Raw genomic sequence first — 57671 nt, forward strand, 5'->3', positions numbered from 1 at the left:
TAGTGCAGGTATTCGTTGGGGACGGCGCCCAGCGACCGCAGCCAGTCGGTACCGAAGAGCCTGCCCTCCTCGAAGGAGCCGAGGAGTTCCGGGTCGGCGAGCAGCCTGGGGAGTTCGTCCCGGCCGTCGACGTACAGTCCGCGGACCCAGCCCAGGTGGTTGAGCCCCACGTAGTCGATCCGGGCGCGGTCGGGGTCGGCGCCGAGCACCCGGGCGATGCGGCGGCCGAGGCCCACCGGGGAGTCGCAGATGCCGATGACCCGGTCGCCCAGGTAGTGGGACATGGCCTCGGTGACCAGGCCGGCCGGGTTGGTGAAGTTGATGACCCAGGCCTCGGGGGCGAGCCGCACGATGCGCTGCGCGAGGTCGACGGCGACGGGCACGGTGCGCAGTCCGTACGCGATGCCGCCCGCGCCGACCGTCTCCTGGCCGAGCACGCCTTCGTCGAGGGCGACCCGTTCGTCGGCCGCCCGGCCTTCGAGACCGCCGACGCGGATCGCCGAGAAGACGAAGTCGGCGCCGCGCAGTGCTTCGTCGAGGTCGGTGGTGGCGGTGACGGCGGGCGCGTCCAGGACACCGGCGGCCTGTTCGCCGAGCACCCGGGCCACGGCGGTGAGCCGGTCGGCGTCGGTGTCGTAGAGGGTGACCGCGTCAACGCGGCCTTCGGCGTGATCGGCGAGCAGCGCCCCGTACACGAGTGGTACCCGGAATCCGCCGCCGCCCAGAATTGTCAGCTTCACGCTTGTGCATGGTACGGGGGCGGGCCCGGTCCGGGGCCCCGGCGGCGTCGGGCCCGGTGGCCGTGGACTCGAAAGTCCTCGGCCACCGGGCCGGACGCCGCTGCCGCGCTCACTCCCGGGGGCGTGTCGGGTCAGTTGCCGCTCCACCACCGGGAGACGGCCCGCCACAGCCTCGCCGGTGCGGATTCGCCGCGCTGCTGCGGGATCCCGCCGACGGCGGAAGGAGCGGCGGGGGTCCCGGATTCGTCGACGGCGGTGGCCGTGGCCGTCGTACTCATCGGGGCGGTGGCCGTGGCCCGGCCGGGTGTGGGCGCGGTGTGCCGGACGGTCGACTGCACCTCCCAGTCCTGGCGCGGCGTGTTGGGCCTGCCCATGGAAGGCGGTTCCTTGTCGTCCTGCGGCGGGCGGGCGGCGAAGTCGGCCGGCAGCTCCACCAGGTGCCGGCCCATGATGTTGCCGACCCAGCTCAGCTCGCTCTCCTCGACGGCGAGTTCGAGATCGGGCAGGCGCATCAGCAGGGCGTCGACGCCGACGTCCGCGATGGCCCGTCCGATGTCCTGCCCGGGGCATTCGTGGGGGCCGCCGCTGAACGCGAGGTGGGCGCGGTTGCCCGCCATGTCGTCGCCCAGATCGGGGCGGACCACCGGGTCGGTGTTGGCCGGCGCGATGCCGACGATCAGCGCGTCGCCGGCCTTGATCTGCTTGCCGCCGAGCTCGGTGTCGCCGACCGCCCAGCGGCCGAAGACCGCGGTGAACGGCGGCTCGTCCCAGAGCGTCTGCTCGACCGCTTCGGGGACCGTCATGTGACCACCGCTGAGCCTGGCCCGGAAGCGCGGGTCGGTGAGCACCATCCGCAGGACGTTGGCGATCAGGTTGGCGGTCGCCTCGTAGGAGGCGATGAGGATCAGCCGGAGGTGCTCGCTGACCTCCTGGTCGTTCAGCCCTGCCGGGTGTTCGACGAGCCAGGTGGCGAAGTCCTCCGCGGGTTCGCGCCGGCGGCGCTGGACGAGCCGGGTCAGCGCGTCGAGCACATAGGCGTTGCTCGCCACGGCGGTCGCCGTGCCGCGGGTCATGTCGCGGGCGGCCTGGACCATCCGGTCGTTGTACTCCTCGGGCATGCCGAGGATCGCACACATCACCATCATCGGCAGCCGCTCGGCGAACTGGCTGACCAGGTCGACCCGGCCCTGCTGGCAGAAGTCGTTGACGAGCCGGTTGCTGTAGCGGTTGACGTGGCGGCGGACGCCGCGGGTGTCGATCCGGCCCATGCTGTCGGTGACCGCGCCGCGCAGCCGTTCATGGGTGGCCCCGTCGGCGAACGCGCAGATCGGCTGCCAGGTGAAGATCGGGGCCAGCGGGTGGTCCGGGGCGACGCTGCCGTCCTGCAGGGCCCGCCACCGCCTGGAGTCGCGGGAGAACTGCGAGGGGGTACGGGTCATGTGCAGGTTCTCGCTGTGTCCGAGGACCAGCCAGGCGGGTACGTCCCCGTGCAGCAACACGGGGGCCACGGTGCCGTGTTCGGCTCGCAGCTTGTCGTAGAGCCCGTGGGGGTCCCGCTCGGCCTCCGGGCCGTAGAACCGGCGCAGTCCGCCGGGGCCGACGCCGAGGCCGTGGGCCGGGCATTCGGGGGGCGGAACCGGCCCGGGGGCCGCTCCGGGCTCGTAGTGGAATGGGGTTGTCACGATCGCTCCAGGGATCAGGCCAAGTACCGGACGGATGGGGATGCGCGAGGGGGGGTTGGTACTGCGGTCAGGCGAGCGGGAGGGCCAGACTGTGCAGATAGCGCATCAGGGTCATCAGCACGTCGCGGCTGGAGCCGCGCAGTCGGGCGTCGCAGTCGATCATCGGGACCTCGTCGGGGAGGTCCAGTGCGGTCCGCAGCGCCTCGACGGGGTGCTTCGGGGCGCCGGGGAAGGTGTTGACGGCGACGACGAACGGCACGCCGCGCTCCTCCAGTCGCCCGATGACGTCGAAGCTGACTTCGAGGCGGCGGGTGTCGACGAGGACCACCGCGCCGAGGGCACCTTCGAACAGGCCGTTCCACAGGAACCAGAACCGTTCCTGGCCCGGGGTGCCGAAGAGATAGAGGATCAGCTCCTCACTGATGGAGATCCGGCCGAAGTCCATGGCGACGGTGGTGGCGGTCTTGCTCTCCACCCCGAAGTTGTCGTCCACGCCGACGCCGGCCTGGGTCATGGTCTCTTCGGTGGTCAGCGGCCGGATCTCGCTGACGGAACCGACCATGGTCGTCTTGCCGACCCCGAACCCGCCGACGATCACGACCTTCACCGCGGCTGTCGCCGTCGTGGGAAGGACGTCCTCGCGCCGGGGGCCGGTGATCGTGTCAGAGCTTCTGAAGTCCATGCATCACCGCTTCGAGAAGGGACCTGTCCGGGAGAGTGGCGCGGACGATGGGTGCGCGCGATTCGATGAGTCCGGCAGCGAGGAGTTCGGTGAGGAGCGAGGTCACCACGCTGAAGGGCAGACCGAGGTATGCCGAGATCTCGGCGACGGATAACGGTGCCTGGCAGAGCCGCAGGATCACGGCCTGCTCGGGCTGGACCGTCGGCGTCGGCTGTGCCTGCGCGACGATCATCGTGACCAGGTCGAGCTGCGCCCGCTCGCTGCCGTCGGGATCGCCGGTGATCACGTACAGCCGTTCCGGATCGCTCGGAGCCGGATCGGCTTTTCGGCGTTCTCGTCGGGGAGAGTTCATCCGGCCTGCCCGTCGTGGCGCGGCGGGCTCGTCAGATGGGCACCGATCCTGACGACCATGTCACGCATCCGCGAGCCGACGAGCCCCGCGTCGACCGTCTCGCCGGCGAGCACCGCGAGGTACGCGCCCGTTCCGGCGGCCATCAGGTAGAAGAAGCCGCCGGTGACCTCGATGACGACCAGCCGCATGAGCCCGTCGCTGTAGGGGATCTCGGAGGCGACGGCGGCGGCCAGGCTCTGCAGTCCGGCACAGGCCGCCGCGAGGCGGTCGGCGACATCGGGGTCGCCGCCGTGCCGGGCGATGCGCAGACCGTCGGCGGAGAGCACCACGATCTGGTGGATGTCCGGTACGTCGTCGGCCAGTTCCTTGAGCATCCAGTCCATGTTTCCCCGCTGCTGGATCACTTCAGGTCTCCCTTGTCCCACGCATCGTCAGAGTCTTCGTCGGTCTTCGGGTCCTGCGGCACGCCGTTGACCGCGTTGGTGAAGGCCTCCAGCCAGAGCCCCGGGGGCTGCTCCTTGCCGCCGCCGTCACCGCCGGGCCCGTGTCCGTGGCCATTGGTGTGGCCGTTGTGCCGGCCTGCGGAGGGATCGGCGGGCTGGGCGGGGAGGTTGTGCGAGCCGAGTGGTGCCCGGCCGCGGCTTCGGCGTTGCGGAAGTCCGCCCGCGGTCCATTCGGTCACCACGGGGACGTCGTCCTCCATGGCGGCGGGGGGCAGGACCGGCCGGGTGGCGGGTGCGACCGGGCCGGTGGCGGGTCGCTGGGCCACGGGGGTACGGGGCTTGCGGCGGGCCGGCACGACGTGCTTCATGGCCTCCTGGTCGATGTCGCTGGTGGGCCTCGACGTGGCGCCGATGCCGTGGGCGATGCCGGGAGCGGGTCCGGTGGTGATCATGGCGCGGGGCACGATGAGCACGGCGCGGACGCCGCCGTACGCGGACTGTCGCAGGGAGACCTGGAGGTCGTACATCCGCGAGAGCCGGCCGACGACGGCCATGCCGAGTCGCGGGGACTCGCCGAGGTCGTTCATGTTGGAGCCGGCCTGTGCCCTGGCGAGCATGTTCTCGGCCCGCGAACGGGCCTCCTCGCTGAGCGAGACGCCGCCGTCCTCGATCTCGATGGCGATGCCGGTCTGTACCTCGACGGCGGTGACGTGCACCCGGGTCTGCGGGGGCGAGTAACGGGTGGCGTTGTCGAGGAGTTCGGCGCAGGCGTGGATGAGCGGCTCGACGGCGGTGCCGATGATGGCGACCTTGGCGATCGAGTGCAGGTCGACCCGGGGGTACTCCAGGATCCGCGACATGGCGCCGCGCAGCACGCTGAACAGCGGTACGGGCTTGGGCCACTGGCGGCTGGGCCGGGCACCGCCGAGCACCGCGATGGAGTCGGCGAGCCGGCCGATCAGTGCGGTGCCGTGGTCGATGCGGAGCAGGTCGTCGAAGACGTCGGGGTTGCGCCCGTGGTGCTCCTCCATCTCGCGCAGTTCACTCGCCTGGCGGTGGACGATCGCCTGGACGCGCCGGGCGACGTTGACGAAGGCGCGCTGCGCGGAGTCACGCATCGCCTCTTCGTTGTCGATGATGTGCAGCACCGTGTAGACGAGGGTGCGCTGGGCGTCGGGCAGGTCGCGGTACATCTCGTCCGCGTCGACGACGTCACGGAGCACCTCTTCGGGCGAATTGCCCACGCGCAGCCGGTGGATGGCGGCCGGCAGCAGTTCCTTGCTGATCCGCACGGTCTCGTCGTCGTGGGTGGCGATGCGCCGTTCCAGGTCGGCGAAGCGGCGTTCGTACACCGCGCGCTGGGCACGCAGGTCGCGCGCCCGGCGGGTGAGTTGGACACTCAGGGCGGCGACCACGACGGTGGCGACGGCACCGCACCAGACGACTGGTATCCGCGCGGCCGTGGAGACCAGTGCCGCCGCGGCGGCGGTGGCGCCGCCCATCAGGAGCACGGGCAGGAACACGGCGCGAACGACGGAGGATTCTCGGTCGATCGGCGGTGATTCAACACGAACCATCTAAGACCTCTGGCGGTTGATTCGGGAGGTATGCACGCTTGCAGGACAGTCAGGAACAAGCGCTCGAATTCATATCAACTCGACTTCACTGCGCGTGAGCTTAGTCAGATCGAATCAGTGCTTCGGCACATTCACCCAACCCCCTGCGCGAGCGCTCCAGCGGTAATACACTCACGAGTTTTTGCACGCACCGCCGTCACGCGTGCACACGGAGTGACAGTCGGCGCAATCCGTCGAGAAGGGGAGTCGTTCGTACCGGGGATCGGGACAACATAGGCTTGAAACAAGGAAGTTCAGGGGGTTCGATCCAGCTGGTCACCCGCTTCCGTCCCTCAGTGCGGGACAGGCGCACATGTGATCGAACTGGATCGAAGGGAGCACATTCGAGCGAAGGGGAACCGGCACACCGTGGGACCGAATCGGAGCTACACCATCGAATCGCTGGACACCGGGCTCCGGTTGATGCAGCTCTTCCTCGCCCATGACACGCTCACCGTCTCCGAGGCCGCCGAGCTGCTCTCCGTGGGCCGGTCCACCGCGCACCGGGTGCTCAGCACGCTGGAAGGACGCGGCTTCGCGATCCGGGACTTCTCCGGCCGGGGCTACTCGGCCGGTCCGGAGCTGGTCCGGCTCGGCCGCCCGGCGGGGTTCGGCCCGGCCGTCCGGGAACGGCTCGCGGCGGTGCTGGAGGACGCGGTGCTGCGCACCGGCGAGACGGTGCAGTGCGCGGCGCTGAGCGGCGACCGGATCATCGTCACCGACGGCCGCGAGTCCCCCCGGCCGGTACGGGTGATGCCGGAACCCGGCAGTACGCACCCCGCGCACGCCACGTCCGGCGGGAAGCTGCTGCTCTCCCGGATGACTCCGGAGCAGGTCTGCGCCCTCTACCCGCGCGAGGAGCTGCCCGCGGCCACGCCGGACACCCTTGTCTCGCGCTCCGCGCTGCTCGCCGAGCTCCAGGAGATCCGCTCCCTCGGACACGCGCTCAGCCGCGGGGAGTCGGTCCGGGGCATGAACACCGTGGCCGTGCCGCTGACGGGGTCGAGCTGGCGCGACCGGCTCGCCCTGATGGCGTCGGCACCCGCCGATCGCGGGGACGACGCGGCGCTCGCCCACCTGGCCGGGGAACTCCGCTCGTCCGCCGCGCTGCTGGAGACGGACTGAGTGGTTCCGGCCCGGTGGCCACGGGTGCGTTGCGGGTGCGGGTGCGGGTGCGGGTGCGCCGGAGCGGACCGCCGGAGCGCGCCGTCCCGCTCCGGCGCCCGGCTCCGGCGGTCCGCCGCCGGCGGCGCCTACAGCCGGAGTTCGACGGCGTGTGCTTCCACCAGGGCGGCGATCCGTGCGAGGGCTTCGCCCGCGGGCCGCGACGCCGGCCGGGTTCCGTCACGCAGCCGCAGGGCCACCTGCCCCTCGGCGGCCTCCCTCGCTCCGATGACCGCCTGGCAGGGCACCAGACGGGCCTCCCGGACGCGGGCCGAGAGGGTGCCGCGTTCCGGTCCGGCGATCTCGGTCCGCAGCCCCAGGCCGGCGCACTGCCGGGCGAGCGCATCGGCGTCGGGGAGTTCGGCGTCGGAGATCGGGATGATCGCCAGCTGGGTGGGGGCCAGCCAGGCGGGGAAGGCCCCGCCGTGCACCTCGATCAGCTGGGCGACGGCCCGCTCCACACTGCCGACGATGCTGCGGTGGATCATGACCGGCCGGTGTTTCGCACCGTCGGCGCCGATGTAGTGCAGGTCGAACCGGCCCGGCTGATGGAAGTCGATCTGGACGGTGGAGAGGGTGGATTCGCGCCCGGCGCCGTCGGCCACCTGGACATCGATCTTGGGGCCGTAGAACGCGGCCTCCCCCTCGGCGGCCTCGTAAGGCACCCCGGAGCTGTCGAGGACCTCGGTCAGCAGGGCGGTGGACTTCCGCCACATCCCGGGATCGTCGACGTACTTCCCACCCGGGCCGGGCAGGGAGAGCCGGTAGCGGGCCGCGCTGATGCCCAACGCCCGGTACGCCGCGCCGATCATCTCCAGGGCGGCCCGTGCCTCCTCGGCGACCTGGTCCGGGGTGCAGAAGATGTGCGCGTCGTTCAGCTGGATGGAGCGCACCCGGGTCAGCCCGCCGAGCACTCCGGACAGCTCGGAGCGGTACATGCCGCCCAGCTCGGCCATGCGCAGCGGCAGTTCGCGGTAACTGTGGGAGCGGGAGCGGTAGATGACGGCGTGGTGCGGACACAGGCTCGGCCGCAGCACGACCTGTTCCCCGCCCAGGTCCATCGGCGGGAACATGTCGTCGCTGTAGTGCGACCAGTGCCCGGAGATCTCGTACAGCTCGCGCTTGCCGAGCACCGGCGAGTACACGTGCCGGTAGCCGGCCCGCCGTTCGGCGGTGCGGATGTACTCCTCCAGGGTGTGGCGCACGGCGGCGCCGTCGGGCAGCCAGTAGGGCAGTCCCGCGCCGATCAGCGGGTCGGTGTCGAACAGGCCCAGCTCGCGGCCGAGCTTGCGGTGGTCGTGCATGGCGGTCTCCTCGCGTCGTCGGGCGGGTGACCGCAAGGCGAAGCCCCGGGGCACTCGCCCCGGGGCTTCTCACTGCACAGCTGTCAGCGCGCCGGGACACTCTCCGGCGTCGTCGTCATGGCAGCGCGCTTCATGCGGTGGACGTTAGCAACGGCGTACGGGAATCCGCGCGGGATTTTTTCCGGGGCCGTCGGGACCGGCCCCGGGCCTGCCCTCGTGCCTCAGTGCCGGACGCCGCCGATGCGTCCCTCCAGTTGCACCAGCAGCTCGCTGAGCTGGGCGCTGAGCCGGGCGCGCGACTGCTCGTCGAGACCGGACAGCACCGTGCGCTCGTAGGCGAGCTGCCGGGGCAGCAGCATGTCCACCAGCGCGCGCCCCTCCTCGGTGAGGCGGACGTGGTTGACCCGGCGGTCGCGGTCGTCGCCGCGTCGGTCGACCAGGCCGCGCTCCTGGAGGACCCGCAGCCGCTTGGTGACGGCGGCCCCGGACGAGAAGGTCTCCCTGGCCAGTTCGCCGGGGGTGAGTTCGCGGTCGGTGCGGCGTACGGCGCCGAGCAGGTCGAACTCGGCGCGGGTCAGCCCGGCGGCACGCAGCGGGGCGTCCTCGGCCTGCTGGAGCAGGGCCGCGCAGCGGTTGATCCGGCCGATGAGTTCCATTGGTCCGGTGTCCAGTTCCGGGTTGACGGCCTGCCACTGCCGTACCACCGAGGCGACGATGTCGTCGGTCACACCGCTCCGTTCTCCGGGGCGCGGGCGGTCGGCCCCCGCCGTGTTGCTGTCGCGGCGAGCGTACGGTGTCCGGCCTGCTCGGCCGCGAGCACCCGCTCCTGGGGCAGTGCGCGCTGCCACCATTCGCCCGCGGCCGTGTCGTCCGCCTCGCGCAGTTCGACGAGCGAGCCGGTCAGCCTGCGGCGGGCGGCGTCGAGCGCGGCGGGCGTGGGCTGCGGGGCGGCCAGCGCGTGTACGACGTGGGCGCGGGCCAGGTCGGTCGCGGCGAGCGCCTTCTCCAGGCGTCCGGCGGCGCGGCGGTTGGTCACCAGCATGGCGGCGAGTACGCCCACCCCGGCGCCGATGACGGTGTCCAGGACCCGGTCGCCGACGAGTTCACCCGCCGGGTGGGTGCCGCCGAATTCGAGCACCAGCAGTGCCATCGGGGTGACGGCGACGGAGCCGAGCCAGTAGTTGCGGGTGATCAGGGCCTCGGCCGCGAAGCCGAAGAACAGGCAGAAGCCGATGAGGGCCAGCGGTCCGGTGCGGCTGACCGGGAGGATCGCGGCGAAGACGAGGACGCCGAGCAGATTGCCGAGGGTGCGCTGGAGCGCCCGGTTCCAGGACAGGGTCACGTTGGCCTGGTACAGGGAGGCGGCGGTGACGATCGCCCAGTAGGGGCGGCCGACGCCGACCGCCTGGGAGACGTATCCGGCCAGGGCGCAGCCGAGGAGCGCGCGGGCGCCGATGGGCAGCAGCGGGGATCCCGGGGCGAGGCTGCGCAGCAGTGCGCGGCGGGCCTCGCGGCGGCTTCCGCTCCGCCGGGCGGCCCGTTCGGCGTCGATGCCGAACAGTTCCTCGGCCGTGCCCGGGGCGGGCGGCGGGGTGGGTACGGGGCCCCGGGCGCGGGTCTGCCGGGCCCAGATGCGGAGCTGTTCCGGGCCGGGGGCGGCCGGGTCGGCGCCGGAGGTGCCTGCGGTGAAAGCGGCCTCGGCGTGCACGACCAGGCGTTCGAGGTCCCGGCGTACGGGCGTGGGGCGGCCGGCGGCGAGCAGGGTCTGCCAGGCCGCGTGCACGGTGGCGGCCGCGGTGTGCCGGGTGCGGTGGCCGGGGTCGGCGAGGTACGCGGCGGCGGCGTCGAGGGCGCGGGCCGTCGCCCGGCGCTCCGGGCCCTCGCGGCGCAGGAGCGCGGGGCCGGCCGTGACCAGCCAGGCGATCGCGCCGGCGGCCAGGGTCAGCGCGAGATGACCGGGCACCTGGCCGAGGTGCTGTGGGGCGAAGAGCGCGGCGGAGGTGACGAAGGTGAAGATCACGGGTCCGGGCGGGCCGATGCGGGTGGCGTCGCAGAGCGTCTTCTGCGCCGCGGCGAGCAGCGCTCCCACCGCGATGAGCACGGCGGTCGACCCGGTGAGAGAGGCCGCGACCAGGGATATCGCCAGGCCGATGACCATGGACACGACGACTCCGGCGACCGCGCGGGCACGCCGGGCGTACGGCAGGTTGTGGCCGTAGAGCGCGCAGAGCGATCCGGCCATCGTGTACATCACGAGGTCGAGCCGGTCGACGGCGAACAGCACCAGATCCGGTACGGCGGTGGCGACGACCACGCTCAGCGCCGGTTTGAACCACATGTCCGAGGGCCGGGCGAGACGCAGCGGGGCGGCCAGCGGGAGTCTGCGGACGGAGGGCTGCCGGGACCGGGTAGTTGTATCGCTCACCCAAATACTTTAGCAGGTATTACACCCGTAAAACATTCCTTCCCCGATGGCCGCGCCCCGCGCGAGGTCATAGCGTTCAACTGCGCAAGGACTGGCAGGTGCGGGCACCCGTACGCATCCACGCGCCCACGCATCCACGGAGGAACCGAATGAAGCTCACCGAACCGGTGCCCAGCGGCCCCTGCTGGATCGAGCTCAGTACCACCGACATCCCGGCCGCCAAGTCGTTCTACGCGGCCCTGTTCGGCTGGCGCTCGGAGACCGATCCGCGCGAGGAGGCGGGCGGCTACACGATGGCGCACCTCGGCGACGCCCGGGTGGCGGCGCTCAGCCCGGTCTATCAGCCGGGTCAGCCGACCGCCTGGACGGTCTCCTTCGCCACCGAGGACACGGACGGCACCGTCGAACGGGTGAAATCGGCGGGCGGCTCGCTGCTGGTCGGCCCGATGGACGTGTTCGACCAGGGCAGGTTCGCGGTGGTCGCCGATCCGTCCGGTGCGGTGTTCTCGCTGTGGCAGGGACGCGCCTTCGCCGGTGCGGAGCGGCTGAACGACCCCGGTGCGCTCGGCTGGGTCGAGCTCGTCACCCGCGAGGCCGACCCGGCGCTCGCCTTCTACCCCGCGGTCTTCGGCTGGACGGTGAACGCCGCATCGGACCGGTACACGCAGTGGGGCGTGGCCGGTGAGGACTTCGGCGGGATGTTGATCATGGACGACCGGTTCCCGCCGGAGGCACCGTCGAACTGGCTGCCGTACTTCGCCGTGACGGATGTCGACACGACGGCCGCCACTGCCCGGGGCGCCGGCGGCGAACTGCTGATGCCGCCGACCGACATCCCGGACGGGCCGCGGATCGCGGTCGTACGGGATCCGCAGGGTGCGGTGTTCGGCATCCACCGGACGGGCGAGGAGGGCTGACGGCCCTCACCCCGTCGGTGGACAGCCGCAGTCTCGCGGCACCGCCCGGACCTCCGCGCACAGCCGGTACGCGGAACCGCTTCGTACCCACCGGTCCGACATCCGCCCGCAGCGGGCGGCGAGCACGGTCCACCTGGAGTTCAGCCGATGTACGAGAGCGATGCCGGTCTGCTCGCCCCCGGGCGGGCAGGCTCCCCCGCCGAGACGGCCACCGGCGACAGCGCCTTCCTGCAGGCGATGCGCGACGCCGAGGCCGCGCTCACCCGCGCCCAGTCCGGCTGCGGACTCGCTCCCGAGGAGGCGGGCCGGGCGGTCACGGCCGCGGCGGCCGAGGCGGGCCGGTTCGACATACGCGATCTGGCGCTGCGCGCACGCCCGGGCGGCGATCCGGTCGGCCCGCTGGTGATGGACCTCGCCGCCGCGGTGGAACCGGACGTCCGGCCGTATGTGCACCGGGGCGCGACCAGCCAGGACATCCTGGACACCGCCGCCATGCTGGTCGCCGCGCGGACGCTGGCTCCGCTGCTCGACGATCTGGCGCGGGCCGCGGAGGCGGTGGCCCTGCTCGCCACCGCGCACCGCAACACCCCGATGGCCGGCCGGACCCTCACCCAGCACGCGGCGCCGACCACCTTCGGACTCAAGGCGGCCGGGTGGCGGGCCCTGATCCTCGACGCGCGGGACCGGCTCTCGGCCGTACGGGAGTCGCTCCCCGCACAACTCGGCGGCGTGGCCGGGACGTTGGCTGCCTTCGAGGCGTACGCGCCCACCGAGGACATCGACGCGATCGATCCCGGCCTGCCCCTGGTCCAGGCGTTCGCGAGCGAACTCGGCCTGGCCGAACCGCTGTTGCCGTGGCACACCCTGCGTACCCCGATCGCGGACCTGGCGGGCGCGCTCGCCTTCACCGCGGGTGCGCTCGGCAAGCTGGCGGCCGATGTGCTCACCCTTTCCCGAACCGAGATCGGCGAGGTGACCGAGGGTCAGGGCGACGGTTCGCCCGCCATGGCGCACCGGGCCGATCCGGTGCACGCCACGCTGATCGCGGCGGCCGCCCGTCGCGCCCCAGGTCTGGCGGCGACGCTGTACGGATCGCTCGCCGCCGAGGACGAGCGGCCGGCCGGGGCGTGGCAAGCCGAGTGGGAGCCGCTGCGTGAACTGCTGCGGCTGGTCGGCGGGGCCGCGCGCCGCGCCGCCGAACTCACCGGTTCACTGCGCGTCGTCCCGTACGCCATGCGGGAGAACCTCCAGCTCACCGACGGCCTGATCGTCTCGGAGCGGCTGGCCGCCGTGTTCGCCGAGCGGATCGGCCGCAGGCGCGCCGAGGAGGTTCTGGCCGGCGCCGCCGACCGGGCCCGCGCGGAGACCACGGACCTGGCCGACGTCCTCGCGGACGTGCTCGACGAGGAGCCCGAACTCGCCGGTCTCGACCTGGGCGAACTGACCGACCCGGCCCACTACACCGGCTGCGCCGGCCCCCTCACCGATCGCGCACTCGACCGCGGCTGACCGGCCGCCGCGGCGCCGGGCCCCGCACGCCTCGGACCAGCCGGCCCAGGCGCCTCAGACCAGCCGGCCCGCGCGGGCGATCACCCGGCCCGCGCGTACCACCATGGACGGAATCGGGCGGTCCACGACCGTCTCGGGCAGCGAATCCGCCGCCACCAGGACGAAGTCCGCCGGGTCGCCGGCCTCCAGCCGGGAGGCGGGCAGCCCGAGCAGCGCGGCACCCCCCTGGGCCACCGCCTCGTAGCAGGCGGCGAGTTCGGCGTCGGTGCGGGCGTCCGTGCGGTACGCGAGCAGATGGGCCCGGGCGATCATGTCGCCGTCGCCGAACGGCGTCCAGGCATCGCGCACCCCGTCGGAACCGACGCCGAGCCGCACGCCGCGCGGGGTGAGCCGTGCGGGGTCCAGGACCGGGTCGGCGCCCAGCGCACAGGTGACCAGCGAGACGCCCGCGCCGGCCAACAGCTCGGCGAGCGAGTCGAGTTCGGCGCCCTCCAGCTCGGCCACGGCGAAGGCATGGCCGAGGGTGACCCGTCCCTGCATCCCGGCGGCGACGGTGCGCCGGGCGATCTCGGTGATCTGGCGGATGCCCGCCGGTCCGCCGTCGTGCAGATGGATGTCGAGCGGTGCGCCGCTGCGGCCGGCCAGCCCGAACACGAAGTCCAGCTGGCCGTCCATGTCACCGTCGATGCCGATCGGGTCGAGACCGCCGACGACATCGGCGCCCTCGGACAGGGCCTGCTCCATGAGTTCGGCGGTGCCGGGCTCGCTCAACAGGCCGAGCTGGGGGAAGGCGACGATCTGAACGTCGAGGAGGTCCTTGCGGGCGTCGGCCGCCGCACGCACCTGGTGCACTCCCGAGAGGCCGTGGACGGGAGCGACATCGACATGGGCCCGCATGGCGCGGGTGCCACGGGCGATCGCCCGGTCCATCAGCGCCCCGACCCGCTCCGCCAGCGGATCCGTGAAGGCGGTCCTGGCCCGTACGTCGCCCTCGATCAGGTCCCGGAGCGTGTCGGCGGGTTCACGGCTCAGCCAGGGCCCGCCCCAGGTCGACTTGTCGGGGTGGATGTGCGCGTCGACGGGCGAGGGCAGCGCGAGGGCGCCCGCGGCGTCCACGGCGACACAGCCTTCGGGCAGCTCGGCCGGGTCGTACGCGGCTATCCGGCCTTCGCGGACCAGCAGGTCACGAATACGGCCATCGGCGGAACGGACGGCGGTGAACAGGACATCGGGGCAAGCGGGGGCGGGCGTCGCCATGGGGCTGGGGTCTCCTTCGGTGATGCGCGACGTCGTGCGCGGGATGGGCGTCGTCCCGGTCAGGGCCGGAGCCGGGGGCCGGGGTCCGTGGGCTCGGCGGCGGTACCGGTCCCGGTGTCCACGGTCCCGGTGTCCACGGTCCCGGCGGCGAGCATCTGCATCGCGGTCGCGCGCGTACCGGCCACATGGCGGCGGGCGATCCGTTCCGCCGCGTCCGCGTCGCCGCTCCGTATCGCCTCGTAGAGCAGTTCGTGCTCACCGCACATCACGGGGCCGTCGCCCGGCTCGGAGGTGAGGCTGAAGAGCCGGCGCAGCCGGCCGTCGAGCGGTGCCATCAGGCCCTGGAGCAGCGGGTTGCCGGACATGACGACGATCTGCTGATGGAAGTCGGCATGGACCGAGCCCAGTTCGCGGATCCGGCGGGGGGAGCCGGCGGCGCGGCGGGCCCGGTCCAGGAGCTTTTCCAGGGTGCGCAGTCCGGCCCGGTCGGCGCGGCGGGCGGCCAGCGAGGCGGCCAGCGCTTCCAGGTGTTCCCGGATGTCGAAGAAGTCCGCGGCCTCGGCCGGGCCGAGCGGGGCGACGAACGCGCCCTTGCGCGCCTGCGCCGCGATGAACCCCTCGGTCTCCAGCCGCTGGATGGCCTCCCGTACCGGGATGCGGGACACCCCCAGCTCGTCCGCGAGTTCCCGTTCGACGACCCGGTGCCCGGAGGGGTAGCGGCCGTCGATGATCCTCTCGCGCAGTTCCGCATAGACCCGGTCGCGCAGCGACTGATGTGCCGCACCGATGGTGCCGGTGGCGGTGAGGCCGGCGGTTCGGCTGCTGCTCATGGACTCGCTTCCTGCCCTTCGGAGCCGGTCTCTTTCCGGCTCCCGTGCCGCGATCATCGCAGATTCCGGAAACCTTCCGTACCCCCTTGCCTGGTATTCGGTATACCAGATAGCTTGAGCGCCGCGCCCAGTCGGGCCGCCCCTGAACTGGTCTTTTCCGCCGACCCATGCCTGGAGAAGGCATCGGATCCGGCGCCCAGCCGCCCGTTCGCACCTGAGGAACCACCGATGACGCAACCCTCGACGGCCGTCCCGCCGCCCGCCTCCCCCGCCCCCTCCGCCCCATCCGCCCCCGCGGATCCCGCCCCGCCGTCCGGCGGCCCTTCGGGAAGCCTCGCCAAGGGGCAGATCGGCACCTTCGATCTGGTCTTCTTCGTCGTGGCGGCGGCCGCGCCGCTGACCGTGCTGGCCGGGGTCGCGCCGTTCGCCATCGGGATCGGCGGCCCGGGCACCCCGCTCGGCTATCTGGTCTCCGGTGCGCTGCTGGTGCTGTTCGCCGCCGGGTTCACCGCGATGAGCCGCTATGTACGCAATGCCGGGGCCTTCTACGCGTACGTGGCCCGGGGGCTCGGCCGTACCCTCGGTGTCGCCACGGCCTACCTGGCGACGCTCTCGTACAACCTCATCGCTCCCGGCGTCGCCGCCGGGTTCGGCTACTTCGCCTCGACGACCCTGAGCGATCTCACCGGTGCGCAACTGCCCTGGTGGCCGCTGTCGACCCTCTGTGTGCTGGGCACCGGGGTACTGGGCTGGCTGCGGGTCACGCTGAGCGCGAAGGTGCTGGGGGTGGCGCTGGTGCTGGAGGTCCTGGTGCTGCTGGTGATGGACGTCGGGGTGCTGGCGGACCGGGGGACCGCGGCCCTGGACATCACGTCGTTCGACCCGTCCGTGCTGTCCTCCTCGGGCGGCATGGCGGGGATGTTCGTCCTGGTCATCGGCGCGTTCACGGGCTTCGAGGCGACCGCGATCTACGCCGAGGAGGCGCGCGACCCGGAGCGCACCGTGCCCCGTGCCACGTTCATCGCCATCGGGTTCCTGGCGCTGTTCTACGCCGCCGGGGTGTGGATCCTGATGGGCGGCTTCGGTACGGACAGGTCCGTCTCGATGGCCCGGTCCTCGGACGGCCCGCAGCTGACGTTCCACGCGGCCGAGCGGTTCGTCGGCCCGTGGCTCGCGGACTCCATGCATGTGCTGATCGTGGTCAGCGCGTTCGCCGCCACCCTCGCCTTCCACAATGCCGCGGCCCGCTACCTCTACGCCCTGGGCCGCGAGGGTCTGCTGCCGCGCCGGCTGGGCCGGGTCTCGGCCCGGCAGGGTTCACCGGTGACGGCGGTCGTCGCACAGACCGTCTTCGGCCTGGTGATCGTGGTGGGCGGTGCGCTGATCGACGCGGATCCGTACGCCGAGATCTTCCTGTGGACCAACAGCACCGGTGTGCTCGGCATCATGATCATGCAGGCGCTGGCCGCGCTCGCCGTGTGCTTCTTCTTCCGCCGGAACCGGCGCGGCATGTCGGTCTGGCGGGTCGCGGTCGCACCGCTGATCGCCTTCGCTGGGCTCGCGCTCCTGTCGGTGCTCGCGACGCTCCACTTCGACCTGCTCACCGGGCGCACGGGCGCGGTCAACGCGGCGCTGCTGGTGCCGCTGCCGGTGGTGCTCGTGGCCGGGTTCGTGGTGGCCCTGCGCATCCGGCGCGCCGACCCCGGCCGGTACGCGCGGCTCACCGAGGTGGACGTCGAGCGGGACTGAACGCCGCGCTGGAGCGGGGGCGGCCGGCGCCGCCGCCCCCGGCGCGGTCAGCCCCTCGCGTCGTCCCCGCGCAGCCGGGCATGGAGGTGCATGTCGTGCCAGCCGTCGGCGTGGCGGAGGGACCGGCGCCGGGTGCCCTCCAGGGCGAAGCCCGCCTTGGCCGCCACCCGGCAGGAGGGCTCGTTCCGCACGGAGTGCGCGAGTTCGATCCGCTCGAACCCGATCTCGTCGAAGGCCCAGCGTGCGAGCGCCGAGACGGCCCCGGGCGCCACGCCCCGTCCACGGGCGGCCGGCAGCACCCAGTAGGAGCATTCCGCCATGCCCATCGCCGTCACCAGGGACCGGAGCGAGACCCGGCCGAGCACTTCGCCGGCCCCGTCGCCCGCTCCCCCGGGACGTACGACGGCCCAGTGGGCCCCGGTCCGGCTGCGCCAGGCGTCCTGCCACTGCCCGATCCAGTCGCGTGCCTCGTCCTCGCTGTCGGCCCGGCGCAGATGCCAGTGCTGGATCGCCGGATCGGAGAAGGCCGCCACGACCGCCGGTGCGTCCTCGGACCGCCACGGGCGCAGAAGCAGGTCGCCGTCGGCGGTGAGCACCGGTTGTTCGAGGTCCGCGAGGCGACCCGGAGGAATGTGGGGCGGCACCAGGTACGGCATGGGCACAGCATGGCACGGGGGCGGCCCCCTTCTCGGGCGGCGCTCCTTGCCGGGCCTCCCCGCCGGTCAGCCGGCCTGTTCGTCGGTGGCCTGGACGTGGTCGGCGATGCCGACGACGAGGACCCGGGTGTTCGGTGCGATAGGCCGCCACCGGTGGACGAGGCCGCCCGCGCAGTAGAGCGTGTCGCCCTGTTCCAGGCGGTAGAAGTTGCCGTCCGCCTCGACCTCGGCCGAGCCGTCGGCCACGTACAGGATCTCGTCGTTGCGGTGCCGGAACTCCCGCCCCCAGTCGTGCGCGCCGGTGAACTCCAGGGCGTGCAGCCGCTGATGGCCCCGGACCAGTGGGCGCATCCGGCCGTCGCTCTCGCCCTGTGCCCCGGTCTCGCGCACGGCGGCGGAGCTGTGGCGCACCACGTCCACGGGCCGCGGGGCCTCGGCCGTGGACAGCAGCTGGACCGCGCTCGTGCCGAGCGCGTCGGCGATGCGCTGGAGGGAACCCATGCTCGGCCGGGAACGGCCGTTCTCGATCTGGCTGAGGAAGGGGACGGAGAGTCCGGCCCGCCCCGCGACCTCCGCGAGGGTCATCTCCAGGGCGCGGCGCCGTCGGCGAATTCCCGGGCCGACCAGCGGGGTGTCCGCCTCGCTCATCTCACTCACTCCGTGTCCTGAGTGCCGCACACCACAACCGGCGGGGCGGATAGCAGCCTACCGGCCCGGTTAACCTTTTAAGTCCCACCTAAAAAAGTTAACCGGGAGGACCGATCCATGCCCCTCGTGGACCAGAACCAGCGACGACGCCGCGGCACCGGACTCATGGCCCTGGACGAGGACGCCAGCTACGGCGGGTACACCCTCTTCGCCCCGCTGACCGGCGGCGGCGAGGTCTACCTCATCGACATGCGCGGTGAGGTCGTCCACCAGTGGAACCTCCCCTACCGCCCCGGCCGGCACGCCCGGATCCTGCCCAACGGCAACCTGGCCTACAGCGGTGTCCTCCCGGACGAACCGGCTCTCTTCCCGATGTGGCACAAGTACCGCGGCGGGATCATGCAGGAGATCACCCCGGACGGCACGGTCGTGCGCGAGCACCGCGACCGTTACCAGCACCACGACGCTTACCACTACGGCGACGGCCGCCTCCTCTACTCCGCCCTGGAGCCGCTGACCGGCGAGGCCGCCGCCGCGGTCAGGGGCGGTGTGCCCGGCTCGGAGCCCGGGGGCACGGTGTGGGCGGACACCATCGTGGAGGTGGACGCCGAGGGCAGCACGGTGTGGGAGTGGAAGGTCTCCGAGCACCTGGACCGCGCGGCATTCCCGCTGCACCCCGACTACTCGCGCGAGCACTACCCGCTGATCAACAGCGTGCTGCCGACCAGCGACGGCAACATCCTGGCGAGCTTCCGCTCGGTGTCGGCCGTCGTCGTCATCAGCCGTGAGACTGGCGAGATCATCTGGCGCAGCGAGCCCGGTGCCGTATCGCAGCAGCACTGCCCGACCGAGCTGGAGAACGGCAACTTCCTGGTCTTCGACAACGGCGTCTTCCGCCCGCACTGGGACGTCCCGTTCAGCCGCGTCATCGAGATCGAGCGCGCGAGTGGCACCATTGTGTGGGAATACCACGACCCGGCGCGCGAGTCGTTCTTCGCCCCGTTCATGGGCAGCGCCCAGCGTCTGCCCAACGGCAACACGCTCGTGACGGACTCCCCCGCCGGCCGCCTCTTCGAGGTGACCGCGGACGGATATCTGTGCTGGGAGTACGTCGTGCCGTTCTTCGGCGGCTACCAGGAAGAAGAAGTGCGCAAGCTGTTCCCGTCGGAACCCAACGCCGTGTTCCGCTCCTATCGTTACTCAGCCCAGGAGCTCCCCTGGCTCGACGTCCCGAAGGGCTGAGCCGGACCATGGCCTCCCCCGTCCCCGACACCGCCGCCCCCGTCGCACCGGTCGCGTCCGTCGCGCCGGTCGACGAGCGGCTCCCCCTCCCCCGGCTGGCGCCCCTGGCGTTCCAGCATCTGCTCGCCGGGATCGCCGCCCCCGTCTCCTCGGTGATCCTGATCGGCACCACGCTCTCGCTGTCGGCGTCCCAGACGGCTTCGCTGCTCAGCGCGACGCTGGTGCTGTGCGGTGTCGGGGCGCTGCTCCAGTCGCTGGGCATCGGGCCGCTGCGCATCGGCGCCCGGCTCCCGTTCCTGATGCTGCCGGGCGGAGCGGCGGTGGCGATCTTCCTCCAGGTGGCGAAGGAGCACGGCCCGGCCACCGCGTCCGGTTCGGTGCTGATCGCCGCGGTCTTCCTGATTCTCGTGCTGCCGCTGTACGGGCGTCTGGTGCGGTTCTTCCCACCGCTGGTGATGGGCACCACGGTGGTCCTGATCGGCATCAACATGATCAAGATCACCGCGCCGATGATCGCCTCGGGCCCGGGGCTCGGCTTCGCGACGCTCGGCATCACCGCGCTGTTCTTCCTCGTCATGCGCGGCGTGTGGCGGCAGATGTCGGTGCTGTTCGGCCTCGTGGGCGGCACGCTCGTCGCCGCGGTCAGCGGTACGGCGTTCCACCTGGCGCACGGCAGCACGTTCGCGCTGCCCGACCCGTTCCCGTACGGCACCCCGCACTTCGATCTGCTGGCCGCCGTGCCGCTGCTGGTCTTCGCGCTCGCCTCGCTGGCGGAGGCCACCGGCCAGACCGTGCTGAACAGCGAGGCCGTGGGCCGTACGCCGGACGCCGCGCGTGACGTGCCGCGGATCTCCCGGGCCGACGCGGTGACCTCGCTGGGGGCCGGGGTCTTCGGTACGTCGCTGATGGTGACGAGCGCCGAGAACATCGGCATCGTCCAGCTCACCCGGGTCCGCAGCCGGTTCGTCACGGCGGGCGCGGGGGTGCTGCTGATCGTCTGCGGTCTGATCACACCGCTGACCCGGCTGCTCGCGGCCATCCCGGAGCCGGTGGTCGGAGCCGCGGGGCTGATCATCTACGCGGTGATCGCGACGATGGGGTTCGGCATGCTCAGCCGCGAGAACCTCGGCCACGGCACCAACGGCATCGTGGTCGCGCTGGCGCTCTGCGTCGGCCTGCTGCCGGTCTTCGCGCCGGAGATGTACGCGGGCCTGCCCGTGTGGGCCCGTACGGTCTTCGGCAGCGGCGTCGCCGCCGGGGCGCTGGCCGCGGTGGTCCTCGCGGCCGTGTTCGGGCGGCTCGGCCCGAAGGAGGAGCCGGCGCGGGTTGAGACGGAGGCCGAGCCCGTGGCGAGGTCCGAGGCGAAGTCCGGGGCCGGCTCCGCCCCGTAGCGGGTCCTCCGTCCCACCGGGTGCCCCCTCGCACGGAAGCCCGTGCCAGGGGGCACTCGCGCGTCGTCCGCCCCACTCACACCCGTCCCACCCCTCATTGAAAGTTCACACACCGCGTACGATGACGGCATGAACCGGCTGAGCGAACGGACCCACCGACGAGTGCGGGGCATCCGCGCGTCGGCCGTGCTCGGCTGGCTGTTCGTGCTGCTCGCCATGGTCTCGTGCTGTTCGATCACGGCCCCGGCCGCGCACGGCTCCGGCGACCACACGGCCGTCGCCCGCACCTTCACCCCCACGCACCAGGCACTCGCCCGGATCGTGGTGGCCGATTCCCCCGAGGACCGGGGCGTGGGCAGTTCCTGCCACGGGACCTCCGAGCACTCCACCCCGGTCGTGCTGCCCGGCCAGAGCGCACCCGTGGCGCTCCCCGGTGGGACCGTCGTCGTTCCGGTCGCCCCGCTCACCGGCGCGGCCGCGATCCGCGGCCCGTCCAACGACGCCGTGCGGGAAGTCGACCATCTCCGTCTGCAGGTTCAGCGGATCTAGAGGCAGGACCCGTTCCCCGGAACACCGGGGGACGGACTCCGCATGCCCTCAGCTCCATCCCTCTCGTTGAACCGAAGGACCCCCCATGGCTTCCGCCAAACAGCAGAACACCTCTGCCTCCGCACGTCGCGCCAAGCTGGAGGAGGCCCGCCGCAAGGAGCGGGCCCGCGAGCGGCGCAGCCGCATCATCACCATCACCGCGTCCGTCGCCGTGGTCGCCGCGCTCGTCGCGGGCGGCGGCTATCTGATGTCCGCCGCCGACGACAAGGACAAGGCCGAGACCGCGGCCAAGTCCTCTCCGGTGAAGGGCGAGCGGACCTGGGACAAGCTCACCCAGAACCACGTCGAAAAGAAGGTCGACTACCCGATGAACCCGCCGGTCGGCGGCGATCACAACCCGGTCTGGATGAACTGCAACGCCGACGTCTACACCAAGGCGATACCGGAGGAGAACGCCGTGCACTCCCTGGAGCACGGCGCGGTCTGGGTCACGTACACCAGCAAGGCGAAGCCGGCCGACCTGGACAAGCTCCGCGAGCGGGTCGAGTCGACGCCCTACTCCCTGATGAGCCCGGTCGAGGACCAGGCCGCCCCGCTGATGCTCAGCGCCTGGGGCAAGCAGGTCACGGTGGACGGCGCCGCCGACGCGCGCGTGGGGCAGTTCTTCACCAAGTACGTGCAGGGCCCGCAGACCCCGGAGCCGGGCGCCGCCTGCACGGGCGGGGTCGCCCAGTGACTTCCGCGATCCGCTCCTCGCGTCCGATGGTGCTGGCCGGCGGCGTGGTGCTGCTGCTGGCGGTGGGCCTGGTCGCGCTCATGCTCGTACGGCCGTCCTCGTCCGCGGGATCCGCCTCCGTCGCGGCCGCTCCCTCGGACACGTCGGTCGACGTCGGGTTCGCCCGTGACATGTCGGTCCACCATCAGCAGGCGGTCGAGATGTCGTTCATCGTGCGGGACCGCACCTCCGACGAGGCGGTGCGCCGGCTCGCGTACGACATCATCAACACACAGGCCAATCAGCGGGGCATGATGCTCGGCTGGCTGGAGACGTGGGGCCGGGCGAAGTCCTCCTCGGCCGTGCCCATGAAGTGGATGAACCACCCCTTCACACCGAGGGGGGACGGTTCGCTGATGCCCGGCATGGCGACCGACACCGAACTCGACGCGCTGCGGGCGGCGAAGGGCCGGGACGCCGAGGTGCTGTTCCTGAAGCTGATGACCCCGCACCACGAGGCCGGGGTGGAGATGGCCCGGGCCGCGGCCGGCTCGGCGGACACGGACGAGATCAGGAACCTGGCGGCGGGAATGGTGCGCGGCCAGCAGTCGGAGATCGCACTCATGGCGGACATGCTCAAGGAGCGCGGCTCGAAGGCCTGAGCGCCACCCGGCGGGCAGGACCTTCCGATGGCCGGAAAGTCCGCCCGCCGGGCCGCACAACGGATCGCATAGGCTCGGCTCCGACATGAAGAGCAACGTCACACCGCTGGGGCCCAAGGCCGACAAGGACACTGTGCGCCGGAGCAATCTCAGCCTGGTGCTGCGGGCCGTCCGTGACGAGGCCGAGGGCGGGGCGACCAGGGCCGGGGTCGCCGCACGGGTGGGACTGACCCGGGCCGCGGTGTCCTCACTGGTCGAGCAGTTGCTGGACATCGGTTTCCTCACCGAGTCCGGCAAGACGTTCAGCGGGCAGGCGGGCCGCCCCGGGACCGCGCTCAAGGTGGCGCGCACCGGGCCCGCCGGACTCGGCGTGGAGGTCAACATCGACTATGTGTCGGTGTGCGTCGTCGACCTGGCGGGCACCGGACGCGTCCGGCTCACCGAGCACCTCGACAACCGCGGCGCACCCCCCGAGGAGGTCCTGGCGCGGGCCGCCGGCATCGCCGCGCGCACCCTGGATTCGGCCCGCGAGCAGGAGCTCCTCCCGGTCGGGGTGGCGCTCGCCCTGCCCGGACTGGTCTCCGGCGGCACGGTGCGCCAGGCGCCCAACCTGGGCTGGAACCAGGTGCCGGCCGAGGAGCTCTTCGCGGCGGCACTCGCCGGCGCCCGCCCCGGCCACCCGGCGCTGACGGTGACCTCCGAGAACGAGGCCAATCTGGCGGCGCTGGCCGAGCTCTGGTTCGGCGGACTCGACGACCTGCGCAGCTTCCTCTATCTGACCGGCGAGATCGGTGTCGGCGGCGCACTGGTCATCAACGGTGAACTGCTGCGCGGGGCCCACGGGTTCGCCGGCGAGATCGGGCATGTGGTGGTGGACGCCGAGGGGCCGCGGTGCCGGTGCGGATCGCGCGGCTGCCTGGAGCAGTACGCGGGTCAGGCGGCGCTGCTGCGGACCGCCGGGATCGCGGAGTCCGGCGGCGGCGCCGGGGTGGCCGAGCTGGAACGGCGTGCCCGCGCGGGGGACGAACGGGCGGTGGCCGCGGTCTCGGAGGCGGGCCGGATGCTGGGGCGGGTGCTGTCGGGGGCGGTGAATCTGCTCGACCCGGACGCGGTGGTGCTCGGCGGGATCTACCGGAACCTGATGCCGTGGCTGTCGCCGCCCGCCGACCAGGAGCTGACCGGCCGTGTGGTGTCGGGGCTCTGGTCCCCGGGGAGCGGGCGGCTGCGTGCCTCGTCCGTCGCGGGTGACGCGGCCCGGGGCGCCGCGGCGCTGGTGCTGACGGGGGTGCTGGCCGATCCGGTGGCGTACGCGGGCCGCCCGGCCGGCTGAGAGTCGGCCGGGCGCGCCGCGGGTTCAGCGGACGCCGAGCAGGTGGTCCATCGCCAGCTGGTCCAGGGCCTCGAATGCCATGCCCCGTTCGGCCGCCGCCGTCACGTCGAACTCCTCGTACGCCGACCGGTCGGCCAGCAGCCCGGCGATTCCGTCCTCGGCGGTGCGACGGGCCAGTTCGTCGAGGCGGGACGCGCGCAGCGCCTCCTGGACGGCGGGGTCGGCCCGGAAGGCGGCGGCGCGCTCCTTGAGGATCAGGTAGTTGCGCATGCACCCCGCGGCCGAGGCCCAGACCCCGTCGTGGTCCTCGGTACGCGGCGGCTTGAAGTCGAAGTGCCTCGGGCCCGCGTATCCGGCGGTCTCCAGCAGGTCGACGAGCCAGAACGCCTGGCGCAGGTCTCCCGCGCCGAACCGCAGGTCCTGGTCGTACTTGATGCCGGTCTGGCCGTTCAGATCGATGTGGAAGAGCTTGCCCGCCCACAGGGCCTGCGCGATGCCGTGCGGGAAGTTCAGCCCGGCCATCTGCTCGTGTCCGGTCTCCGGGTTGACCCCGACCAGCTCCGGGCGCTCCAGCCGCTCGATGAAGGCGAGGGCGTGGCCGATGGTGGGGAGCAGGATGTCGCCGCGCGGCTCGTTCGGCTTGGGCTCGATGGCGAACCTCAGGTCGTAGCCCTGCTCGGTGACGTACTCGCCGAGCAGGTCGAAGGCTTCCTTCATCCGGTCCAGGGCGAGCCGGATGTCCTTGGCGGCGCCGGACTCGGAGCCCTCGCGGCCGCCCCAGGCGACGTAGGTGGTGGCGCCGAGCTCGACGGCGAGGTCGATGTTGCGCAGCGTCTTGCGCAGCGCGAAGCGGCGTACGTCGCGGTCGTTGGCGGTGAACGCGCCGTCCTTGAACACCGGGTGGGTGAACAGGTTCGTCGTCGCCATGGGGACGACGAGCCCGGCCGCGTCCAGCGCCTGCCGGAACCGCTTCACGATCCCTTCGCGCTCGCTGTCCGTGGCGCCGAACGGAATCAGGTCGTCGTCGTGGAACGTCACACCGTACGCGCCCAGCTCCGCGAGCCGCCGCACGGATTCGGCCGGGTCGATCGCCGCGCGGGTCGCGTCGCCGAACGGGTCGCGTCCCTGCCAGCCCACCGTCCAGAGTCCGAAGGTGAACCGGTCCTCGGGGGTGGGCGTGAAGCGTTCCGTCATCGTCTGGCCGCCTTCGGTGCCTTCGGGCCCGGGTCCGGTCGAGCATCCCGAGCCTTATTTGTTCACTGTCATGACTAATGATGCACGGGCCACCTCCGGCGCGTAACCCCTCGCACTGCCACTGTTCGGCGGGGGTCGGGTCACGTATTTTGTTTGGCGCACGACCGAAATCGGCAGTGCCCTCCGCACGGGGCCGCAGCACAGGAATGAGGGCGCCATGCCGCCGCGTACCGTCGTCATCGGCGTGGACAGTTCCACCCAGTCCACCAAGGCCGTCTTCGTCGATGCCGCGAGCGGGCGGCTGCTCGCCGTCGGCCGCGCGCCGCATGTCGTGCGAGGCGAGGCGGGGGCCCGCGAGAGCGATCCGGAGGTGTGGTGGCAGGCGCTGCGCGGCGCCGTGGCCGCGGGGCTGAAGGAGTCCGGGGCCGCCGCGTCGGCGGTGACCGGAATCGCGGTCGCCGGGCAGCAGCACGGACTGGTGGTCCTCGACCGTGCGGGCCGTCCGCTGCGCCCCGCGATGCTGTGGAACGACACCCGTTCCGCCCCGCAGGCCGCCGCGCTCACCGAGGCGCTCGGCGGCCCGGACGCCTGGACGGCGCGGACCGGGTCGGTGCCGGTGGCCGCCGTCACCGCGTCGAAGTGGCGGTGGCTGCGGGAGAACGAGCCGGACACGGCCGCCGCGGCCGCGGCCGTACGCCTGCCCCACGACTTCCTGACCGAACGGCTCGCGGGCACCGCCGCCACCGACCCCGGCGACGCCTCGGGCACCGGCTGGTACTCCACCGCGACCGGCTCCTACGACCCCGGGCTCCTCGAACTCCTCGGCCTGGACGCCGCGTTGCTCCCCGAGGTGGCCCGGACCGGCGCGACCCGCGTCGGCTCGCTGACCGCGGCGGCGGCCGAGGCGCTCGGGCTGCCCCTCACGACCGCCGTGGCCGCGGGCACCGGTGACAACATGAGCGCCGCCGTCGGCCTCGGGCTGGGCGGCGCCGGTCTCGTCGACCACCCCGTCCTCAGCCTCGGCACCTCGGGCACGGTCTTCGCGGCGTCCCGAACCCGCCCGGCGTCCCCGGCGCTCTCCGGCTTCGCGGCGACGGACGGCACCTATCTCCCGCTGGCCTGCACCCTCAACTGCACGCTGGCCGTGGACAAGGTCGCCGCACTGCTCGGCCTGGACCGCGAAGACGCCTCCCCTGGCGGCGAGGCGGTGCTCCTCCCCTATCTCGACGGCGAACGCACCCCCGACCTGCCCACCGCCGCCGGGCTGCTCACCGGCCTCCGGCACGACACCACACCCCGTCAGCTCCTCGGAGCCGCCTACGAGGGCGCCGTCGTCACCGTGCTGCGCGCCCTGGACGAACTCCTGCGGGCCTGCGGTCTCGACCCGGCCGAACCCGAGGTGGCCGCCCGGCCGCTGCGGCTGATCGGCGGCGGCGCCCGGGGCCGGGCCTGGGTGGAGACGGTACGGCGGCTCTCCGGGCGGCCCGTGATCGTGCCCGGGACCGGCGAGCCGGTGGCGCTGGGTGCCGCCGCACTGGCCGCGGCCGCGGCCACCGGCACGGACCCGGTCGCGATCGCCGCCGGCTGGAGCACCGGCGAGGACGTCCGGCTGCCGCCCGTGGGGCGGGACTCGGCCACCTGGGAGCGGGTCGGGTCGGTACTGGAGCGGGCCTCGGGGCCCTTGCTCGGCGGTTTCTGACGGTTCCCCAGCGGTCCGCGGACCGGTTTGGGGTAGCGCGTCGATCTTCACTAGTATCCGGCGATGATCATAAGAAAAAGGCTGACGGCCGGGGTGGGCATCCTGCTCGCCACCCTGACCGCCGGGCTCGGCACGGCACTCCCCGCCGCCGCCGACGAAGCCCCCGCCAAAGCCTCCCCCAAGGTCGAGCTGGTGCTCGACGTCAGCGGCTCCATGCGGACCCGCGACATCGACGGCCAGTCCCGGATGACGGCCGCCAAGCAGGCGTTCAACGAGGTGCTGGACGCGGTGCCCGAGCAGGTGGAGCTCGGCATCCGGACGCTCGGTGCCGACTATCCGGGCAACGACCGCAAGGTCGGCTGCAAGGACACCAAGCAGCTCTACCCGGTCGGCCCGCTGGACCGCACCGAGGCGAAGACCGCGGTCGCCACCCTGGCCCCCACCGGCTGGACCCCGATCGGCCCGGCCCTGCTGGGCGCCGCCGACGACCTCGAAGGCGGTGACTCCACCCGCCGGATCGTACTGATCAGTGACGGCGAGGACACCTGCGGCCCGCTCGACCCGTGCGAGGTGGCACGTGACATCGCGGCCCGCGGCATCCATCTCGTCATCGACACCCTGGGCCTGGTGCCGAACGCGAAGATCCGCGAGCAGCTGACGTGCATCGCCGAGGCCACCGGCGGCACCTACACCGCGGTCCAGCACACCGATGAACTCTCCGGCCGCGTGAAGCAGTTGGTGGACCGGGCCGCCGAGCCCGTCGTCACCCCGGTGGCGACCGAGGGCGCGAACAGCTGCTCCGCGGCGCCGCAGCTCAAGGCCGGCCTGTACACCGACCGGGAGAAGTTCGGCGAGCACCGCTGGTACCGGGTGGATGTGCTGCCCGGCCAGGAACTGCGCGCCTCGGTCAGCGTCTTCGCCGACCGTGCCGTGAACAACGACTACGGCGTGCTGCTGCGCGCGCTGACCGTGCACGGCAGGGAGATCGTGCGCGGCTCGGAGTCGGGCACCGGCCGCACCGACGCGATCTCCTCCGGACTGCGCTACCCCAAGGCCGAGCAGGACGACACGGACAGCGGTGACAAGCCGGCCGCCGAGACCGTGTGTCTCCAGGTCAGCAACTCCTTCTCGGCCCCCGCCTCGGTGAAGACCTCGCCCGGCATGCCGGTCGAGCTGACCGTGGACCTGGTGGACTCCCCGGACGAGGCCGCCGACGTCGCCGCGTTCGGACTCGGCCGCGGCTGGTGGCTGCTGGGCGTACTGGTGCTCACCGGGCTGATCGCGGGCCTGGTCGTCGGCTGGATCTCGCGCTGGCGCGTCGCCGTCTGGAGGACCAACTGATGCGTAGGACACGTGTATTCGCGGGCGCACTGCTCGCCGGGCTCGCCCTGCTGACCTCGGCGGGCGCCGCGGTGGCCGACGACCCGTCGGCGAGCCCGAGCCCGAGCGCCTCCGAGGACGGCGCCGGACCCACCGAGGCCGGCACCACCTTCCGTACGGCGACGGCCCTCCGGCAGAACCAGCTCGCCACCGCCGGGGCGTCCACGGGTGACTACCTGTACTGGGTGTTCCCCGCCGACGCGGGCCAGCGGGCCACCGTCAAGGCGAAGATCACCCTGCCGCCGAGCGCCTCCCGGCACGGCACGTCGGCGTGGCAGGTCGATGTGTACGACGGGCTGCGGCGCCGCCAGGCCTGCATGTACGGCCGTCAGACCGGCAAGGCCGCGGCCGACGCGTCGGCGGTCGAGCTGACCTGCGTACTGCGCACCGTCCGCGCCTGGTCCGAGCCCTGGGCCAACGACCCGCTGCCGGGCAGCTACTACGTACGGCTGACGGTCGTCGATCTGCCGTCGGCGGACCTCGGTCTTCCGGTGAAGACCGAGGTCGAGGTCACGGCGGCCGACAAGGGCGGCGCCGGCGATGTGGACGGCACGCTCGCCGAGCCGCTGGTCCCCGGTGTGTCCTCCGTCGCGCAGGCCTCCGACGGCTCGTCCGACGGTGACGAGGACGGTTCGTCCAGGGTCTCGCTCGGCAGCGAGCCGGAGGACGGCTGGGCATCGGGCTGGTGGACCGACCGCTGGCTGTGGACGGTCGGCGGCGGCGTGCTCGGAGCGATCGCGGCGGTGTTCGGCTACTCCCTCACGCGCGGCAACGGCCGCCCGTCCAGGGTCCCGCCGGGCGTCTGACCCGCACATCCCGCCGGACGGGCCCCGCTCCCGGGCCCGTCCGGCGGTGGCGCACAGCGACTACTCTCGACAACTCACGTACCGCACAAGGCCGATGACAGGTTCCAGGGCGTGCGGTACCCCTGAAGTCAGGTCGCCGCGCACCGGATCGGTGCGCCACAAGGGAGCGGAGACATTCATGTCCACGGAGACCGGCCCGGCCATCGACGCCGAGCCGCGGAGCCACCGGATCGTGCCGGGCCCGAAGGGGCTGCCGTTCCTCGGGAACCTGCCGCAGTTCGGGAAGAACCCCCTCGCCTTCTTCGAGCGGCTGCGCTCCCACGGGGACATGGTGGGCTGGCGGTTCGGCCCCAACTCCTGTGTGTACATAGCCGATCCGGACTGCATCGGCGAGCTGCTCACCGAGACGGAACGCTCTTTCGACCAGCCGGCCCTGGGAATCGCCTTCCGCACCGTGATGGGCAACGGCGTGGTGGTCGCCCGCGGCACGGACTGGCGGCGAAAGCGTTCGCTGGTGCAGCCCTCGGTACGGCCCAAGCAGGTGCGCTCGTACGCGGCGACGATGGCGAGCAGTACGGTGGAGCTGGCGGACACCTGGTCGGGCGGTGAACGCATCGACATCAAGCGGGAGATGGCGGCGCTGACGCAGCGGATCGCGGTGCGTACCATCTTCGGTGTCGACACCGCGGCCGACGCCGAGGCGATGGGCCGGGCGATGGATGTGGCACAACAGGAGATCGGCAAGGAGTTCGCCGGGATCGGCGCGCTGCTGCCGGACTGGGTGCCGACCCCCGGCCGGGCCAGGATCAAGAAGGCCGCGGCGGTCATCGACGCCGAGGTGGGCCGGGTCGTCGCCCGTCATCGTGACGGAGGGGACGAGCGCCCCGATCTGCTGAGCCGGCTGCTGACGGCGGTCGACGAGACGGGTGAGCGCCTCACCGACCGGGAGATCCGCGACGAGACGGTCACGCTGTACATCGGCGGGCACGAGACGACCAGTTCCACGCTGGTGTGGGCCTGGTATCTGCTGGCCCGCAATCCGCGGGCGCGTGCCGCGCTCGCCGAGGAGCTGGACCGGGTGCTCGGCGACCGGGAGCCGGGGTTCGACGACTACGCGCGGCTGACGTACACCCAGTCCGTGGTCAAGGAGACGCTGCGCCTCTACCCGACGATCTGGCTGGTCACCGGTGTCGCGAAGGCGGATGCGCGGATCGGCGGTGTGCCGATGCCCGAGGGCACCCGGGTGTGGACCAGCCAGTGGGTGACTCAGCGCGACGCGCGGTGGTTCCCCGAGCCGGAGGAGTTCCGTCCCGAGCGGTGGGATCCGGAGGCGGGCGACAGCATCGCGGAGTACGCCTGGTTCCCGTTCGGCGGCGGCCCCCGGGTCTGTCTGGGCACCCGGTTCGCGATGGTCGAGGCGGTGCTGATCCTGGCCGTGCTGGCCCGCCGCTTCGAGCTGGACGTGGACCCGGGCGTCATCGAGCCGGTCCCGTCGCTCACACTGCAGCCCGACCGGGACGTGATGGCGACGGTCCGGACCCGGTGAGGCTCGCGGGGCGGGCCCCTCCGGGTCGTGGCGCTGTCGGCGGGCCTCGTCACGGTCGCGCCGGTGGTGGCCGCGTTCCTGCTGCGGGTCCGCGCCTGTGCACAGCGGGACGACCCGGCGGGCGCGGCACAGCGTTCCGGCACCGGATGCACCGAGCCGCGTTCCGGCACCGGACATACCGAACCGATATGTCCGATCTGTCGCGGGGATCGGGTCAAACGGTTCACACTGTCCATGTCGGCCGCACCGGCCGACGGGCCGCCCGGCCGTATCCGCAGGCTGTCGATCCAACGGGAGAAACACCATGCGTCTTGGCTCCGCTCTCACCGCCGCACTCGCCGTCGCGGCCACCCTGCCACTGACCGGCACCGCGGCCTCCGCGACGACCGGTGCCACGAGCCGCCTCGCGACCTGCCAGGAGAAGGCCCTCTCCGTGCACGCCGCACCCGGCGGACAGCGGAACGTGGCCCGGATCGACGTCGTCAACAGCGGCGGCCGGACCTGTGTGGTGGACCGGATCCCCACGATCACCTTCCGGGGGCTCGACGGCTCCGCCGAGGCCGTCCCGCCCGCCGGGAGCGGCCCCTACGAGCTGTCCCCGGGCGAGCGGGCGTACGCCGCCGTGCGGACCGCGGACCCGGCGGCCACCGAGGGCCACGTCGTCGGCAGCCTCTCGGTGGCGGCGGACCCGTCCCATCCAGGGGTCACCTTCCGCGCGGCCGCCGTGGGCATGCCGGAGGGGGTCCATGTGTGGATTCCGGTGACCACCCTGTGGCAGGAGTCGCGGGCGGCGGCGGACAGCGCGCTGGCGGACGCGCTGGGGTGAGGCGCGACTACAGTCCGTAGCTCGTGCCGCCGACGGTCCGCCGCGGGTCGGGGGCGGTCGTCGCGCACAGCGGGCCGCCCTCGAAACCGGTATTGACCAGGGCCGTGGCCCGGCCCGCGGAGTCCACCAGTTTCAGGGCGTGCCACCGCGGCAGCCAGAACACCCGGCCGCGGTGGACCGTGAGCAGTTCGGTGAGGGCCGCCGGGGCGTGTGTCCACACCTTCGGCAGTTCCTCGGCGTGGTCGAAGGCGGGGCGCAGCTGGAACCAGCCGTCGGCGCCGATGTCACCGGAGGTGAGCAGCAGTTCCACGGCCTGGCCGGGCTCCTGGTGGCACTTCTTGGTGTGGATCCAGTGGACGTGGTGACCGGGGCCGTAGCTGGTGCAGCCGTCGTTCTGGACGAGGTGGGGGAGCATGGTGTTCCGCCTTCCCGGGATCGTGGACCCCAGGTGCGCCGCCCCGGTGGTCCGCTGTTCCCCGCGCGCTGCGCACGGGGCCGGTCGTCACCCGGAGCACCCGCAGCGGAGCGGGGTGCCGTCCAGTTAGCCGGGGCTGTGCACTGGAACTCATGACCTGCGAGAACTCTATCCGACGGACGGCGGTGCCCGACGGGGGGTCAGGTGCTCAGCCGTGCAGCAGTACGGGGAAGGCCTCCATGTCGTTCTGCGTCATCACCGGCAGCTTGCGGACCTCCTCGTCCGGGACGGCCGCCCGCAGTGCGGGGAAGCGCGCGAAGAGTGCCGGCAGGGCGACGGCCGCCTCCACGCGGGAGAGCGCCGCTCCGGGGCAGATGTGCGGGCCGTGACCGAAGGTCATGTGGCGGATCGGAGCCGGCCGGGTGATGTCGAAGGCGTCGGCGTCCGCCCCGTGCTGCTCGATGTCACGCCCGATGGCGCGATACGAGATCACCACTGCCTCGCCCTTCGCGATCACCTCGTCGCCCACCTGGATGTCCTCCGTGGCGAACCGCATCAGCAGATGGGTGGTGGGGGTGTCCCAGCGCAGGGTCTCCTCGATCACCGTCTCCCACGGGATCTCGCCGTCCAGGACGCGGCGGAGCTGGTCGGGGTGGGTGAGCAGGGCCCGTACGGCGTTGAGGATCAGCCCGATGGTGGTCTCGTGCCCGGCGGCCACCATGGCCTTGAGGTTGCCCACCACCTCTTCCTCGGTGAGCGGTTCGCCGCCTTCCTCGGCCAGGATGAGCGCACTGGTGAGGTCGTCGGTGGGGCGCGCCTTCCTCTCCCGTACGAGAGCGGCGTAGAACACGTCCAACTCGGCGAGCAGCGCCAGTCGTTCCTCGTGCGGGGTGAGCGTGGAGAAGAACGCCTTGTACCGCTTCATCAGCATGGGGTGCTCGGCCTCGTCCACACCCATCAGCATGCCGACGACGCGCATCGGCAGCGGCTGGGCGAACACGGACTTGAGGTCGACCACACCGTTCTCGCTCCTGCCGCTCCGCTCGTCGAGCGCGTCGAGCAGTTCCTCGGTGAACTTCTCGATGTCCGGGCGGATCTCCTCCAGCCGGCGCGGGGTGAGTGCCTGGGAGGTCTTGGTCCGCAGCCGTCGGTGCTCGGCGCCGTCCACGGTGAACATGGAGCGGCCGGCGTCGATCATGCCGATCAGCGGCCACTCATGGGTGACCTCGCCGCGCTGCCACAGTCCCCAGGCTTCGAGATCCTTGACCAGGCGGGGGTCGATGAGGAGTTGGCGGGCCAGTGCGTGCCGGGTGACGGTCAGGGCCGGAACGCCGAGCAGTTCGATCCTGGCGAGCGGACCGGCGGCGCGCAGTCGCGCCGTCTCTCCGTCCAGGTCCTGGACCAGCGGGTCGATGACGACGGGAGCGCCGCTCGAAGCGGCGCCCCGGGCAGCGGCGTGCGGGCAGTTCACGACGGGTCTCCTGTTGGACGGACGGGGGCGAACCGGACGGGCAGCGCGGTCATGCCCCGCAGGAAGGCGGACTGCCGCCGAACCAACTCGGGTACGGGGACCGCGAGTTCAAGGTCGGGGAGCCGGTCGAGCAGCACCTCGATGCCGGTGCGGGCGATGATCTCGGCGATCTCCTGCGCGGGGAAGGGGCAGCGGTACTCGCCGTGGCTGAACGCCAGGTGGGCGCTGTTGCCGCGCTGACCGGACGGCCCGCCGGAGGCGGAGAGGTGCTGACGGATGTGCGGATCGGCGTTGGCCGCGCCCAGGCCCAGCAGCAGCATGTCCCCGGCGCGGATGCCACGGCCCCCCAGCCGGGTGTCCCGGGCCGCCCAGCGGCCGGCGAGGATCTGTGTCGGCCCTTCCTCCCAGAGCACCTCGTTCATGGCTTCGGCGACGCTGTGCCGGCCGCCGGTGAGCGCCACGGCGAACTGGTCGTCGGTGAGCATCAGCCGGAGCGAGTTGCCGATCCAGTCGGCGGTGGTGAGGTGTCCCGCGGCCGTGATGGCCATCAGGTCGAGTACGTACTCCTCGTCGGTGAACTCCCCCGCGTACGCCAGCATGCGCGAGGTCACGTCGTTCCCGGGCGAGGCCCGGCGGGCCGCCAGCAGCCTCCGCATGCTCTCGCCGAACCGCAGATGGGCCTCCTGCGCGCCCGGGCCGCCGTCGGCCAGGTGCCCGAGCACCTCGGCGATCCTGGGCCCGTCCGCGTCGGGGAATCCGACCAGGCGGGCGAGGACGAGCACCGGCAGCGGAACGGCGAAGTCGGCGATGAGGTCGGCCGCGCCCCGCTCGCAGAACCCGTCGACGAGGCGGTCCGCCAACTCCTCGCAGTCCCTGCGGAGTTCGAAGTGCTCGACCTCTTCGAGCGCCTGCCCGACCATCGCGGCGTGGCGTCGGTGCTCGGCGCCGGCGGTGAAGTAGATGGACGGCATCGGCCGGCCGACCATCGGCAGCAGCGGCCAGTCCTCGGGGATGTTCCCCCACTGGTTCCACAGCCCGACGTCCCTGGGGAACAACTCGCCGTCGCTGGTGACCTGGTGGAGTTCGCGGTAGCCGATGACCAGCCAGGCCGGAACCTCTCCGGGCAGTTCGACGGGCACGACGGGACCGTGTTCGCTCCGCATGGCGCGGTAGACGACATGGGGTTCCGTGTGGAATCCGGGTCCGCTGAGCGGCACGGCGGAGCGGCCGGCGCCTGCCGGGCAACGTCCGGTGCCGGGCTGCGGGGATGCGGTCGGATGTCCGGACACCGCGGATGCGGGCGTCGTCATCGTACGGAATCTCCTGTGACGAGGGCTTCGCTCGTAGCGGTGGTCGGTTGATCAACGCGCCTTCACTATAAGGAAATTCGGTGAGCCTTCGGGCACTATTTGCGACTGTTCTCGCCACTGTTCCGATCCAGTGAGTCCGTTTTCTGAGCATGGCTGACCAAAAGGACAGGGATGGCCCCGCCCCACTCCTCATCACCGGCCCGCCACCACCCGCCCCACCACTGAGCCCTCCGCGAATTCCCGCGCCGGGCACTTTCCGAAACGTTGACCCGGGCGCCGACCGGAACGCCGGACCGAACGTTGACATGCACCGGTCGCACGGTGAATTCTGATGCTCGAATCTCCAGAGTTCCAATCATGTCTGCGCAGACATTGCCTATTTCACTGTTCGGTACGGACGGAGAACACTCCTTGCGGATACTCAAGAAACGTCCCGGTCAAGCGGCGGTCGGCACGCTCTCGGTGATCGTCCTCGCACTCACCGCCCTGACCGCCCCCGCCCCGCGGGCACAGGCCGCGGCGACGCCCTCGGGCACCCTGGACAGCACCACAAAGAATGTGACGTGGCAGAGCCCGGTCTACGCCAAGGGCACCGTCGACTCCCCCGCCAAGTGCGGCACGGCCGCCGAGGACCCCGAGAACGCGGTCTGCGCCCGGTTCGACCTGACCGTCGACCCACCCGAGGGCCAGTGGGACGACAACCCCGAGGGCGGCGTACCCGTCTCCATCCAGTGGGAGACGCCCACGGACGACTTCGACATGTACATCTACGACTCGGCCGGCAAACAGGTGGCCTCCAGCGCGGGCACCGCCGACCCCGAGTCCGCGGTCGTCCCGAAGGCTTCCGGGACGTACCACGTGGTGGTCGTCCCCTACGACGTGCACAACAATTCCTTCAGCGGAAAGGCGTATCTGCCCGAGGCCACCGATGCCGGGAACCTCACCGGTTTCAGCGGCTCGCACGGCAGGTACGAGATCGCGGCCGGTGCCCTCAAGGCGCGCGCCGAGTTCTTCACCGACGACACGCTGCGGCTCCAGGCATCCCCGGACGGCGTACTCGCCGACCCGAAGGACAGCCACATGATCCGGCAGCAGCCCACCGCCCAGCCGCACACCAAGTCCTTCGACGCGGGCACCTATTACGGGATCCGTTCCAAGGGCGTGGTGCTGCGCGTGTACAAGAAGCCGTTGCGCTTCGGCCTCTACAAGGCCGACAACCGCACGGCCGTCTGGCAGGAGGCCGATCCACTGCGCTGGACCGGCGGCGGCATGCGGCAGAGCCTGAAGCGCGGGGCCGACGAGCAGTTCTTCGGCGGCGGCGAGCAGAACGGCAGCTTCTCGCACCGCGACCGGGCCATGAACGTCGGCAACAACACCAACTGGAACGAGGGCGGCTACAACAACTCCCAGCCGTTCTACCTCTCCACGGCCGGCTACGGCGTGTTCCGCAACACCATGACGCCCGGCATCTACGACTTCGCCTCCCCGGTGAGGACCGGTCAGCAGGAACGGCGCCTGGACGCGTACTACTTCACCGGTGACACCAAGACGGTCATCGGCAAGTACACCTCCCTGGTGGGCAAGCCGTTCATGCCTCCGGTGTACGGGCTGGAGCCCGGCTCGGCCGACTGCTACCTCCACAACGCCAACCGGGGCGAGCGCCACACCCTGGACGCGCTGAAGGTCTCCGACAGCTATGTCGACAACGGTATGCCGCTCGGCTGGATGCTCGTCAACGACGGCTACGGCTGCGGTTACGAGAACCTCCCGGAGACGGGTACGGGGCTCAACAAGAACCACGCCCAGCTCGGGCTCTGGACCCAGAACGGTCTGCCCGACGAGGCCGCGGAGGCCAAGGCCGGGGTACGCGTCCGCAAGCTGGACGTCGCCTGGGTCGGCGGTGGCTACGGCTTCGCGCTGGACGCCTGCGACCAGGCCAAGGCCGGCATCGAGAACAACAGCGACGCCCGCGGCTTCGTCTGGCTGCCCGTGTCCTGGGCCGGTGCGCAGCGCTGCGGTGTGCTGTGGAGCGGGGACCAGAGCCTGTCCTGGGACTTCATCCACTGGCAGATCCCGACATACGCCGGAGCGACCATGTCCGGCATCGCGTACAACACGGGCGACGTCGGCAGCATCTACCGTCACGACCCCGAGATGTACACCCGCGACCTTCAGTGGAAGGCGTTCCTCCCGGCCATCATGACCATGGACGGCTGGGCCAGTGACATCACCACCAAGCAGCCGCACGACCAGCAGCCGTGGCTGGACGGTGAGCCGTACACCTCCATCAACCGCAAGTACCTGATGCTGAAGGAGCGGCTGCTGCCCTACATGTACACCCTGTCGAAGGAAGCCACCAAAACCGGTGTCGGCGCGGTCCGGCCGCTTGCGCTGGAGTATCCCGACGACCCGGCGGCGCTCGGTCCGGACGCCAAGTACGAGTTCCTGGCCGGGCCCGACTTCCTGGTCGCGCCGGTGTACAGCGACACGGACGTCCGTGACGGCATCTACCTGCCGAAGGGCACCTGGACCGACTACTGGACAGGGAAGACGTACCAGGGCCCGACCACCGTCAACGGTTACAAGGCTCCGCTCGACACCCTGCCGCTCTTCGTCAGGGGCGGATCGATCGTGCCGATGTGGCCCGAGGGCACCGTGTCCTGGGAGTCCCGGGACCGGACCCGGCTCGGCTACGACATCCACCCGCAGGGCTCCACCGAGTACACGCTCTACGAGGACGACGGCGTGACGCGGAAGTTCGCCGAGGGCGCCTCGGCCACCCAGCACGTCCGGGTCCAGGCACCCGCCCACGGCAAGCAGGGCAGCACCACCGTCAGGATCGGTGCGAGTGTGGGGAGTTACCGGGGCAAGGTGTCCGCCCGCTCGTACGACCTCACCGTGCACGGCGAGCACGCGCCGTCGCAGGTCGTCATGGGCCACAGCCGCCTGCACCGGGTGAACTCGGCGGCGGAGCTCGCGAAGGCCGGGTCGGGCTGGTTCACCGACCCCGCGACCGGGATCACGGAGGTCAAGACGCCGTCCGTCTCCACCGGACGCGGCTTCACGGTCGAGCTGCGCAAGTAGCCGCCCGGCGCAGCGCCACACGGCCGGGGGCCGTCTCCGGACGGCCCCCGGCCCCTGTGCCCGGGACGCTACGGCTTGCGGGCGACCGCACCGTAGATCGGCACCGGCTGCGTCTCCACCGGAAGCTCACCGACGCTGAGTTCCGGATGCCAGTCGACGACCGGCACGAGGCCGGGCTCCACCATTTCCAGCCCGTCGAAGAACCGGCTGACGGCTCGGTGCGACCTCGGTACGAGCGTCACACCGCCCGCCGCGTACGAGGCCACCCCCTTCGCCACGCTCTCGGGGTCGAAGTCACCGGTGAGCTGTGACAGCACCAGGCAGCTCCCGGGGGCGAGCCGCTCCATCAGGCGCTCCACCAGCGCGTACGCCCCCTCGCTCCGGCCCTCCCCCTCGTCGCCGCCGTCCCCGTCGTCGACGAAGTGCAGCAGGGCGATGAGGGAGAGCGCGACGGGCCGGTCGAGATCGAGGACATCGGCGGCGAGTCCGAGGATCCGCTCCGGCTGCCGCACATCGGCGTCGAGGTACGCCGTCGCTCCCTCGGCGGTCCCGCTCAGCAGCGCCCCGGCATGGGCCAGGACGATGGGGTCGTTGTCCACGTACACGACCCGGGCGTCGGGCGCCGTGCTCTGGACGATCTGGTGCAGATTGGGCTCGGTGGGAATGCCGGAGCCGATGTCGAGGAACTGCCGTATCCCCTCTTCGCCCGCCAGCCTGCGCATCGCCCGGTGCATGAACCACCGGTTGTGGCGCGCGATGCGTTTCGTGTCCGGCGAGAGCGCGGCGATCTGCCTCCCGAGCTCCTCGTCGACGGGATAGTTGTCCTTCCCGCCGAGGAACCAGTCGTACACCCGCGCGGGATGCGGCCTGGTGGTGTCGATGCGGTCCGGCTCCGGGTGAGCGGGAGGGGTGACGGACGGCTGATGCTCACTCATGGAGACCTCCGGACACGGAACCGATCAAGCTATGGCCTTAACCTACCTGGGGGTCGCAAGAGTTATGCCCGTATACGTCACCCAGCCCGTCGCCCGGCACACCACCCGGTGCCGGTCCGGAGTTGGTTCCCGCTTGTCCCCCGCTTGAGCCCGGACGTTATCGGGTCGCTCGAACGGCGCCGACTCCGTAGGTTCTGGGGTGGAATCGAATCACCGTTCCCCCCGACCCTCCGGAGGCCCGCCTGTGACCGCCCCAACGCGTCGGCAGACGCGCGCCGTTCGGCCCCTCGCCACGGCCTTCGTGCGGTTCGTCGTGTGTGGTGGCGGGGTCGGGCTGGCGTCGAGCGCGGCGGTCGTGCTGCTCAGCGGGCGAATACCGATGGCCGTCGCGAACGCGCTGGTCACCGTCGTCTCCACGGTGCTCGCGACCGAGTTGCACCGGCGGATCTCGTTCCGTAGCGAACGCCGGGGGTGGCGGGTCCATCTCCAGTCCGGGGCGACGGTCGCCGTGAGCTACGCGTTCACTACGGGGGCGCTGCTCTGCCTGTTCGCCGTGCGGCCGGAGCCCTCGCCGCTGGTCGCGCAGACGGTCTATCTGTCGGCGTCCGCCCTGGCGGGGGTCGGACGGTTCGTGCTGCTGCGGGTCGTCGTCTTCGGGAACCGCGGCCGGAGCGGGCACGGCCGTGCTCCGCACGACGACGCGCTGGACAAGTCCTCGGTGGTGATGGCCGTGTGACGCCCCCTCGGTGGCCGGCGCGGCGATCGTGCTGGTTGACTGTCGTGGCCGGTCGCACGGGCGAGCGGAGCCCGCGGGTGGGCCGGGGCGGACGAGGGGCGTGCGAATGGAGTACGGGCGGGCCGGGCGGGTCCGGGTGCCGGTGGGGGACGATGCGGCGCGGTGGGCGACCCGGGGGAAGTGCCTGCGGGTGCTGCTCGTCGTGCACAACGTGACCGCCGCGACGCGGCTGCTCGATGTGCTGCCTCTGTTCGACGACGATCTGCGAGTGCAGTTGCTGGTGACCTGCACGGGCTCCTCCGCGTTCGCGGCCGGCACGGCCGAGCTGCTGGCCGACACGGGGGTGCCGGTACTGCCGTGGGAACAGGCCGTCGAGACGGCGGTAGACCTGGTGGTATCCGCCAGCTTCGGCGGTCAACTGGACGCGTTTTCCGGCAAGTTGGCCGTCCTGTCGCACGGTGTTGGATACACTAAGAGGCTGGCGACACCGGACACCGGATCTGGGGCGGGGGCGGGGGCGCCTGCGCCCGTGTTCGGGCTGGCACCTCCGTGGCTGCTGTCCGATCGGGGCACTCCCGTCGCGGACGCCCTCGTACTCTCCCACCCCGAACAGCTCGAACGACTGCGCAGCGCCTGCCCCCGGGCCGCGCCGACCGCCGTGCTCGCCGGGGACCCCTGCTTCGACCGGATCCTCGCCGCACGCACCCGTCGCAAGCGCTTCCGCCGCGCGTTGGGGGTACGCCCCGGTCAGCGGCTCGTCCTGCTCAACTCGACCTGGAACTCGGAGTCGCTCTTCGGTGACGGGACCGAGGTTCCGGGGGACGGCTGGTGCGGAGGAGATGTCGTCGCCGCGCTGCTCGACCGGGTCGCCGACGAGTTCCCCGTGGACGAGTACCGTTTCGCCGCCGTGCTGCACCCCAACATCTGGCACGGGCACGGCCCCGGTCAGATCCGTGCCTGGCTCGATCGCGCGCGGCGCGGCGGGATGGCGCTGATCGATCCGCTGACGGGGTGGCGGCAGGCCCTGCTGGCGGCCGATGCCGTGATCGGGGACCACGGATCCGTCACCTATTACGCGGCCGCCCTCGGCACTCCGGTACTCCTGGGGGCCGTGCCGCTCCACGCCCTCGACCCCGACGCACCTATCTCCGCGTTCATGCGGGAGGCTCCGAGACTCGACCCCGACGCGTCCCTGTCGGCGCAGATCGGGGAACTCATCCGCTGCCACCGGCCGTTGCCCGGTCCGGCCGAATTCACCACCTCCGTGCCCGGCGAGTCGGCGGCCCGGCTCCGGAGGCTCTTCTACTCGATGATGGGTGCGCCGGAACCCGATCGGCCCGCGTCGCTGGAGCCGCTCCCGCTGCCCGGGTACGAGGCCGGAACGGTCACCGTGCCGTTGCAGGTACTGACCCGGGTCCTCGGACCGGGAGAGATCGCCGTCAGCCGCTGGACGGGGGCGCGGCCCGGGACCGGACCGGATCCCGCCGGCGAACTGCACGTCGCCGTCCACGAGGACACCCGCGAGGTGGACCGGCTGGAGCTGGCCGACGTCATCTTCCGGGAGGGCGAACCCGACGATCCGCGGTTCGGTTCGCCGTCCATCTGGACCGCCGAGGTACTCCGCCGGCATCCGGGCTGCTCCCTGGCCGCCTATGTGACCGGCCCGTCCGAGTGCCTGGTGCGGGTGCGTGGCGAGGAGCCGCTCCGGATGGTGGCGGTGCCCGACGCCGGTGCGGAGGACGTGGCCGGCACGGACCCCGCCGCGTACGCCTCCGCCCTGTACGCCTGGCTGGCCGCGGAGGGCCGGGAGGCGGTCACCGCCCACGCGCGGGCGGTGACCGAGGAGCTCGTCCTGCGTACGGGCGGCCGGCTCCATCGCGTGCGCGTCGTCCCGCTGTCGCCGTCCGGCTCGGCGGGCTGAGGAGCGACGCGGCGGGGCTACGGCGCCACGCAGCGTTCCCGCATGCGTCGCAGATGGACCAGGTGGAACGTGGCGCGCTGGCCGTCGAGGGTCGCGATCGCCGCCTCGACCAGCGGGCGCGCCGAATCGGTGTCGTCCTCGTCCAGCCAGGTCTCGGCGAGATCCGTGAGGGTCCGGGCCGTGTTGTACGTGTCACCGCTCGACCGGAAGTACGACTGCGCGGTCTCCAGGTACCGCCGGGCCTCCTCACGTCGCCCCAGCCCGCGCAGCGCCCGCCCCCGATGGCGCTCCAGCAGTGCCTCGGCACGCGGCACGTCGCCCGTTCCCTCGTCCTGTCCACCCATGGTGCCCAGGATGCCGCCGGCCTCCTCGAAGCAGTCGTAGGCCTCCTGGTAGCGCCACTGGCGCAGTCTCAGCAGCCCCAGGAATTCGACGGCCGAGGCGTGACCCCGCTTGTGGCCTGCCGCCGCCTCGGCCCGCGCCGCTGCCCGGGCCTCCGTCTCCGCCTCCTGCCAGTGCTTCAACTCGGTGAGGGAGTGGGCCAGTTGTGCGTGGAGGGCTCCGGCGTCCAGGCTCGTGGCGCGACGGGCGTCGATGAGCCGCGCGCCGATACGGAGCGCGGGCAGCAGCATCTCGTGGTGGCCGGCCTTGAGCTGCAGCGGCCACAGGGCACGGCACAGGCGTACGGCGGTTTCCGGGTCACCGGACTCCTCGGCGCAGCGCACCGCCTCGACCAGGTTGCCCGATTCCGCGAGCAGCGCGTCGAGGGCGGCGCCGCGGTCCTCGTACGTCTGCCCGGTGCGGCCCTCGGCGGGCGCGGGTACGCGCCAGCTCTCCGGGAGCGCCTGGTGGGCGGCCGACGCGGCCAGGTCCGCGTACGCGTTCAGGGTGCGGGTGAGCGCCGCCGAGCAGGCCGCGATCCCGTCGTCCCGGACAGCTGCCGCCTCGGCGTGCGCGCGGACCGCGTGGCGGTAGTGGTAGCGACCGCTGCCGGTCGCGCCGGAGCCGCGCTCCAGGAGCATCCGGTCGGCCAGGTCCTCCAGGAGTTCCGCCGTCGTGCCGGGGTGGTGACCGGTGGTCCGGGCAGCCGTGGCGGCGTCGAAGGCGGGCCAGTCGCGCAGCGCCATCAGCCGGTACAGGCGGGCGGATTCCGGGGCCAGGAGCCGGTAGTTGTCCTCGGCCGCGCCTCGGACCGGGTCGTCGTCCGTCCCGGCGCGACGAGGCGGAAGCGTGGGTACGGAGAGCTGGTGCGCGGCGGCGCGCAGGGCGTACGGCGACCCACCGCAGCGCTGGAGCAGCGAGGGCAGGGTGGCGCGGGCGGCGGCGACCGTGGACTTGTCCGTGATGTCGGTGAGCAGCCGCACCGCGTCCCGGTCCGTGAGCGGGCCGACGGGCACCCGCACGGCGTCGATGCCGGGGAAGGGGGCGCGGGCGACCAGGATCGTGAACACGCCGGGTGCCGAGGTGAGGAACGGCCTCACCTGCGAGGCGGAGTACGCGTGGTCGAGCACGATCAGAAGTCGCAGGTCCGCCACGCAGTGGCGGAAGAACTCGCCCAGCTCGCCGATCCCGGTCGGCATCTCCTCGTCCGGCACCCGGAGTTGACGCAGCAGGGCACGCAGTACGGTTCCGGCGTCGCGTGCGCCGCCGATGCCGCGGCCCCCGAGGTCGGCGTAGATCTGGCCGTCCGGGAAGAGCCGGGTGGGCTGTGCTCCGAAGTGCACGGCGAGGGTGCTGGAGCCCATGCCGTCCGGACCGTGCACCAGGGCGAGCCGGGGCCGCCCGTCGGCGCGGCGGGACGCCTCCTTCTGGAGCTGCTTCATCGCCTCCTTGCGATCCGTGAAGAACCTTATGGAGGCGGGGAGGTCCGACCGCACCGCCCGGGCCGGGGCGGGCTCGCGGCGCATGCGGGTGGCGAAAGCGGTCCAGGAGGCGGCGAGTTGCGGATCGGTGCGCAGCCGGTCGTGGACCATGCGGGCGACCTCTTCCCGTTCGTCCGGGGCCACGGGTGCGGGGACCTCACGGCCGACGATTCGCCGCACGACGCCTCCGGTGGACTCCCAGGCCCATTTGCCGGCCTCGTTGGCCATCCCCGAGCCGACCGCGCCGAGTACCGCCGAAATCGCCGCCACCGAAGTGGGATCGAGCATGTCGCGCACTCCTCGTTCCCGGTGTTCCGCGCGGTGCGCCCTCCCCGGCACCGTCGCTGCCACCGTGCGGATCAACGTTAGCGTCAGACGGGCCGGTCTCCCCCGGACATCGTGGTGGTGGCCGTACGGGCTGACCCGGGACGGCCGTTCAACTGTCCTGAAAGCGACCTTTTCATCGACGTCCGGCGGATTCGGCGCTTCGGCATCGCCGCCCCGTCGCCGCCCGTCCACCGCGTCCCGACGTCTTTCGCCGTCCTTTCGCGGATGCGGCCGGGCGGTCGTCGAGTGTGTTCACCGCACGCCACACCGTGTTGGATATCCTGGCGGTTGTTCCAGGTCGTCACGGCGAGCCCCGTCGGCCGTCGGCGCGCGGGCCGGGGGCCCGTCGAGGGGAGTAACTGTGCAGGGAGCCGCACACCGGGGTTCGCCCAGGAAGGCCGAGCAGGCTTGGCAGCAGGCGGTGGCGCTGCTGAACCAGGGCAATGAGGCGGCCGCCGCGGAACGGTTCTCGTTCGCCGCCGAGCAGGATCCCCTGGCCGCCGACGTCTGGCTGGGGCTGCACGCGACCGGACAGCGCCAGAAGGAGGCACTGGACGGGATGGTCCGGTCCTCCGGCTCGTTCGGCGCGCTGCGTTCGAGGTTCGGGACGCCGCTGCGCTCCCGGTTCCAGCTCGGGCACTACGTCACCTTCCGGCTGGAGAACGCCCGTGACCTGTGGGTGGCGGCGATGACCTCGCTGCTGGACGCCGGGAAGCTCGACGAGGCCTGGGCCGGGCTCTCCACGGCTCAACTGGACTGCGACGAGACCCGGTTCGTCTGTACGCGGTACGCCTTCCTCAAGGAGGACTGGGCCCTCGTACTCCGGTTCGCCCCGGGGATCCGTGACGCCTTCCTGCACGACGAGGCACAGCTGTACGTGGGGGCGGCGCTGTTCGCGCAGGGGGTCTGTCACGAGGCGCTGAACGTGCTGGCGGAGTTGCCGAAGAAGCTGGAGTCGGGGAGCCGGTTCGACGCGGAGGTCAAGTACTTCATGGGCCGGTCCCTGGAGTCGCTGGGCCGGCCGGAGGAGGCGCTGAGGCGGTACCAGTACGCGTTCCGCTGTGCGCCGGGCCTCTTCGACGTGGACGTACGGGCGCAGGCGCGTTCCACGGCACCGACGGCTTCGTCCGTGGCCGGGGAGCCTTCCGCGCCCTCCCCGTCCGCTACGCCGTCCCCGGCGGCACCCCCGCGGCCCCGTACACCCGCCCCCGTACCCCCTGTCCCGGCGGCCGCTCCGGGCGCGGGGCAGGACTCCGGGCCGGCGGGGACGGACGGTGCGGACGGGCTGTCGCGCGAGGAGATGGCCCGTCTGCTCGCGGAGGCCCAGCAGGCGCTGGACGGCATGATCGGTCTGGAGCCGGTGAAGCGGCAGGTGCTCACACTGATCGCGCAGCTGCGCATGGCGGCGCTCCGGGAGGAGCAGGGTCTGCCCAGCGGCGCCCGGCCCCGGCACTTCGTCTTCGCGGGCCCTCCCGGGACCGGCAAGACGACCGTCGCCCGCATCATCGGCAAGGTCTTCGCCGGGCTGGGGCTGCTGAGTTCCGGCCATGTCATCGAGGCCCAGCGTGTCGACCTGGTCGGGCAGCACCTCGGATCCACGGCCATCAAGACCAGCAAGGTCATCGACTCCGCGCTGAACGGCGTGCTGTTCATCGACGAGGCGTACGCCCTGTCCAACAGCGGGTACAGCGGTGGCGACGCGTTCGGTGACGAGGCGCTCCAGGTGCTCCTGAAGCGGGCCGAGGACGACCGGGACCGGCTCGTGGTCGTGCTCGCCGGGTACCGCGAGGAGATGACCGGTCTGCTCGCCGCCAACCCGGGGCTGGTGTCCCGGTTCAACACCCGGGTCGACTTCCCCTCCTACTCCGCGGAGGAACTGCTGCTGATCGCCCGGTCCATCCTGGGCGATCAGGGCGACGTGCCCGACCCGGCGGCCGCCACCGCGCTCGGCGACCTCTTCGCCGCTGCCGTGGACGGCGGCATGGCCGACACCCTGGGCAATGCCCGCTTCGCCCGTGAGCTGTGCCAGAAGGCCGCCGCGCAGCGGGACCTGCGGTTGTACGCCGAGCACTCGGGCGGTTCGACACCGACCCGGGAGGAGATCACCACCGTGCTCACCCAGGACGTGATGGCGGCCCACCAGGAGCTCATGGAGTCCCACGGGAACCCGGCGTAGCGGTCGGGACACCCCGGGCTGCGGGCTCAGGGCTCAGGGTGCCTTGAACAGCCCCGGGAACCGGAGTGCGAGCCAGGGTTTGCGGCCCAGGGCGAACACCCGGCCCCGGGCCATGGCGCCGTTCGGGCCGATGCGGCCGAGCGCCATCAGGAGGAAGGTGACCGGCTCAATGAGGATGGTGCAGTCCGGGCGGGCCGGCGGCCGAAGGGTGACGGTCACGGCGCCGTCGGTGAACGTGACACCGAAACGGGCGCCGCCCCACAGACGGATCGCGTAACTGGCGGTGAGCCGGGCGGTGGTGGTGGCATCGGTGACCCTCGGCATCGCCGCGACAAGGAACGGCAGGGACAGTTCGACGCGTGCGCGGTCGATCATGTGGGGGCGCCCCAGCGCACGGGCGAGGTCGTAGCCATGGCCGAGCATGTGCGTCAGCAGGTACGAGCCCAGCACCTCCCGGCTCATCGGCCCCAGCGGCGTGACCACGGTCCCGGCCGTTTCACCGGTCCCTCCGCCGGCCTCGCCACCCGTCCGGCCGCCGGTCCCGTCACCGGTCCTGGTGCGGTCCGTCGCGCACCGTTCGAAGGCCGTGAGGTACGCATCGGTGTGCCTCACGATCAGCTCCGCCAGCGGCCCGGCGGCCCGCTCGCCGAACTCCGCGAGCGCCCGTTCGTTGGCGGCGGCCAGGCTCTGCGGCGTGCCGTCCCCGTAGCGGCGTTCCCGGCCGGCCGCGATGTCGGCCATCAGCTCGTTGGCCTGGGCCAGGTGTGCCGCGGCCTCCCCCACGGTCCACTTCGACCGGGGCACCGGAACACTCGTGTCCGCGGCTCCGCGCAACACCGTCGCGATGTCCTCCGCGGTGGCCCGCAGGGCATCGCCGAGCCCTTCGGGCAGCGTGCCCCGTGCGCCGCGTCCGGTCGCCGATTCCACGCTTCTCCCCGCTTCCGCCGAGCCTGCCCGCCCGGATGTGAACAGCCCGCCGACAGGCTGCGTCCCGGGGCACCCCACGGCGCCCGTGGTACAGAAGACCAGGTGGCGGGGGCTGCGACAAGTGCCACAACGCCACGGGTCCCGATCGGCTTCCGTCGCCGTGCGGGGCCGGTCGAGCCGGGGCGGCCGCATCGCGGCGCCCATTCGTACGGTTGCGGCAAGTCTGCCGGCATCCGATGTCTACCCACGGGTAACTCCCCCTGCTTTGATGGGCGGCACCACCTTCCACCCCCTCCCCCCACACAAGGAGATCCTGTGCCGAATCACGCGATCCGTCGTATCTCCGGCGCGACTCTGGCCGGCGCGCTCGCCGCGGCGACTCTGGCCGCCAACGCACCGCAGGCGTCGGCGGCCGGGACTCCGTCGCTGCGCGTCCTCACGTACAACACGTTCATCTTCAGCAAGACCCTGTACCCGAACTGGGGCCAGGACCACCGCGCCGCGGAGATACCGAAGACCTCGTTCTTCCAGGGCAATGACGTGGTCGTACTCCAGGAGGCGTTCGACAATTCCGCGTCCGACGCGCTGCTGCGCAACGCGTCCGCCCAGTACCCGTACCAGACACCCGTGGTGGGCCGGAGCAAGAGCGGCTGGGACGCCACGAGCGGGGCGTACTCGGCGGTGACTCCGGAGGACGGGGGTGTCACGGTGCTGAGCAAGTGGCCCATCGTCCGCAAGGAGCAGCACATCTACAAGGACGCCTGCGGCAGCGACAGCTGGTCCAACAAGGGATTCGCGTACACCGAGCTGGACGTCCGCGGTGCGAAGGTCCATGTCGTGGGTACCCACACGCAGTCGACGGACTCCGGGTGCAAGGCGGGTGAGGCCGCCGCGAAGCGCGGTCTGCAGTTCAAGCAGATCGACGCCTTCCTCGACGCCAAGAACATTCCGGCCTCCGAACAGGTCATCGTGGCAGGGGACTTCAACGTCGACTCGCACTCCTCCGAGTACGCCTCGATGCTCGCCGACGCGGACCTGACCGCCGCCCCCCGTACCGGGCACCCGTACTCCTTCGACACCCGGGACAACTCGATCGCCGCCGACCGCTACCCCGACGACCCCCGCGAGGACCTCGACCACGTGCTGCACCGCACCGGGCACGCGCAGCCGTCCGGGTGGACGAACGAGGTGGTCAAGGAGCAGAGCGCACCCTGGACCGTGTCGAGCTGGGGCACCGGTTACACGTACACGAACCTCTCCGACCACTACCCGGTGGTCGCTTCGGTCCGGTAGCGCCCCGGAGCGGGCGGGAAGCCGGCCGCGGGTGCGGAGGGTCCGCACCCGCGGCGGTCCGGCCGGCGCAAGCGGCACGATCCGGAACAGCCGGCACGATCCGGCGCCATGAATGGTCTCTTCGTGGTCATCTACGATCGTTCGCGTGTGCGCAAATGTCATGGTCGCCGAAGACGACGAGAAACAGGCCGAACTCGTACGCCGCTACCTCGAACACGAGGGCCACGCGGTCACGGTCGTCGGTGACGGGCTCGCGGCGCTCGCGGAGGTCCGGCACCGGGAGCCCGATCTGCTGGTGCTCGATGTGATGATGCCGCGGGCCGACGGTCTGGACGTGGTACGTGTGCTGCGCGCCGAGCACCGGGAGCTGCCGGTGCTGATGCTGACGGCCCGCAGCACCGAGGACGATCTGCTGCTGGGGCTGGATCTCGGCGCGGACGACTACATGACGAAGCCGTACAGCCCGCGTGAGCTGATGGCCCGGGTACGGACCCTGCTGCGGCGCAGCCGGCGGGGCGCGGAGGGCACCGCGTCCGCCGCGGACCGGGCGCTGAGGTGTGGTGCGCTGATCGTCGACCCTGACCGGCACGAGGTGTCCGTGGAGGGCCGGCCGGTGGACTGCACACCCGGTGAGTTCCGGATCCTCGCCGCCATGGCGACCGAACCGGACCGGGTCTTCACCCGGCAGCGGCTCCTGGAGGAGCTGCACGGCTTCGACCGCTACATCAGCTTCCGCACCGTCGATGTGCACATCATGAACCTGCGCAAGAAGATCGAGCCCGCGCCACGTCGGCCGTTGCGGCTGCTCACCGTCTTCGGTGTCGGCTACAAGCTGACGGACCCGGCGAGGAACACTCCGCGTGCGTCGTGACCGGCGGCGGAACCGGCCGCCGCTCCGCAAGAGCCTGTTCGGCCGTCTGCTGGCGGTGTCCGCGCTGGTGGCGGCCTGTTCGGTGGCCGCCACGGCCTGGCTGGCCGTACAGACCACCTCCGGCGCCATCAAGCAGGAGCAGGGCCAGAACCTGACCGCCGACGCCCGGATCTACAACACCCTGCTGGGTTACGCGGCCGGCCACCCCACCTGGGAGGGCGTCGACGACACCGTGCGCGACCTGGCGCGGCAGTCCGGCCGGCGGATCGCGCTCACCACCGAGCAGCGCCGTCCGCTCGCCGATTCCGCTTCCCGGCCGGCGCCGCCCGCGCTGCCGCCCCAGGCATCGGCGATCGTCGACCCGCTGTCCGTGGACACCGCCCTGTCCCGGACGGTCGACCGGTCCGGGGACGCGGCCGACCGGGTCGACCCGCGCGCGGTCGGTCCGTTCCGGTTGCCCGCCGCCGAACGCAAGGCGTTGCAGCATGCCGCCGACCGGAGCGCGGCGTGCCTGAGCCGGGTCGGGATCGCGGCGGACGTGGTCACGGGCCCGAGCGGGCGTCCGCGCATGGAGATCGTGGGCAACGATCCGGACCGTGTACAGAACACCCGGTGCACGACCGACGTGCTGGACTCCCCGACCGCGACCGAGCAGAAGGCCCTGGACGCGCTCAATCAGCTCGCCGACGCCTGCCTGAAACGTCAGGACCGTCCGGGCGTACAGCTCAATCTGGACCTGTCCTGGGGAGACGGCTCCGTGCCGAAGCCCGCCGTCAAGACCCGCGCCGCGACTCCCACGCCCGCGCCGCCGCCGAACCTGCGCACCGACAAGGACGACCGTGCCACCGCCTCGTGCGTGGACACGGCCCGCCGGGAACAGCTCAGCTCCTATGTCGCCTCGCCCGCCCTGCTGTTCATCGGCGACGAGGACGGCACGACCGTGCCCGGTTTCGACCTCTCCCCCGCGAACACCGCGAAGATCGCGGGCGCGGCGGCCCTCGTCCTCGCGCTCACCGTCGGGGCCACGATGCTCGCCGGATCCCGGCTGGCACGACCACTGCACGCGCTCACGGGCGCGGCGCAGCGGATGCGGGACGGCGAGGACTCCGAGCCCGTGCTGGTCACCGACGACAACGAGATCGGCCGGCTCGCCGCGGCCTTCAACGACATGGCCGACCACCGCGCGCGTCTGGAGGCGCAGCGCAAGGACATGGTCAGCGACGTCGCCCATGAGCTGCGCACGCCGCTGAGCAATATCCGGGGCTGGCTGGAGGCGGCGCAGGACGGCCTGGCGGAGCCCGACCCGGCGTTCATCGCCTCGCTGCACACGGAGGCCGTGCAGTTGCAGCACATCATCGACGACCTCCAGGACCTCGCCGCGGCGGACGCCGGCGCCCTGCGTCTGCACCCCGAGCAGCTACACGTCGAGGACGTGCTCGCACAGGTCGCCGCGGCGCACCAGGCCGGGGCCGAGACCTCCGGGGTGGCACTCTCGGCGCTGCCCGCGGCGGACGGCACGCCCTCCCCCGTGTTGTGGGCCGACCCGGTCCGGCTGCGCCAGGCCATCGGCAACCTGGTCTCCAACGCCGTACGGCACACCCCGCCGGGCGGACGTGTGACGGTGCGCGCGTACGACGCGGGGGCGTCGGCGGACGAGGCGCAGGCCGGCCGGGAGGTCGTGATCGAGGTCGCGGACACGGGCAGCGGCATCTCGGCCGAGCACCTGCCGCATGTCTTCGACCGCTTCTGGCGCGCCGAGAAGTCGCGCAACCGCCGCACCGGTGGCAGTGGGCTGGGGCTGGCGATCGTACGGAAACTCGTGGAGGCGCACGGGGGTTCGGTGAGCGCGGCGAGCGTCGAGGGGCAGGGTTCGGTGTTCACGCTCCGCCTGCCCGCGGATGCGGCGGATGCACCGGGTCCGGCGACTGCCATGGATCCGGCCGACGACTCCCCGACCGCCGCTGACCGGGCCTGATGCGATGACCACAACGTTCTGACAGCTTCTTCATAACTTCAGGCCAGCCTGTCGGCATGCCTCGTGCCCCGGTGCGAACCGGCACCCGGGCACCGACGAGGCCGACCTGGAATGGAGCGATGTCCATGCCCCACCGTCTGTCCCTGCGCACTGCCGTCCTCGCCGCTGTCGCGGCCGGCGCGGTGCTCGTACCGTCCGCCGCCGCCTTCGCCGACGCCACGCCCTCGCCTTCGGCGCCGTCCGTGAAGAGGTCCGCGGCAGCCCGCGCGGAGGGCGGCGCCACCGCCGAGCCCAAGAGGAGCGCACAGCCGTCGGTGGCGCCCCGTGGCGGTGTCGCCGCGGGCGACAGCCCGGCACCGGCCAAGGCCGAGCCCACTGTCAAGCGTCCGGGGGCCGCCGCACCGCGCGGTGGCGTGGCCGCCGGTGAGCGACCGGCCGGGACGTCCGGTGATGGGACCACCGCTCTTGCCGGATCGGCCGCGGCGGCCCTGCTGGTCGCCGGTGCGGGAACGATCGTGCTGCGCCGACGTTCCGCCGCGCAGCGCAACGGCTGACCGGCCCGCAGCGACCGCACCGAGTCGACTGACTCCGCGGGCCGGTTGACGCCCGTCAGCAGTTGACGCCCCCTCGTGGCGCCGCCCCACCCGGGCGGCGCCACTGCCGATTCCCGCCCAGACCTGGAGCCCTCATGTTCCGCACCTCGCCCTCGCTCCGACGCGGCGCGCTGCCGCTGCTCGCCTGTCTCTTCCTCGCCGGCTGCTCCTCCGACGCCACGGACGGCCCGGCCGCCACCGCGCCCGGCAGCAGCACCGCCACGGTCGACACTCCGGCACAGGCCGGTTCGGCGCGGACCGGTTCGACGGGGGCCGGGAAGTCCGGCGACGCCCCGGCAGCCGCCCCCGTCCGCATCAGCATCCCTTCGCTCGGCATCGACAGCGAGCTGATGCGCCTCGGCCTCAACCAGGACGGCACCGTCGAGGTCCCTCCCGCCGAGAAGGGCATGACCGCCGGCTGGTACACCGGCGGCGCCACTCCCGGCGAGCGCGGCGCGGCAGTCGTCATCGGACACAACGACACCCGCTTCGGGAAGGCCGTCTTCCACGATCTGGAGAAGATCACAAAGGGAGCGGACATCGCCGTCCGCAACGATCGCGGCGCGGAACTCCACTTCCGGGTCACCGCCACCGAGACGGTCAGCAAGAAGGCGTTCCCGACCGAGAAGGTCTACGGGTCCACCGGCGCCCGCACCCTGCGTCTCATCACCTGTGACGGCGCCTTCGACGCCCAGGGCCACCCGGTGGACAACCTCATCGTGTACGCGAACCGGAGCTGAGGAATCCCCACGTTCGATGCGTGTCTTCCGAAGGCGCCCGGATGATGGTCGGGAAACCCGGCGATTTCCTGGTGGCGGCCGGCGTGTCTCAGCCCTCCTGGGCGTGCGGGCCGGGCCGGGCTCGTCGCAGGGCCAGGGCCGCCAGCGCCTCGGGGGCGCCCTTCGGGCCCCGGATGCCCGGGAAGGCGTTGATGTCGACGACGACGGGCGCCCCCTCGCGGTCCAGCAGGTCGACACCGTAGACGTCCAGGCCGAAGACCTCTCCCGTACGCAGGGCGAGCCGGGTCCAGTCCTGCGGCAGATCGCGGACGAGCGGCGCGGGCCGCGCGCCGCCCGGCGGGGCTCCCACGGGTGCGGGGCGCACCCCCGTGAAGACCTCACCCCCGATCACCCACAGCTTGTGGTCCCAGCCGCTGTTCGCGACGAACTCCTGCAGGACGACGGGCTCGTCGGACCACTTCGACGCCAGGCCGCTGAGCCCGTCCAGGCCGTCCACGCGGGCGACCAGGTCCGCGCGTCGGCTGTGACGGCTCTTGACCATGAGCGGATAGCCGTTCTCCGCCGGCTCCGCTCCGCGGAGGGCTTCGGACAGCGCGTCCAGGGTCCGTGTCCGGGGCATCGGCAGGCCGGCGTCGGCCGCCACCGCGGCGATCCGGCTCCTGTCCTGGCACAGCTCCGTCGCGGCGGCGGAGTTCACCACCCGGGCGCCGAGCGCTTCGAGAGAGTGTGCCAGCGCCAGTGCCCGGGGCGTATGTGCCTTCAGGAGGTAGACATCGGCGAGTCCGCCCGCGGTCACCGGTTGCGACGGGGACGCGGCTGCGGAGTCCGGGTCCGAAAATGTCACCTGGTGCTCCGCCGCGACCAGTTCGGCGGAAACCGCGGCGAGCAGCGGATGATCCGGCTTGTCGGTCAGCAGACACACCTTCATATCCGCGCCCCTTCGGGCACAGCCGCCACCATGTCCGCTTCGGTGCCGGGACCGAGTCCGACCACGGGATGCGGATGGGATCGCACGTGGGGGCCCTGCGCCGGTACGGGAACGCGCGGGGTGGCAGCGAGCATGCCCGCCCGGTCGGCGCCGCCGGTCCTGGCCAGCTCAAGGACGGCTCCGGCCAACCGGGAGGCCGCGTCCGGGACCTGACGGAAGCTCGGGAAGTCGTTGATGTCGACGATCACGGGGCCGTCCGGGCCGAGCACCACATCGATGCCGTACAGATCGAGTCCGAAGACCGCCCCCACCTTCGCCGCCGCCGCTGCCACCTCGGCGGGCAGGGGTACGGCCCTCTCGTCGACCGGCGCGTCCGGGTGCAGCGGGGAGCGGCGCACGGTCGCGTGGAACTCGCCCGCGAGACAGTAGACCTTCAGGTCGGAGCCCGCATTGGCCACGTAGGGCTGTGCGATGAGCTGGCCCTCGTCCGACTGCTCCGCCTCGGCCAGACCCCCGGGGCCCGACACGAGCCGTACCCCGCGCCCCGAGCTGCCGTCGGCGGGCTTGACCACCAGAGGGAAGAGCTCCGCGGGCACATCCGCGAACAGCGCGGCCCTCGGTGCCGAATAGGTGACCGGAACCGGCAGCCCGTGCTGTCGCGCGATCACCGAGGTGAGGACCTTGTCACGGACCGCGCGGATGGACCGTGCGTCGTTCACCGTGGTCAGTCCCACCGCCGCCGCGGCCTCCAGCAGGGTGAGCCCGGGGCCGCCGGACACGGTCTTGAGTACCCAGGCGTCATGGGTTCCCGCCCGCACCTCCTCCGAGATCCGCAGGAGTGAGCCGCCGGGGCGCACCACGTCCACCTGGTGTCCCCACGCCTTCAGTTGCCGGACGACGTCGAGCGGCATGCCGTCATGCCGGTACAGCTCTTCGACGAGGAAGCAGAGCTTCATCCCAGAACCCCTCGGTGCCCCACGGATGATGGGGGCACAACGATGCCTCGCGGTGCTCCTTCGAACACCACCAAAAGGGCAACGCTACGTCACGCCCGCCCCAAAGCGACTCCGGCCGTGGGTTACTGATGGTCCGTTCATCAACCGCCGCCCGTCCACGACGACCGCGGCGCGGTAAATCCGCATCACCACCACCGGACAGCGAGCAGGAGGGCGTCCTCGACCGGGGAGGGCTCGTCCTCCTTCTCCGCGTGCCCGGACCGGCTCAGTGCCTGGGACGCCCGTCCAGGCCGCCCGCCCACGCCGTCAGCGTGGCGAAGTCGTCACCGGAAAGGCCGTGCCGGGGGTCGATGCGGTGCAACAGTGCGGGACCGTCGTGGTGTTCGTGCACCCAGGTGCGGTCCTGCTCCGTGATCTCGTCGTCGACCCAGGCGAACGGCCGGCCCTGCGCCCACTCGACGATTTCCGGTGTCTTCCAGAACACACCGCCGCCCGGCACGGCTCGCGACGGGGACCAGGCGATGAAGGGCAGTTCGGGCAGTCCCAGGACCGGTGCGATGAATTCGTTGGCTTCTTCCTCCCACGTCGTCGCCCACACCAGGTCGAGGGGAAGTGCTTCCAATGCCGGACCGTGACTCGGATCGAGCCACACCCGGAGCGGTTTCACCGCCTTGTCCGGCAGCCCTGTCCCGATGAGCCGCCGCCGCTCGGCGGCCTCCCAGCGAGGCGTCAGGAACCGGTGCGTCTCATAGCCTTCGGGCCGCCGGCACGGCTTGGCGGCATACGGATTCAGCGGCCCGTCCACATCCACCAACAGCACCGGTCTCACCGACCCACCCGCCCCTTCTTCTCGGCACCGCACGATACCGCCCGGCCCATGAGGAGGGGTCAGAAGAAGACCCCGCACCTCAGGAGCACATTCGCGTACGGTCGCGCCTCTCCCGTCCGTACCACCAGCCGGGCTCCCGCCGAGAGCTGCTTGAGCTCGTCGTGGGGTACGTGGGCGAGTCCGGGCAGGCGGTCGGTCAGGAGGCGGGCGGTCTCCGGGTTGGCCTCCATGACCTCGTGTGCCGCTGTCGCGCCCTCCACGACGAGTTCGTCCAGCAGACCGTCGAGAACCTCGGCGAACGAGGGGACGCCGGCGCGGAAGGCCAGGTCGACGACGCGGGGGCCGGCCGGGATGGGCATGCCCACGTCGCAGATCAGCACTCCGTCGCCGTGTCCCAGCTCGGCCAGGGCTCCGGCGAGGTAGCGGTTGAGAATTCCTGCCCTCTTCACGGGGCGGCGACTTCCGCCGCGGCCGGGACCTCGTCCGCCGTGGGGAAGGACTCCTGCGCGCCCCGCCGGGTGACGGCCGCCGCCCCCACCCGCACGGCGAACGCGGCTGCCTCCGTGAGGTCCTCGCCCAGGCCGAGCCGCCAGGCCAGGGCCGCCGTGAAGGCGTCGCCCGCCCCGGTCGTGTCCACGGCTTCTACCTTGGGGCTCGGAACGGGTACGACATCGCCGCTACGGCCGTCCGCGACGAGCGCTCCCACCGCCCCCAGTGTGACCACGACCGACCGCGGGCCGAGAGCGAGCAGTGCCCGCGCCCACTCCTGGGGCGTGCTGCCCGCGGACTCGCCCAGCATGTAACGCGCTTCGTGCTCGTTGACCACCAAGGGGTCGCAGGCACCCAGCACATGGCCGGGCAGGGGCGCGGGCGGAGAAGGGTTCAGCACCAGCCTGCTGCCGGGCGACATCGCACCGGCCACCTCGGCGACCGTCTCCAGCGGGATCTCCAGCTGTACGGAGACGACTCGGGCGGCACCGAAGAGCGCGCCGGCCGCCCGGATGTCCTTGGGGGTGAGGCGGGCGTTGGCCCCCGGCGACACCACGATGCTGTTGTCGCCCGAGGGGTCCACGGTGATCAGCGCCACGCCGGTGGGGGCCCCGCCCACGAGGACACCGGCGGTCTCGACGCCCGCCGCCCGTTGTGATTCCAGCAGCAGGCGGCCGTGCGCGTCGTCGCCCACCCGGGCCAGCAGAGCCGTGCGGGCACCGAGGCGGGCGGCGGCGACCGCCTGGTTCCCGCCCTTGCCGCCCGGGTGGACGGCCAGGTCGGAGCCGAGCACGGTCTCACCGGCCGCGGGCCGGCGTTCGACGCCGACGACCAGGTCGGCGTTGGCGGAGCCCACGACCAGCAGGTCGTACCGGTCCTGACCGTGATCGCGATCGCTGTCGCTGTCGTTCATCGTTCCTGCTTTCCGTGGCCGGCCACTGCTCGGGGCCCGCTCGGGCCCCACTCATTCGCGGTCATTCGAGATCCTTCGCGATCCTTCGCCCCCCTTCGCGATCCCTCGCGATCCTCGCGGTCAGGAGAAATCTGCGACGTTCTTCTTGGTGACGACCTTGACCGGCACCTTCACCATGCCGGCGACCTTCTTCCCCTCTGCCGCCTTCACCGCGTTCTGCACGGCGATCCGGCCGAGTTCGTTCGGCTGCTGGGCCACGGACGCGTACAGCGTGCCTGCGCCGACCGCCTTCAGGCCGTCGGGAGTTCCGTCGAATCCGACGACGGACACCGACTTGCCCGCCTTGCTGCCGAGCGCCCTGACCGCGCCGAGCGCCATCTCGTCGTTCTCGGCGAAGACACCGGTGATCCCGGGGTGGGACTGGAGCAGGTTGGTCATGACGTCCAGGCCCTTCGTGCGGTCGAAGTCCGCCGGCTGCCTGGCGACGACCTTGATGCCCGGATACGCCTTGAGCCCCTCGGCGAAGCCGGCTCCGCGCTCGCGGCTGGCCGAGGTGCCGGCCGTCCCCTGCAGCACGACGATGCTGCCCTTGCCTCCGAGCCGGTCGGCCAGTGCCTTGGCGGCGAGCCTGCCACCTGCCACGTTGTCGGATGCCACGAGTGTGGCGGTCCGTGCCTTGTTGACCCCTCGGTCGGCGGCGATCACCGGGATGTCCGCCTTGTTGGCGCCCCGGACGGCGGGGCCCGCCGCATCCGAGTCCACCGGATTGACGATGATCGACTTCACGCCGGAACTCGTGAAGTTCTGGAGCTGGTTGGCCTGCTGCGAGGCATCGTTCTGCGCATCGGTGACAGTGAGGTCGACCCCGGCCGCCCTGGCCTCGGCCTGCGCGCCCGCCTTCATCTGCACGAAGAAGGGATTGTTGAGTGTGGAGAGCGACATGCCCACCTTGGTGTTGCCGCCGGAGGAGCCTGAGTTGAGGTAGGACACCCCGCCCACGACGACGGCCACGCACACTGCGGCGATGCCGAACTTCAGCGCTCCCGCTCCCTTGCGGCCCGATCCCGGCGACCCCGGCGCGGCGGACGAACCGCCCGGGGCGGCGGCGCCGGATCCGGCCTTGCGACGGACCGTGTCCAGCAGCACCGCGAGGGCGATGACGACACCGATGACGACCTGCTGCCAGAAGGCGGACACGGAGAGGAGGTTCAGCCCGTTGCGCAGCACGGCGAGGATGAGCGCGCCGATCAGTGTGCCGGACGCCTTGCCGACACCGCCGGCGAGGCTGGCGCCGCCGATGACGACCGCGGCGATCGCGTCGAGTTCGTACCCCTGCGCGGCCTGCGGCTGCGCGGAGGTCAGCCGGGAGGCGAGGACGATACCCGCGACCGCGGCGAAGAGCCCGGAGAGGGCGTAGATGGCCAGCTTCTGCCGCTTGACGCGCAGTCCGGAGAGCCGGGCCGCCTCCTCGTTGCCGCCGATCGCGTACATCGAACGGCCGATGTAGGTACGGGCGAGGATCAGCGCCGCGATCAGTCCCATCACGACCATCACGAGGACGGGGACGGGCAGCCAGCCACCGAGCGTGTCGCCGAGCACGGAGACC

Annotated in this window: 50 protein-coding genes and 1 riboswitch (2 of these 51 running past the window's edge); of the genes, 24 read left to right on the plus strand and 26 right to left on the minus strand. The window is 72.0% G+C overall.

What is annotated here, in order from left to right; all coding sequences use genetic code 11:
- The 6 genes from EES42_RS26350 to EES42_RS26375 form a co-directional block, all read right to left on the minus strand.
- On the minus strand, positions 1–740 hold the 5' portion of the coding sequence (locus tag EES42_RS26350) for a 6-phospho-beta-glucosidase (protein WP_124720725.1). 607 nt of this gene lie to the left of the window's left edge; the window shows 740 of its 1347 coding nt (coding positions 1–740); its start codon is at positions 738–740; its stop codon lies beyond the left edge, outside the window.
- Between the two features lie 131 nt (positions 741–871).
- Positions 872–2422 (minus strand): cytochrome P450, encoded by a 1551-nt coding sequence (locus EES42_RS26355; protein ID WP_124720726.1) that lies wholly within the window; start codon positions 2420–2422, stop codon positions 872–874.
- 67 nt (positions 2423–2489) lie between these two features.
- The gene (locus tag EES42_RS26360; RefSeq protein WP_124720727.1) at positions 2490–3104 is read right to left on the minus strand and encodes a GTP-binding protein; all 615 of its coding nucleotides are present in this window, start codon (positions 3102–3104) and stop codon (positions 2490–2492) included.
- The gene (locus EES42_RS26365; protein WP_124720728.1) at positions 3085–3456 is read right to left on the minus strand and encodes a DUF742 domain-containing protein; all 372 of its coding nucleotides are present in this window, start codon (positions 3454–3456) and stop codon (positions 3085–3087) included. Before EES42_RS26365 ends, EES42_RS26360 begins: the two co-directional genes overlap by 20 nt.
- Entirely contained in the window at positions 3453–3860 is a 408-nt protein-coding gene (locus tag EES42_RS26370) for a roadblock/LC7 domain-containing protein (RefSeq protein ID WP_093896207.1), read from the minus strand. The genes EES42_RS26365 and EES42_RS26370 overlap by 4 nt, the downstream gene beginning before the upstream one ends.
- Entirely contained in the window at positions 3857–5476 is a 1620-nt protein-coding gene (locus tag EES42_RS26375; RefSeq protein ID WP_124720729.1) for a sensor histidine kinase, read from the minus strand. The genes EES42_RS26370 and EES42_RS26375 overlap by 4 nt, the downstream gene beginning before the upstream one ends.
- Before the next feature lie 408 nt (positions 5477–5884).
- Between EES42_RS26375 and EES42_RS26380 the strand changes: the two genes are divergently transcribed.
- Positions 5885–6640 (plus strand): IclR family transcriptional regulator, encoded by a 756-nt coding sequence (locus tag EES42_RS26380; protein WP_124720730.1) that lies wholly within the window; start codon positions 5885–5887, stop codon positions 6638–6640.
- 128 nt (positions 6641–6768) lie between these two features.
- On the opposite strand, the gene thrS is transcribed toward EES42_RS26380, so the two are convergent.
- From thrS to EES42_RS26395, 3 genes are all read right to left on the minus strand, one after another.
- Positions 6769–8019, minus strand: coding sequence for a threonine--tRNA ligase (gene thrS / locus EES42_RS26385; RefSeq protein WP_124720731.1), 1251 nt, complete (start codon positions 8017–8019; stop codon positions 6769–6771).
- 185 nt (positions 8020–8204) lie between these two features.
- Complete coding sequence (locus EES42_RS26390) at positions 8205–8711, minus strand: MarR family winged helix-turn-helix transcriptional regulator (RefSeq protein ID WP_124720732.1); 507 nt, start codon at positions 8709–8711, stop codon at positions 8205–8207.
- Positions 8708–10408, minus strand: a complete 1701-nt coding sequence (locus EES42_RS26395) for an FUSC family protein (RefSeq protein WP_124720733.1) — start codon at positions 10406–10408, stop codon at positions 8708–8710. The genes EES42_RS26390 and EES42_RS26395 overlap by 4 nt, the downstream gene beginning before the upstream one ends.
- Before the next feature lie 149 nt (positions 10409–10557).
- Here EES42_RS26395 and EES42_RS26400 point away from each other — a divergent pair, with 149 nt between their 5' ends.
- The gene (locus EES42_RS26400) at positions 10558–11325 is read left to right on the plus strand and encodes a VOC family protein (RefSeq protein ID WP_124720734.1); all 768 of its coding nucleotides are present in this window, start codon (positions 10558–10560) and stop codon (positions 11323–11325) included.
- A 147-nt stretch (positions 11326–11472) separates the two neighbouring features.
- Positions 11473–12834: a 3-carboxy-cis,cis-muconate cycloisomerase gene (gene pcaB, locus EES42_RS26405; RefSeq protein WP_124720735.1), complete on the plus strand. Its 1362-nt coding sequence runs from the start codon at positions 11473–11475 to the stop codon at positions 12832–12834.
- Positions 12835–12888: 54 nt separating this feature from the next.
- On the opposite strand, the gene EES42_RS26410 is transcribed toward pcaB, so the two are convergent.
- Positions 12889–14091, minus strand: coding sequence for an amidohydrolase (locus EES42_RS26410; protein ID WP_124720736.1), 1203 nt, complete (start codon positions 14089–14091; stop codon positions 12889–12891).
- Between the two features lie 59 nt (positions 14092–14150).
- Positions 14151–14921: a GntR family transcriptional regulator gene (locus EES42_RS26415; RefSeq protein WP_124720737.1), complete on the minus strand. Its 771-nt coding sequence runs from the start codon at positions 14919–14921 to the stop codon at positions 14151–14153.
- 228 nt (positions 14922–15149) lie between these two features.
- Here EES42_RS26415 and EES42_RS26420 point away from each other — a divergent pair, with 228 nt between their 5' ends.
- A complete protein-coding gene (locus tag EES42_RS26420) occupies positions 15150–16670 on the plus strand; it encodes an APC family permease (RefSeq protein WP_124720738.1) in 1521 nt (506 codons plus the stop codon).
- A 47-nt stretch (positions 16671–16717) separates the two neighbouring features.
- Here EES42_RS26420 and EES42_RS26425 read toward each other — a convergent pair whose 3' ends face one another.
- Together EES42_RS26425 and EES42_RS26430 are read right to left on the minus strand one after the other, a co-directional pair.
- Entirely contained in the window at positions 16718–17326 is a 609-nt protein-coding gene (locus tag EES42_RS26425; protein ID WP_124720739.1) for a GNAT family N-acetyltransferase, read from the minus strand.
- Between the two features lie 66 nt (positions 17327–17392).
- Positions 17393–17974: a helix-turn-helix domain-containing protein gene (locus EES42_RS26430; RefSeq protein ID WP_124720740.1), complete on the minus strand. Its 582-nt coding sequence runs from the start codon at positions 17972–17974 to the stop codon at positions 17393–17395.
- A gap of 117 nt (positions 17975–18091) precedes the next feature.
- On the opposite strand from EES42_RS26430, the gene EES42_RS26435 reads away from it, so the two are divergent.
- The 6 genes from EES42_RS26435 (at position 18092) to EES42_RS26460 (ending at position 23863) form a co-directional block, all read left to right on the plus strand.
- On the plus strand, positions 18092–19216 hold the full coding sequence (locus EES42_RS26435) for an aryl-sulfate sulfotransferase (RefSeq protein WP_124720741.1): 1125 nt from the start codon (positions 18092–18094) through the stop codon (positions 19214–19216).
- Between the two features lie 8 nt (positions 19217–19224).
- A complete protein-coding gene (locus EES42_RS26440; RefSeq protein WP_124720742.1) occupies positions 19225–20607 on the plus strand; it encodes a uracil-xanthine permease family protein in 1383 nt (460 codons plus the stop codon).
- A 129-nt stretch (positions 20608–20736) separates the two neighbouring features.
- Positions 20737–21156 carry a hypothetical protein gene (locus EES42_RS26445; protein ID WP_124720743.1) on the plus strand — a complete coding sequence of 140 codons (420 nt, stop codon included), beginning with the start codon at positions 20737–20739 and terminating at the stop codon, positions 21154–21156.
- An 85-nt stretch (positions 21157–21241) separates the two neighbouring features.
- Entirely contained in the window at positions 21242–21892 is a 651-nt protein-coding gene (locus EES42_RS26450; protein WP_124720744.1) for a DUF3105 domain-containing protein, read from the plus strand.
- Entirely contained in the window at positions 21889–22533 is a 645-nt protein-coding gene (locus tag EES42_RS26455; RefSeq protein WP_124720745.1) for a DUF305 domain-containing protein, read from the plus strand. The genes EES42_RS26450 and EES42_RS26455 overlap by 4 nt, the downstream gene beginning before the upstream one ends.
- Positions 22534–22618: 85 nt before the next feature.
- A complete protein-coding gene (locus tag EES42_RS26460; protein ID WP_124720746.1) occupies positions 22619–23863 on the plus strand; it encodes an ROK family protein in 1245 nt (414 codons plus the stop codon).
- 24 nt (positions 23864–23887) lie between these two features.
- Here EES42_RS26460 and xylA read toward each other — a convergent pair whose 3' ends face one another.
- On the minus strand, positions 23888–25057 hold the full coding sequence (gene xylA, locus EES42_RS26465) for a xylose isomerase (RefSeq protein WP_124720747.1): 1170 nt from the start codon (positions 25055–25057) through the stop codon (positions 23888–23890).
- Between the two features lie 217 nt (positions 25058–25274).
- On the opposite strand from xylA, the gene xylB reads away from it, so the two are divergent.
- From xylB to EES42_RS26490, 5 genes are all read left to right on the plus strand, one after another.
- Positions 25275–26756, plus strand: a complete 1482-nt coding sequence (gene xylB, locus EES42_RS26470; RefSeq protein ID WP_124720748.1) for a xylulokinase — start codon at positions 25275–25277, stop codon at positions 26754–26756.
- A gap of 63 nt (positions 26757–26819) precedes the next feature.
- Complete coding sequence (locus EES42_RS26475; protein WP_164495322.1) at positions 26820–28097, plus strand: VWA domain-containing protein; 1278 nt, start codon at positions 26820–26822, stop codon at positions 28095–28097.
- Complete coding sequence (locus tag EES42_RS26480; protein WP_124720749.1) at positions 28097–28942, plus strand: hypothetical protein; 846 nt, start codon at positions 28097–28099, stop codon at positions 28940–28942. Before EES42_RS26475 ends, EES42_RS26480 begins: the two co-directional genes overlap by 1 nt.
- 178 nt (positions 28943–29120) lie before the next feature.
- On the plus strand, positions 29121–30488 hold the full coding sequence (locus tag EES42_RS26485) for a cytochrome P450 (RefSeq protein ID WP_124720750.1): 1368 nt from the start codon (positions 29121–29123) through the stop codon (positions 30486–30488).
- 304 nt (positions 30489–30792) lie between these two features.
- Positions 30793–31314, plus strand: a complete 522-nt coding sequence (locus EES42_RS26490) for a DUF4232 domain-containing protein (RefSeq protein ID WP_124720751.1) — start codon at positions 30793–30795, stop codon at positions 31312–31314.
- A 7-nt stretch (positions 31315–31321) separates the two neighbouring features.
- Here EES42_RS26490 and EES42_RS26495 read toward each other — a convergent pair whose 3' ends face one another.
- From EES42_RS26495 to EES42_RS26505, 3 genes are all read right to left on the minus strand, one after another.
- Positions 31322–31729 (minus strand): hypothetical protein, encoded by a 408-nt coding sequence (locus EES42_RS26495; protein ID WP_124720752.1) that lies wholly within the window; start codon positions 31727–31729, stop codon positions 31322–31324.
- A 48-nt stretch (positions 31730–31777) separates the two neighbouring features.
- Positions 31778–31887: riboswitch (SAM riboswitch) on the minus strand.
- 50 nt (positions 31888–31937) lie between these two features.
- Positions 31938–33200, minus strand: a complete 1263-nt coding sequence (locus tag EES42_RS26500; RefSeq protein ID WP_124720753.1) for a cytochrome P450 family protein — start codon at positions 33198–33200, stop codon at positions 31938–31940.
- Positions 33197–34510: a cytochrome P450 gene (locus tag EES42_RS26505; RefSeq protein ID WP_124720754.1), complete on the minus strand. Its 1314-nt coding sequence runs from the start codon at positions 34508–34510 to the stop codon at positions 33197–33199. Before EES42_RS26505 ends, EES42_RS26500 begins: the two co-directional genes overlap by 4 nt.
- Positions 34511–34867: 357 nt before the next feature.
- On the opposite strand from EES42_RS26505, the gene EES42_RS26510 reads away from it, so the two are divergent.
- Complete coding sequence (locus EES42_RS26510; RefSeq protein WP_241196589.1) at positions 34868–37594, plus strand: glycoside hydrolase family 31 protein; 2727 nt, start codon at positions 34868–34870, stop codon at positions 37592–37594.
- A 68-nt stretch (positions 37595–37662) separates the two neighbouring features.
- On the opposite strand, the gene EES42_RS26515 is transcribed toward EES42_RS26510, so the two are convergent.
- Entirely contained in the window at positions 37663–38529 is an 867-nt protein-coding gene (locus EES42_RS26515) for an SAM-dependent methyltransferase (protein WP_124720755.1), read from the minus strand.
- A 244-nt stretch (positions 38530–38773) separates the two neighbouring features.
- On the opposite strand from EES42_RS26515, the gene EES42_RS26520 reads away from it, so the two are divergent.
- Together EES42_RS26520 and EES42_RS26525 are read left to right on the plus strand one after the other, a co-directional pair.
- Positions 38774–39265, plus strand: a complete 492-nt coding sequence (locus EES42_RS26520) for a GtrA family protein (protein ID WP_124720756.1) — start codon at positions 38774–38776, stop codon at positions 39263–39265.
- 106 nt (positions 39266–39371) lie between these two features.
- A complete protein-coding gene (locus EES42_RS26525) occupies positions 39372–41186 on the plus strand; it encodes a hypothetical protein (protein ID WP_241196590.1) in 1815 nt (604 codons plus the stop codon).
- A 17-nt stretch (positions 41187–41203) separates the two neighbouring features.
- Here EES42_RS26525 and EES42_RS26530 read toward each other — a convergent pair whose 3' ends face one another.
- The gene (locus EES42_RS26530) at positions 41204–43336 is read right to left on the minus strand and encodes a tetratricopeptide repeat protein (RefSeq protein ID WP_124720757.1); all 2133 of its coding nucleotides are present in this window, start codon (positions 43334–43336) and stop codon (positions 41204–41206) included.
- A gap of 400 nt (positions 43337–43736) precedes the next feature.
- Here EES42_RS26530 and EES42_RS26535 point away from each other — a divergent pair, with 400 nt between their 5' ends.
- A complete protein-coding gene (locus EES42_RS26535) occupies positions 43737–45551 on the plus strand; it encodes an AAA family ATPase (RefSeq protein ID WP_241196591.1) in 1815 nt (604 codons plus the stop codon).
- Between the two features lie 33 nt (positions 45552–45584).
- On the opposite strand, the gene EES42_RS26540 is transcribed toward EES42_RS26535, so the two are convergent.
- Positions 45585–46478 carry a maleylpyruvate isomerase family mycothiol-dependent enzyme gene (locus EES42_RS26540; RefSeq protein ID WP_241196592.1) on the minus strand — a complete coding sequence of 298 codons (894 nt, stop codon included), beginning with the start codon at positions 46476–46478 and terminating at the stop codon, positions 45585–45587.
- Positions 46479–46793: 315 nt separating this feature from the next.
- Here EES42_RS26540 and sph point away from each other — a divergent pair, with 315 nt between their 5' ends.
- The 5 genes from sph (at position 46794) to EES42_RS26565 (ending at position 51950) form a co-directional block, all read left to right on the plus strand.
- On the plus strand, positions 46794–47771 hold the full coding sequence (sph, locus tag EES42_RS26545; protein WP_124720759.1) for a sphingomyelin phosphodiesterase: 978 nt from the start codon (positions 46794–46796) through the stop codon (positions 47769–47771).
- Between the two features lie 160 nt (positions 47772–47931).
- Positions 47932–48642, plus strand: coding sequence for a response regulator transcription factor (locus tag EES42_RS26550; RefSeq protein ID WP_124720900.1), 711 nt, complete (start codon positions 47932–47934; stop codon positions 48640–48642).
- Positions 48632–50617, plus strand: a complete 1986-nt coding sequence (locus EES42_RS26555) for a sensor histidine kinase (protein ID WP_241196593.1) — start codon at positions 48632–48634, stop codon at positions 50615–50617. The genes EES42_RS26550 and EES42_RS26555 overlap by 11 nt, the downstream gene beginning before the upstream one ends.
- A 125-nt stretch (positions 50618–50742) precedes the next feature.
- Complete coding sequence (locus EES42_RS26560) at positions 50743–51171, plus strand: hypothetical protein (protein ID WP_124720760.1); 429 nt, start codon at positions 50743–50745, stop codon at positions 51169–51171.
- A 134-nt stretch (positions 51172–51305) separates the two neighbouring features.
- A complete protein-coding gene (locus EES42_RS26565; RefSeq protein WP_206433576.1) occupies positions 51306–51950 on the plus strand; it encodes a class F sortase in 645 nt (214 codons plus the stop codon).
- 88 nt (positions 51951–52038) lie between these two features.
- Here the strand turns inward: EES42_RS26565 and EES42_RS26570 are convergent, their stop codons facing one another.
- From EES42_RS26570 to EES42_RS26595, 6 genes are all read right to left on the minus strand, one after another.
- Complete coding sequence (locus EES42_RS26570; protein ID WP_124720761.1) at positions 52039–52878, minus strand: ATP-grasp domain-containing protein; 840 nt, start codon at positions 52876–52878, stop codon at positions 52039–52041.
- On the minus strand, positions 52875–53834 hold the full coding sequence (locus tag EES42_RS26575; RefSeq protein WP_124720762.1) for an ATP-grasp domain-containing protein: 960 nt from the start codon (positions 53832–53834) through the stop codon (positions 52875–52877). Before EES42_RS26575 ends, EES42_RS26570 begins: the two co-directional genes overlap by 4 nt.
- A 265-nt stretch (positions 53835–54099) precedes the next feature.
- The gene (locus EES42_RS26580; RefSeq protein WP_124720903.1) at positions 54100–54654 is read right to left on the minus strand and encodes a hypothetical protein; all 555 of its coding nucleotides are present in this window, start codon (positions 54652–54654) and stop codon (positions 54100–54102) included.
- A 68-nt stretch (positions 54655–54722) separates the two neighbouring features.
- Complete coding sequence (rbsD, locus tag EES42_RS26585) at positions 54723–55112, minus strand: D-ribose pyranase (protein ID WP_124720763.1); 390 nt, start codon at positions 55110–55112, stop codon at positions 54723–54725.
- Positions 55109–56065: a ribokinase gene (locus EES42_RS26590; protein WP_124720764.1), complete on the minus strand. Its 957-nt coding sequence runs from the start codon at positions 56063–56065 to the stop codon at positions 55109–55111. Before EES42_RS26590 ends, rbsD begins: the two co-directional genes overlap by 4 nt.
- 120 nt (positions 56066–56185) lie before the next feature.
- Positions 56186–57671, minus strand: partial view of an ABC transporter permease/substrate-binding protein gene (locus tag EES42_RS26595; RefSeq protein WP_124720765.1) — the 3' portion only. 488 nt of this gene lie beyond the right edge of the window; only the last 1486 of its 1974 coding nucleotides appear in the window; its start codon lies beyond the right edge, outside the window; it ends in the stop codon at positions 56186–56188.

This window comes from Streptomyces sp. ADI95-17 (assembly GCF_003846175.1).
Classification (GTDB): domain Bacteria; phylum Actinomycetota; class Actinomycetes; order Streptomycetales; family Streptomycetaceae; genus Streptomyces; species Streptomyces sanglieri.

Bases quoted from the DNA above. Each gene is read 5' to 3' on its own strand.
- EES42_RS26360 (WP_124720727.1), bottom strand. From the start codon at position 3,104: ATGGACTTCAGAAGCTCTGACACGATCACCGGCCCCCGGCGCGAGGAC.
- EES42_RS26365 (WP_124720728.1), bottom strand. From the start codon at position 3,456: ATGAACTCTCCCCGACGAGAACGCCGAAAAGCCGATCCGGCTCCGAGC.
- EES42_RS26375 (WP_124720729.1), bottom strand. From the start codon at position 5,476: ATGGTTCGTGTTGAATCACCGCCGATCGACCGAGAATCCTCCGTCGTT.
- EES42_RS26400 (WP_124720734.1), top strand. From the start codon at position 10,558: ATGAAGCTCACCGAACCGGTGCCCAGCGGCCCCTGCTGGATCGAGCTC.
- pcaB (WP_124720735.1), top strand. From the start codon at position 11,473: ATGTACGAGAGCGATGCCGGTCTGCTCGCCCCCGGGCGGGCAGGCTCC.
- EES42_RS26410 (WP_124720736.1), bottom strand. From the start codon at position 14,091: ATGGCGACGCCCGCCCCCGCTTGCCCCGATGTCCTGTTCACCGCCGTC.
- EES42_RS26415 (WP_124720737.1), bottom strand. From the start codon at position 14,921: ATGAGCAGCAGCCGAACCGCCGGCCTCACCGCCACCGGCACCATCGGT.
- EES42_RS26420 (WP_124720738.1), top strand. From the start codon at position 15,150: ATGACGCAACCCTCGACGGCCGTCCCGCCGCCCGCCTCCCCCGCCCCC.
- EES42_RS26425 (WP_124720739.1), bottom strand. From the start codon at position 17,326: ATGCCGTACCTGGTGCCGCCCCACATTCCTCCGGGTCGCCTCGCGGAC.
- EES42_RS26430 (WP_124720740.1), bottom strand. From the start codon at position 17,974: ATGAGCGAGGCGGACACCCCGCTGGTCGGCCCGGGAATTCGCCGACGG.
- EES42_RS26435 (WP_124720741.1), top strand. From the start codon at position 18,092: ATGCCCCTCGTGGACCAGAACCAGCGACGACGCCGCGGCACCGGACTC.
- EES42_RS26440 (WP_124720742.1), top strand. From the start codon at position 19,225: ATGGCCTCCCCCGTCCCCGACACCGCCGCCCCCGTCGCACCGGTCGCG.
- EES42_RS26445 (WP_124720743.1), top strand. From the start codon at position 20,737: ATGAACCGGCTGAGCGAACGGACCCACCGACGAGTGCGGGGCATCCGC.
- EES42_RS26450 (WP_124720744.1), top strand. From the start codon at position 21,242: ATGGCTTCCGCCAAACAGCAGAACACCTCTGCCTCCGCACGTCGCGCC.
- EES42_RS26460 (WP_124720746.1), top strand. From the start codon at position 22,619: ATGAAGAGCAACGTCACACCGCTGGGGCCCAAGGCCGACAAGGACACT.
- xylA (WP_124720747.1), bottom strand. From the start codon at position 25,057: ATGACGGAACGCTTCACGCCCACCCCCGAGGACCGGTTCACCTTCGGA.
- xylB (WP_124720748.1), top strand. From the start codon at position 25,275: ATGCCGCCGCGTACCGTCGTCATCGGCGTGGACAGTTCCACCCAGTCC.
- EES42_RS26475 (WP_164495322.1), top strand. From the start codon at position 26,820: ATGATCATAAGAAAAAGGCTGACGGCCGGGGTGGGCATCCTGCTCGCC.
- EES42_RS26480 (WP_124720749.1), top strand. From the start codon at position 28,097: ATGCGTAGGACACGTGTATTCGCGGGCGCACTGCTCGCCGGGCTCGCC.
- EES42_RS26485 (WP_124720750.1), top strand. From the start codon at position 29,121: ATGTCCACGGAGACCGGCCCGGCCATCGACGCCGAGCCGCGGAGCCAC.
- EES42_RS26490 (WP_124720751.1), top strand. From the start codon at position 30,793: ATGCGTCTTGGCTCCGCTCTCACCGCCGCACTCGCCGTCGCGGCCACC.
- EES42_RS26495 (WP_124720752.1), bottom strand. From the start codon at position 31,729: ATGCTCCCCCACCTCGTCCAGAACGACGGCTGCACCAGCTACGGCCCC.
- EES42_RS26505 (WP_124720754.1), bottom strand. From the start codon at position 34,510: ATGACGACGCCCGCATCCGCGGTGTCCGGACATCCGACCGCATCCCCG.
- EES42_RS26510 (WP_241196589.1), top strand. From the start codon at position 34,868: ATGTCTGCGCAGACATTGCCTATTTCACTGTTCGGTACGGACGGAGAA.
- EES42_RS26515 (WP_124720755.1), bottom strand. From the start codon at position 38,529: ATGAGTGAGCATCAGCCGTCCGTCACCCCTCCCGCTCACCCGGAGCCG.
- EES42_RS26525 (WP_241196590.1), top strand. From the start codon at position 39,372: ATGGAGTACGGGCGGGCCGGGCGGGTCCGGGTGCCGGTGGGGGACGAT.
- EES42_RS26530 (WP_124720757.1), bottom strand. From the start codon at position 43,336: ATGCTCGATCCCACTTCGGTGGCGGCGATTTCGGCGGTACTCGGCGCG.
- EES42_RS26550 (WP_124720900.1), top strand. From the start codon at position 47,932: ATGGTCGCCGAAGACGACGAGAAACAGGCCGAACTCGTACGCCGCTAC.
- EES42_RS26560 (WP_124720760.1), top strand. From the start codon at position 50,743: ATGCCCCACCGTCTGTCCCTGCGCACTGCCGTCCTCGCCGCTGTCGCG.
- EES42_RS26565 (WP_206433576.1), top strand. From the start codon at position 51,306: ATGTTCCGCACCTCGCCCTCGCTCCGACGCGGCGCGCTGCCGCTGCTC.
- EES42_RS26570 (WP_124720761.1), bottom strand. From the start codon at position 52,878: ATGAAGGTGTGTCTGCTGACCGACAAGCCGGATCATCCGCTGCTCGCC.
- EES42_RS26575 (WP_124720762.1), bottom strand. From the start codon at position 53,834: ATGAAGCTCTGCTTCCTCGTCGAAGAGCTGTACCGGCATGACGGCATG.
- EES42_RS26590 (WP_124720764.1), bottom strand. From the start codon at position 56,065: ATGAACGACAGCGACAGCGATCGCGATCACGGTCAGGACCGGTACGAC.